Origin of the sequence: Marinobacter sp. DUT-3 (genome assembly GCF_050379435.1) — a bacterium.
Taxonomy (GTDB): domain Bacteria; phylum Pseudomonadota; class Gammaproteobacteria; order Pseudomonadales; family Oleiphilaceae; genus Marinobacter.
This window is the reverse complement of record NZ_JBNRMG010000017.1, coordinates 1-56,581: the sequence shown is the minus strand read 5'-3', so window position 1 is coordinate 56,581 and position 56,581 is coordinate 1. Positions and strand designations below refer to the sequence as shown.

The 56,581-nt window shown below is 56.0% G+C and carries 60 protein-coding genes and 1 tRNA gene (1 of these 61 cut by a window edge); 7 read left to right on the top strand and 54 right to left on the bottom strand.

The annotated features are described in order from the left end of the window. Positions 1 to 889, bottom strand: partial view of an O-antigen ligase family protein gene (locus ACQUWM_RS18260; RefSeq protein WP_428923043.1) — the 5' portion only. The gene continues 446 nt to the left of window position 1, outside the view; 889 of the gene's 1,335 nt are visible here — the first part of the coding sequence; the start codon lies at positions 887 to 889; its stop codon lies beyond the left edge, outside the window. Next, positions 871 to 1,596 (bottom strand): 3-deoxy-D-manno-octulosonic acid kinase, encoded by a 726-nt coding sequence (locus ACQUWM_RS18255; protein WP_428923042.1) that lies wholly within the window; start codon positions 1,594 to 1,596, stop codon positions 871 to 873. The genes ACQUWM_RS18260 and ACQUWM_RS18255 overlap by 19 nt, the downstream gene beginning before the upstream one ends. Before the next feature lie 164 nt (positions 1,597 to 1,760). Here ACQUWM_RS18255 and ACQUWM_RS18250 point away from each other — a divergent pair, with 164 nt between their 5' ends. After that, positions 1,761 to 2,825, top strand: a complete 1,065-nt coding sequence (locus ACQUWM_RS18250; RefSeq protein ID WP_428923055.1) for a glycosyltransferase family 9 protein — start codon at positions 1,761 to 1,763, stop codon at positions 2,823 to 2,825. A gap of 40 nt (positions 2,826 to 2,865) precedes the next feature. On the opposite strand, the gene ACQUWM_RS18245 is transcribed toward ACQUWM_RS18250, so the two are convergent. The 3 genes from ACQUWM_RS18245 to glnE form a co-directional block, all read right to left on the bottom strand. Then, positions 2,866 to 3,273, bottom strand: coding sequence for a DUF6165 family protein (locus tag ACQUWM_RS18245; protein ID WP_407001291.1), 408 nt, complete (start codon positions 3,271 to 3,273; stop codon positions 2,866 to 2,868). 86 nt (positions 3,274 to 3,359) lie between these two features. Then, on the bottom strand, positions 3,360 to 4,286 hold the full coding sequence (locus tag ACQUWM_RS18240; RefSeq protein ID WP_407001292.1) for a branched-chain amino acid transaminase: 927 nt from the start codon (positions 4,284 to 4,286) through the stop codon (positions 3,360 to 3,362). 79 nt (positions 4,287 to 4,365) lie between these two features. Further along, entirely contained in the window at positions 4,366 to 7,266 is a 2,901-nt protein-coding gene (glnE, locus tag ACQUWM_RS18235) for a bifunctional [glutamate--ammonia ligase]-adenylyl-L-tyrosine phosphorylase/[glutamate--ammonia-ligase] adenylyltransferase (protein WP_428923041.1), read from the bottom strand. Between the two features lie 79 nt (positions 7,267 to 7,345). On the opposite strand from glnE, the gene ACQUWM_RS18230 reads away from it, so the two are divergent. Beyond that, complete coding sequence (locus tag ACQUWM_RS18230; RefSeq protein ID WP_428923040.1) at positions 7,346 to 8,500, top strand: potassium channel family protein; 1,155 nt, start codon at positions 7,346 to 7,348, stop codon at positions 8,498 to 8,500. Here ACQUWM_RS18230 and ACQUWM_RS18225 read toward each other — a convergent pair. The 5 genes from ACQUWM_RS18225 to typA all read right to left on the bottom strand — a co-directional run bounded on the left by ACQUWM_RS18225 (position 8,497) and on the right by typA (position 14,350). After that, entirely contained in the window at positions 8,497 to 9,357 is an 861-nt protein-coding gene (locus tag ACQUWM_RS18225; protein WP_428923039.1) for a CYTH domain-containing protein, read from the bottom strand. The two genes, ACQUWM_RS18230 and ACQUWM_RS18225, sit on opposite strands and share 4 nt — an antisense overlap. A gap of 100 nt (positions 9,358 to 9,457) precedes the next feature. Further along, the gene (locus ACQUWM_RS18220) at positions 9,458 to 10,432 is read right to left on the bottom strand and encodes a porin (protein ID WP_428923038.1); all 975 of its coding nucleotides are present in this window, start codon (positions 10,430 to 10,432) and stop codon (positions 9,458 to 9,460) included. 505 nt (positions 10,433 to 10,937) lie between these two features. Beyond that, a complete protein-coding gene (gene dtd, locus ACQUWM_RS18215) occupies positions 10,938 to 11,393 on the bottom strand; it encodes a D-aminoacyl-tRNA deacylase (RefSeq protein ID WP_428923054.1) in 456 nt (151 codons plus the stop codon). 82 nt (positions 11,394 to 11,475) lie between these two features. After that, complete coding sequence (gene pip / locus ACQUWM_RS18210; protein WP_428923037.1) at positions 11,476 to 12,438, bottom strand: prolyl aminopeptidase; 963 nt, start codon at positions 12,436 to 12,438, stop codon at positions 11,476 to 11,478. A 100-nt stretch (positions 12,439 to 12,538) separates the two neighbouring features. After that, the gene (typA, locus tag ACQUWM_RS18205) at positions 12,539 to 14,350 is read right to left on the bottom strand and encodes a translational GTPase TypA (protein ID WP_428923036.1); all 1,812 of its coding nucleotides are present in this window, start codon (positions 14,348 to 14,350) and stop codon (positions 12,539 to 12,541) included. A gap of 558 nt (positions 14,351 to 14,908) precedes the next feature. Here typA and glnA point away from each other — a divergent pair. The 4 genes from glnA (at position 14,909) to ntrC (ending at position 19,792) form a co-directional block, all read left to right on the top strand. Beyond that, positions 14,909 to 16,312, top strand: a complete 1,404-nt coding sequence (gene glnA, locus ACQUWM_RS18200) for a glutamate--ammonia ligase (RefSeq protein WP_407001299.1) — start codon at positions 14,909 to 14,911, stop codon at positions 16,310 to 16,312. A gap of 185 nt (positions 16,313 to 16,497) precedes the next feature. Beyond that, positions 16,498 to 17,022, top strand: coding sequence for a DUF4124 domain-containing protein (locus ACQUWM_RS18195; protein ID WP_428923035.1), 525 nt, complete (start codon positions 16,498 to 16,500; stop codon positions 17,020 to 17,022). Between the two features lie 227 nt (positions 17,023 to 17,249). Beyond that, a complete protein-coding gene (glnL, locus tag ACQUWM_RS18190; protein WP_428923034.1) occupies positions 17,250 to 18,368 on the top strand; it encodes a nitrogen regulation protein NR(II) in 1,119 nt (372 codons plus the stop codon). Then, the gene (gene ntrC / locus ACQUWM_RS18185; RefSeq protein ID WP_407001302.1) at positions 18,365 to 19,792 is read left to right on the top strand and encodes a nitrogen regulation protein NR(I); all 1,428 of its coding nucleotides are present in this window, start codon (positions 18,365 to 18,367) and stop codon (positions 19,790 to 19,792) included. Before glnL ends, ntrC begins: the two co-directional genes overlap by 4 nt. A gap of 64 nt (positions 19,793 to 19,856) precedes the next feature. On the opposite strand, the gene ssb is transcribed toward ntrC, so the two are convergent. Both ssb and ACQUWM_RS18175 read right to left on the bottom strand, forming a co-directional pair. After that, complete coding sequence (gene ssb, locus ACQUWM_RS18180; RefSeq protein WP_428923033.1) at positions 19,857 to 20,384, bottom strand: single-stranded DNA-binding protein; 528 nt, start codon at positions 20,382 to 20,384, stop codon at positions 19,857 to 19,859. Positions 20,385 to 20,442: 58 nt separating this feature from the next. Next, the gene (locus ACQUWM_RS18175; protein ID WP_428923032.1) at positions 20,443 to 21,813 is read right to left on the bottom strand and encodes an MFS transporter; all 1,371 of its coding nucleotides are present in this window, start codon (positions 21,811 to 21,813) and stop codon (positions 20,443 to 20,445) included. 179 nt (positions 21,814 to 21,992) lie between these two features. Between ACQUWM_RS18175 and uvrA the strand changes: the two genes are divergently transcribed. Beyond that, positions 21,993 to 24,815, top strand: coding sequence for an excinuclease ABC subunit UvrA (gene uvrA, locus ACQUWM_RS18170; protein ID WP_428923031.1), 2,823 nt, complete (start codon positions 21,993 to 21,995; stop codon positions 24,813 to 24,815). A gap of 232 nt (positions 24,816 to 25,047) precedes the next feature. Here uvrA and rplQ read toward each other — a convergent pair whose 3' ends face one another. The 42 genes from rplQ to tuf (ACQUWM_RS17960) all read right to left on the bottom strand — a co-directional run. Next, entirely contained in the window at positions 25,048 to 25,446 is a 399-nt protein-coding gene (rplQ, locus tag ACQUWM_RS18165; protein WP_127330410.1) for a 50S ribosomal protein L17, read from the bottom strand. A gap of 33 nt (positions 25,447 to 25,479) precedes the next feature. Next, the gene (locus ACQUWM_RS18160; protein ID WP_406985912.1) at positions 25,480 to 26,484 is read right to left on the bottom strand and encodes a DNA-directed RNA polymerase subunit alpha; all 1,005 of its coding nucleotides are present in this window, start codon (positions 26,482 to 26,484) and stop codon (positions 25,480 to 25,482) included. Positions 26,485 to 26,519: 35 nt separating this feature from the next. Next, on the bottom strand, positions 26,520 to 27,140 hold the full coding sequence (gene rpsD / locus ACQUWM_RS18155) for a 30S ribosomal protein S4 (protein WP_407001306.1): 621 nt from the start codon (positions 27,138 to 27,140) through the stop codon (positions 26,520 to 26,522). 18 nt (positions 27,141 to 27,158) lie between these two features. Continuing rightward, on the bottom strand, positions 27,159 to 27,548 hold the full coding sequence (gene rpsK / locus ACQUWM_RS18150) for a 30S ribosomal protein S11 (protein ID WP_004580767.1): 390 nt from the start codon (positions 27,546 to 27,548) through the stop codon (positions 27,159 to 27,161). Positions 27,549 to 27,561: 13 nt separating this feature from the next. Then, positions 27,562 to 27,918, bottom strand: a complete 357-nt coding sequence (gene rpsM, locus ACQUWM_RS18145; RefSeq protein ID WP_407001307.1) for a 30S ribosomal protein S13 — start codon at positions 27,916 to 27,918, stop codon at positions 27,562 to 27,564. Between the two features lie 140 nt (positions 27,919 to 28,058). Continuing rightward, positions 28,059 to 28,172, bottom strand: a complete 114-nt coding sequence (gene rpmJ, locus ACQUWM_RS18140) for a 50S ribosomal protein L36 (RefSeq protein WP_008174902.1) — start codon at positions 28,170 to 28,172, stop codon at positions 28,059 to 28,061. Positions 28,173 to 28,202: 30 nt separating this feature from the next. Then, positions 28,203 to 29,525: a preprotein translocase subunit SecY gene (gene secY / locus ACQUWM_RS18135; RefSeq protein ID WP_406985917.1), complete on the bottom strand. Its 1,323-nt coding sequence runs from the start codon at positions 29,523 to 29,525 to the stop codon at positions 28,203 to 28,205. Positions 29,526 to 29,542: 17 nt separating this feature from the next. Beyond that, positions 29,543 to 29,977, bottom strand: coding sequence for a 50S ribosomal protein L15 (rplO, locus tag ACQUWM_RS18130; RefSeq protein WP_406985919.1), 435 nt, complete (start codon positions 29,975 to 29,977; stop codon positions 29,543 to 29,545). A gap of 1 nt (position 29,978) precedes the next feature. Beyond that, on the bottom strand, positions 29,979 to 30,167 hold the full coding sequence (rpmD, locus tag ACQUWM_RS18125; protein ID WP_012139786.1) for a 50S ribosomal protein L30: 189 nt from the start codon (positions 30,165 to 30,167) through the stop codon (positions 29,979 to 29,981). A 4-nt stretch (positions 30,168 to 30,171) separates the two neighbouring features. Beyond that, positions 30,172 to 30,672 carry a 30S ribosomal protein S5 gene (gene rpsE, locus ACQUWM_RS18120; RefSeq protein ID WP_012139784.1) on the bottom strand — a complete coding sequence of 167 codons (501 nt, stop codon included), beginning with the start codon at positions 30,670 to 30,672 and terminating at the stop codon, positions 30,172 to 30,174. Positions 30,673 to 30,684: 12 nt separating this feature from the next. After that, positions 30,685 to 31,032, bottom strand: coding sequence for a 50S ribosomal protein L18 (rplR, locus tag ACQUWM_RS18115; protein ID WP_012139782.1), 348 nt, complete (start codon positions 31,030 to 31,032; stop codon positions 30,685 to 30,687). Positions 31,033 to 31,041: 9 nt separating this feature from the next. Then, on the bottom strand, positions 31,042 to 31,575 hold the full coding sequence (gene rplF / locus ACQUWM_RS18110) for a 50S ribosomal protein L6 (RefSeq protein WP_407001309.1): 534 nt from the start codon (positions 31,573 to 31,575) through the stop codon (positions 31,042 to 31,044). A 9-nt stretch (positions 31,576 to 31,584) separates the two neighbouring features. After that, positions 31,585 to 31,977 (bottom strand): 30S ribosomal protein S8, encoded by a 393-nt coding sequence (gene rpsH / locus ACQUWM_RS18105; RefSeq protein ID WP_406985925.1) that lies wholly within the window; start codon positions 31,975 to 31,977, stop codon positions 31,585 to 31,587. 90 nt (positions 31,978 to 32,067) lie between these two features. Then, on the bottom strand, positions 32,068 to 32,373 hold the full coding sequence (gene rpsN, locus ACQUWM_RS18100) for a 30S ribosomal protein S14 (protein WP_008174884.1): 306 nt from the start codon (positions 32,371 to 32,373) through the stop codon (positions 32,068 to 32,070). 12 nt (positions 32,374 to 32,385) lie between these two features. After that, positions 32,386 to 32,925 (bottom strand): 50S ribosomal protein L5, encoded by a 540-nt coding sequence (gene rplE, locus ACQUWM_RS18095; protein WP_297792966.1) that lies wholly within the window; start codon positions 32,923 to 32,925, stop codon positions 32,386 to 32,388. A 15-nt stretch (positions 32,926 to 32,940) separates the two neighbouring features. Further along, positions 32,941 to 33,261: a 50S ribosomal protein L24 gene (rplX, locus tag ACQUWM_RS18090; protein WP_407001310.1), complete on the bottom strand. Its 321-nt coding sequence runs from the start codon at positions 33,259 to 33,261 to the stop codon at positions 32,941 to 32,943. A gap of 16 nt (positions 33,262 to 33,277) precedes the next feature. Further along, a complete protein-coding gene (rplN, locus tag ACQUWM_RS18085) occupies positions 33,278 to 33,646 on the bottom strand; it encodes a 50S ribosomal protein L14 (RefSeq protein WP_007154005.1) in 369 nt (122 codons plus the stop codon). Between the two features lie 18 nt (positions 33,647 to 33,664). Next, positions 33,665 to 33,931 carry a 30S ribosomal protein S17 gene (gene rpsQ / locus ACQUWM_RS18080; protein WP_012139774.1) on the bottom strand — a complete coding sequence of 89 codons (267 nt, stop codon included), beginning with the start codon at positions 33,929 to 33,931 and terminating at the stop codon, positions 33,665 to 33,667. 1 nt (position 33,932) lies between these two features. Beyond that, positions 33,933 to 34,124 (bottom strand): 50S ribosomal protein L29, encoded by a 192-nt coding sequence (rpmC, locus tag ACQUWM_RS18075; RefSeq protein ID WP_407001311.1) that lies wholly within the window; start codon positions 34,122 to 34,124, stop codon positions 33,933 to 33,935. Further along, positions 34,124 to 34,537: a 50S ribosomal protein L16 gene (rplP, locus tag ACQUWM_RS18070; protein ID WP_027830882.1), complete on the bottom strand. Its 414-nt coding sequence runs from the start codon at positions 34,535 to 34,537 to the stop codon at positions 34,124 to 34,126. The genes rpmC and rplP overlap by 1 nt, the downstream gene beginning before the upstream one ends. Before the next feature lie 12 nt (positions 34,538 to 34,549). Next, entirely contained in the window at positions 34,550 to 35,233 is a 684-nt protein-coding gene (gene rpsC / locus ACQUWM_RS18065; protein ID WP_406985932.1) for a 30S ribosomal protein S3, read from the bottom strand. Between the two features lie 11 nt (positions 35,234 to 35,244). Then, a complete protein-coding gene (rplV, locus tag ACQUWM_RS18060; protein WP_048497742.1) occupies positions 35,245 to 35,577 on the bottom strand; it encodes a 50S ribosomal protein L22 in 333 nt (110 codons plus the stop codon). 16 nt (positions 35,578 to 35,593) lie between these two features. Then, a complete protein-coding gene (gene rpsS, locus ACQUWM_RS18055; RefSeq protein ID WP_007154011.1) occupies positions 35,594 to 35,869 on the bottom strand; it encodes a 30S ribosomal protein S19 in 276 nt (91 codons plus the stop codon). 23 nt (positions 35,870 to 35,892) lie between these two features. Continuing rightward, positions 35,893 to 36,720, bottom strand: coding sequence for a 50S ribosomal protein L2 (gene rplB, locus ACQUWM_RS18050; protein ID WP_012139769.1), 828 nt, complete (start codon positions 36,718 to 36,720; stop codon positions 35,893 to 35,895). A 17-nt stretch (positions 36,721 to 36,737) separates the two neighbouring features. After that, complete coding sequence (gene rplW / locus ACQUWM_RS18045; protein WP_127330392.1) at positions 36,738 to 37,031, bottom strand: 50S ribosomal protein L23; 294 nt, start codon at positions 37,029 to 37,031, stop codon at positions 36,738 to 36,740. Then, positions 37,028 to 37,633, bottom strand: coding sequence for a 50S ribosomal protein L4 (gene rplD, locus ACQUWM_RS18040; RefSeq protein ID WP_127330390.1), 606 nt, complete (start codon positions 37,631 to 37,633; stop codon positions 37,028 to 37,030). The genes rplW and rplD overlap by 4 nt, the downstream gene beginning before the upstream one ends. Positions 37,634 to 37,644: 11 nt before the next feature. Beyond that, the gene (gene rplC / locus ACQUWM_RS18035) at positions 37,645 to 38,283 is read right to left on the bottom strand and encodes a 50S ribosomal protein L3 (RefSeq protein WP_406985937.1); all 639 of its coding nucleotides are present in this window, start codon (positions 38,281 to 38,283) and stop codon (positions 37,645 to 37,647) included. 74 nt (positions 38,284 to 38,357) lie between these two features. Continuing rightward, on the bottom strand, positions 38,358 to 38,669 hold the full coding sequence (gene rpsJ / locus ACQUWM_RS18030; RefSeq protein WP_077529290.1) for a 30S ribosomal protein S10: 312 nt from the start codon (positions 38,667 to 38,669) through the stop codon (positions 38,358 to 38,360). Positions 38,670 to 38,857: 188 nt separating this feature from the next. Continuing rightward, positions 38,858 to 40,054: an elongation factor Tu gene (tuf, locus tag ACQUWM_RS18025; protein ID WP_428923030.1), complete on the bottom strand. Its 1,197-nt coding sequence runs from the start codon at positions 40,052 to 40,054 to the stop codon at positions 38,858 to 38,860. Positions 40,055 to 40,088: 34 nt separating this feature from the next. Next, positions 40,089 to 42,194, bottom strand: a complete 2,106-nt coding sequence (gene fusA, locus ACQUWM_RS18020) for an elongation factor G (RefSeq protein WP_406999810.1) — start codon at positions 42,192 to 42,194, stop codon at positions 40,089 to 40,091. Between the two features lie 18 nt (positions 42,195 to 42,212). Beyond that, a complete protein-coding gene (gene rpsG, locus ACQUWM_RS18015) occupies positions 42,213 to 42,683 on the bottom strand; it encodes a 30S ribosomal protein S7 (protein ID WP_250832711.1) in 471 nt (156 codons plus the stop codon). A gap of 115 nt (positions 42,684 to 42,798) precedes the next feature. Further along, positions 42,799 to 43,173, bottom strand: a complete 375-nt coding sequence (gene rpsL, locus ACQUWM_RS18010; RefSeq protein ID WP_406999809.1) for a 30S ribosomal protein S12 — start codon at positions 43,171 to 43,173, stop codon at positions 42,799 to 42,801. A 166-nt stretch (positions 43,174 to 43,339) separates the two neighbouring features. Then, positions 43,340 to 47,554: a DNA-directed RNA polymerase subunit beta' gene (gene rpoC / locus ACQUWM_RS18005; RefSeq protein ID WP_406999807.1), complete on the bottom strand. Its 4,215-nt coding sequence runs from the start codon at positions 47,552 to 47,554 to the stop codon at positions 43,340 to 43,342. Between the two features lie 81 nt (positions 47,555 to 47,635). Beyond that, complete coding sequence (gene rpoB, locus ACQUWM_RS18000; protein ID WP_428923029.1) at positions 47,636 to 51,712, bottom strand: DNA-directed RNA polymerase subunit beta; 4,077 nt, start codon at positions 51,710 to 51,712, stop codon at positions 47,636 to 47,638. Between the two features lie 242 nt (positions 51,713 to 51,954). Continuing rightward, positions 51,955 to 52,329 (bottom strand): 50S ribosomal protein L7/L12, encoded by a 375-nt coding sequence (rplL, locus tag ACQUWM_RS17995; RefSeq protein WP_406985286.1) that lies wholly within the window; start codon positions 52,327 to 52,329, stop codon positions 51,955 to 51,957. Positions 52,330 to 52,369: 40 nt separating this feature from the next. Continuing rightward, on the bottom strand, positions 52,370 to 52,900 hold the full coding sequence (gene rplJ, locus ACQUWM_RS17990; protein ID WP_406999803.1) for a 50S ribosomal protein L10: 531 nt from the start codon (positions 52,898 to 52,900) through the stop codon (positions 52,370 to 52,372). 211 nt (positions 52,901 to 53,111) lie between these two features. Next, entirely contained in the window at positions 53,112 to 53,810 is a 699-nt protein-coding gene (gene rplA, locus ACQUWM_RS17985; RefSeq protein WP_406999801.1) for a 50S ribosomal protein L1, read from the bottom strand. A 1-nt stretch (position 53,811) separates the two neighbouring features. Further along, positions 53,812 to 54,243 carry a 50S ribosomal protein L11 gene (gene rplK, locus ACQUWM_RS17980; RefSeq protein WP_406999799.1) on the bottom strand — a complete coding sequence of 144 codons (432 nt, stop codon included), beginning with the start codon at positions 54,241 to 54,243 and terminating at the stop codon, positions 53,812 to 53,814. Positions 54,244 to 54,361: 118 nt separating this feature from the next. Then, positions 54,362 to 54,895, bottom strand: coding sequence for a transcription termination/antitermination protein NusG (gene nusG, locus ACQUWM_RS17975; protein WP_406985283.1), 534 nt, complete (start codon positions 54,893 to 54,895; stop codon positions 54,362 to 54,364). Between the two features lie 12 nt (positions 54,896 to 54,907). After that, entirely contained in the window at positions 54,908 to 55,276 is a 369-nt protein-coding gene (secE, locus tag ACQUWM_RS17970; protein WP_406999797.1) for a preprotein translocase subunit SecE, read from the bottom strand. A 33-nt stretch (positions 55,277 to 55,309) separates the two neighbouring features. Beyond that, positions 55,310 to 55,385, bottom strand: a tRNA-Trp gene (locus ACQUWM_RS17965). 44 nt (positions 55,386 to 55,429) lie between these two features. Further along, on the bottom strand, positions 55,430 to 56,581 hold a 1,152-nt coding region (gene tuf, locus ACQUWM_RS17960), incomplete at its 5' end, for an elongation factor Tu (RefSeq protein WP_428923028.1).

Below are 56,581 nucleotides of genomic sequence, written 5' to 3'. Positions count from 1 at the left end.
GACCAACTGAAGTGCCGTTTCGGCCATCTTCGTAGTAATCAATGAACTCATTGACTGCAATCGTCATTCTACGCTCAACCAAATCAAACTGAGACGCCGCAACGAGCCCTGCTGCAATCATAATCGTCAGAAGGACGAGAATAACCTTTCGCTTGATGAGCGGCTGCCGGAAAACATACAGGCCAATAAGAGCAATAACTGGAAAGGCAATCCAACCACTCCGCGTTCCAGAGACAAGAGAGGCATATATTCCCCCAACAGAGCCCAGAATAAGAATCGCCAGCCAGAAACGCCGATGCGTTTGTTTTGCAGCCCAGACAAAGCCCGAGAACGCTATTAGCGCAAGGGCCATCGCCCCATTGCCATAATGAATGGGATTATCGAATGCAGTCACGCGACCAATACCATGAATTTCGGCCTGGTATATCCCATAAGCACCGGCCATCAGCGCACCAAGCGCCCCGAACAGGAAAAACCAACGGGCACTGATGGCGTACTTCAATACAAACAGCATCACAAGGGAGGCCGCGACATAACGAGTGGAAAGATCAAATTCCGACACATCCTCGCCATGCAGCGTCAAAGTTAGCGCCTGCATCAGAAAAAATAGCCAGAGAACGCCGATCAACGCCAAACTTTCTCTATCTACGCCATCAAGGAGCTTTTTCCATCGAAAGACCAGAAGGGCCAATAAAAGCACCAGTGACGGACCGAATGCGTAGGCATCGGGCACCAACACGTAGAAAAGCAGGTATGAGGCCAGGGCAAGAAATGCCAGCCAGGATAGAACTCTATCCCAGGCGCTACTGGATCCGACCCAATCTGGATTTGTGATGGTGTTCTGGGTCAACGTGGTACCATTTAGGTTGTTCAAGGATTCATATCGCATTTACGTGATGTATTTCCATAAGCTCTTGCGCCTTGATAGCTGGCCAAAAGCACATGCCAGAGTACGTCCTTTCTACAGGACTCGAGCTGGCCGCAACGCTTCTCCACAGACCGACGCAACCGCTTCAAATTATGATCTTTCCAACTCGCTGAACCAACTTTCTCACGATGCAACCTGCATCGGTCAAAGTCGATTAGGAATACCCGGTCACCGGCGACGAGGATGTTGTCACAATTAAGATCTACATGATCCAGCCCCTCATGGTGAAACCTGGCAATGGTCTGCCCGACCCTGCGCCAGAGAGCCTCACTGTTAACCGCCGGATGCTCCGGCAAAGGCTTCGCCCCCTCGATTCTTTCGATGAGAATTGCCGCTTCATAAGAGAAAGCACCGTGCCGGGCCACCAGCGCCGCGACCGGTTTTGGTACGGGCAACCCTTTATCGCGCAGCTCGCTCAACAACCGGAATTCCGCGAACGAACGGGTTCGTTCATATCCCGTGAACAGATATCGGCGTTCCGAGAAGCGGGCGACCAGCCCGCCGCGCCGGTAATGCCTCAGAACGAGCGGCCCTTTGGGAGAATCAACAAACCATGCGCTGCCACGGCCACCGGCAGATACCGGCACCGCTCTCTCGCTCCAGAACGCTGGAGAAAACCACCGCTCATCGACGTCTTCGCAGCCGGGCGCGCAGAGCACTGACACCATAACCGTGGATACCGAGTATAGCCCTGCCAAGGCTCACAAGACGTTGGCCGGGGAGTACGTTAGAATGGCGCACAGTTTACCAACGACACCCTTCCGGCACTACAACAGCCGGTTAAAGAATCGCAACGGACCGTAACTTGGACAGTCAGACCCACCATCAGCCCATCAATTCCATCTGCATCCTGCGCCTCTCAGCTATCGGCGATGTTACCCACGTAGTCCCGGTTATTCTGAGCCTGCAGGAACAGTGCCCCGGCGTGCAAATCACCTGGGTGATCGGCAAGATCGAAGCCAAGCTGATTGGCGACCTCCCGGGCGTGGAGTTTGTAGTTTTTGACAAGAAAGCCGGCCGCAAAGGCTATGCTGAGCTTCGCCAGAAGCTTCGGGATCGACATTTCGACGCTCTTCTGCACATGCAGGTGGCATTTCGGGCCAACCTGGCGGCTGCCATGATTCCGGCGAAAGTGAAGGTTGGCTATGACAAGGCGCGCAGCAAAGACCTTCACAGCCTGTTTATTAACAAGCGCATTGCGCCAGCCCCGAAGCAACACGTGCGGGACTGCCTGGCCAGCTTTCTGGAACCGCTGGGACTGAAAGCCGCGCCGCCCCGGTGGACCATTCCCCTGACCGGGGAGGATCATGAGTTTGCCCGGGAGCAGCTGGCCAACGATCGCCTGAACCTGGTGATCAGCCCCTGCGCCAGTCACATCCTGAGAAACTGGCCGGCTGAGCGTTACGCGCAGCTTGCGGATCACGCCATCCGTGTACACGGTATGAAGGTGACCCTGGTGGGCAGCCCGGCACCGTTTGAGGCGGAATACTGCGCCGCCATTGAGGGCGCAATGAAGGAAAAAGCCCACAACATCTGTGGCAAGGACACTCTCAAGCAACTGACCGCCCTGCTCACTCACGCCGACCTTGCGGTTGCCCCGGACACTGGCCCGGCTCATATTGCGAGCGCAGTTGGCACCGATGTGTTGGGCATTTTTGCCGCCAGCAATCCTTATCGCTCGGGCCCGTACAATTCGCTGGAATGGTGTGTTAACCGCTATCCAGAGGCGCTGATGCAGTTTACGGGTAAAACCGTGGATGAAGCACGCTGGGGCGCGAAAGCCGAGTTCGAGGGTGCCATGGAGCTTGTGACGGTGGAGGATGCCACTGCCATGCTGGATAAGTGGGTTGAGACTCAACGGGTAGCGGAAACGAAAACGGCGTCGGATCTGGGGTGATCTGACGCCGTTTTTGTAGGTCGCCCGCCCAGTCAGGCAATTACTTACGGGCGGTGTAGTCCTGGTAGGACTTCTCTTCCACGAAGCGGGAGCCCAGCGCCAGGTTCACTTCTTTCTTGATGGCGGCGCGCTTGTCGTTGGTGACATAGACCGCGCGGGCCAGTTCAATGAACTTCGGGCCGAAGTCCTGGGCCGCTTCCTGGTCGCGGATATCATCTTCGATGACCCACAGCTCCTCGTTCACGGCCTTCAGCTGCTTGCGCAGGTCGGCAATCTCAGCCGCCTTGTCTTTCACCGCTTCGTCCCAGGTGGCGCTCAGCTCATTCAGTTCCAGACGGACGTTTTTGACTTTTGCCTCGTCCTTGATGCGCTCTGATTTGATTTCGAGAATGGTGATTTTGTCCAGCACCTCGCCAAACGATACCGGTACCTTGATTACGTCTGCCATTTGCTCGTCCTGCAGGTCAATATGATTGGAAAACAACAAAGCCGCCGGGCTGAAGCAGTCAACGGCGGCTTGCAAACGCTCCGGGATCAGCCTTTTACGTGGGTCAGCCAGCCACTGTGCCCGGGCGACTTACCCTTAACCGCATCGAAATACATCGCCTGCAGCTTCTCGGTAACCGGACCGCGCTTGCCAGCGCCGATCACGCGGCCATCCAGCTCGCGGATGGGCAGCACTTCGGCGGCGGTGCCGGTGAAGAAGGCTTCGTCGGCAATGTAAACCTCATCGCGGGTAATGCGGCGCTCTTTCACCGGAATATTCAGCTCGTTCGCGAATTCCAGAATCGTGGCGCGGGTGATACCTTCCAGGCAGGAAGTCAGCTCCGGGGTATGCAATACGCCGTCACGCATGATGAAGATGTTCTCACCAGACCCTTCTGCCACATAGCCTTCGTTGTCCAGCAACAGCGCTTCCTCGCAACCGCTTGCGATGGCTTCATTCAGCGCCAGCATGGAATTGATGTAGTTGCCGTTAGCTTTTGCCTTACACATGGTGATGTTCACGTGATGGCGGGTATAGGAGGAGGTACGCACCTTGATGCCCAGCTCCTTGGCTTCCGGAGACATGTAGGATGGCCAGCTCCAGGCCGCCACCATGACATGGACCTTGAGGTTATCGGCACGCAGCCCCATACCCTCGGACCCCAGGAACACCATCGGGCGCAGGTAGGCTTCATCCAGGTTATTCTCGCGAACGGCCGCGCACTGGGCCTCGTTCAACTGCTCCTTGGTGTACGGCATGGTCATATTCAGGATATGAGCAGAACGGAACAGTCGATCAGTGTGCTCCTTCAGACGGAAAATCGCCGGGCCGTTGGCGGTGTTATACGCACGCACCCCTTCAAAGCACCCCAGACCATAATGCAGGGTGTGGGTCAGCACGTGGGTTTTGGCCTCCCGCCAGGGAACCATTTCACCATCCAGCCAGATCAGGCCATCGCGATCAGCCATCGACATTGTTTCTGCTCCATAACAAGCGGTTTTCGGGAAACCGGCATTCTAGCAGGAAAATTCCGCGGAACCGAAGCGTAGTAGACTAATCTATCATCACTGCCTGCCACATGCCCCTTATATAGGCGCGCTCGTCGGGAAACGCATCGCCCTCGACCTGGCTGTTCAGGTTCTGTAACGCCCTGCGGTGAATGGTTGAACGCAGGGTAATGTAGGTTTCACGAAGCTTGGCGATGTCTTCCTCATCCATTACTCCAGCTCGACCGAGCTCCTCAAGCTGCCTGATATTATCAGACCACTGGGTCAGCTCGGGGTGATCGGAACTGTAGGCCAGCATCAGGTACTGGACCATGAACTCGATATCAATGATACCGCCGTGATCATGCTTGATGTGAAAAACGTCCTCCCGCTTACCCTCTGGCGTTCCAAGGCTGGTGCGCATTTTCTCACGCATATCCACCACGTCAGCGCGCAGTTTCGCGCGATCCCTTTGCTGGCACAGAATATCGTGGCGAAGGGTCTCGAAGTCTCCCAGCGTGTCCGGGCAACCCGCCACGCCACGGGCCCTGGCCAGAGCCTGATGCTCCCAGGTCCAGGCATCGTTGCGCTGATACTTTTCAAAGGCCGGCAACGTACTGACCAGAAGTCCGGAATTACCGGATGGGCGAAGCCGCATATCCACTTCGTACAACTGGCCGGAAGGAGTCTGGGTGCTGAGGATATGGACAATACGCTGCCCCAGCCTGGTATAGAAAATGGCGTTATCAATCGGTCGGTCACCATCACTGGCCTGCTCCGGATCAGCATTGTGAACAAATACCAGGTCCAGATCCGAGGTATAGCCAAGCTCAACACCACCAAGCTTGCCATAGCCAATGATGGCGAAATCCGTGTCACAGGCAGAACCATCGGCCCGGAGGGGATAGCCATGACGGCTGACAAGGTTGGCGAACGCCACATCAACAACATGATCCAGCACCACCTCGGCAATCCAGGTCAGGTAGTCGCTCACCTTCATCAGCGGCAGCGTACCCTTCAGTTCTGACGCTGCTACTCGCAAGCTATGCGCTTTCTTGAAATGCCGCAGGGACTCCATCTGCTCTTCCAGATCCTCGAAGGGAATCCGCAACATCTGCTGGCGCAGGTCGTCCTGCAGCTCTTCCTTGGCCGGCGGATGGTACAGGCTCTCGGCATTCAGCAACTCATCAAGCAGGAGCGGCGTCTCCGCCAGCTGCCGCGCAATCCACGGGCTCTCGCTGCAAAGCTTGACCAGTTGCGTTCTCGCCCCCGGGTTTTCCAGCAGCAGGACCATGTAAGCGGTACGCCGCAGAATCGCTTCAACCAGTTGCAGCACCCGGGCCAGAGTCTGCGATGGCGCATCCACCTGAGTCAGGGCTTCCAGCAATACCGGCATGAACTGATTCAGGCGTTTCCGCCCCTGGGTCTGCATGACCTCTATCGTACGACTGTCCCGAAGGTTACACAGCAGGCCGTAACTGTCCTCCGGATCCTCAAAACCGTGCTGTTCCAGCCATTGCCTGGCGGCGTCCTCATCCATTTCAGCCAACCAGAGCTCGTGCCAGCCTTCTTCCAGGGCTGCGGATTCATGCTCCTCTTCCTCGGTGGCAATAATGTCCGCAAAGTGTCTGGCCACTCGCTCCCGGTGCGCCTCAAGCTCCTGCAGGCAGGCGTCCCAGCCATCAAACCCCATGATCAGTGCAATTCGCGCCTGCGTCAGCTCATCATCCGGCAACAGCTGGGTTTGCTTGTCTTCAACCCCCTGCAACGCGTGCTCCAGGTTGCGCAGAAACACGTAGGCTTCGCGCAATTCCTTCACCACCTGAGACGGCAGTAGCTCAAGCGCCTCAAGCTCCTTGAGGATGATCAGTAATTCACGCTGCTGGAGCTCCCGGTCACGCCCGCCGCGAATGAGCTGAAATGCCTGCACCACAAACTCGATTTCACGTATGCCACCACTGCCCAGCTTGATGTTGTTCTCAAGACCTTTTCGGCGCACCTCGCGACCAATCATCGCTTTCATGCTCCGCAAGGACTCGAAGGCACTGAAATCCACATATTTTCGGTAAACAAAGGGTCTCAGGGCTTCCATCAGAACCTGACCGGCGCGCTCATCGCCTGCCACAACCCGGGCCTTGACCATCGCGTAGCGCTCCCAGTCACGCCCCTGATCCTGATAATAGGTCTCCAGGGCAGCGAAACTCAGCGCCAACGCACCACTCTGGCCATAGGGTCGCAGGCGCATGTCTACGCGAAAAACGAAGCCGTCCGCCGTGATCTGGTCCAGCGCCTGGATCAGGCGCTGCCCCAGGCGGATGAAAAACTGCTGGTTATCCATGGAACGTGGGCCGCCCCGGGTTTCCCCCTTCCCGGGAAAGGCAAAAATCAGATCGATATCGGACGAGACATTCAGCTCCCGGCCACCCAGCTTGCCCATGCCTAACACCACCATAGACTGAGGGACGTCTTCCCCAGTCACCGGATCAGCGCCCCAGGGTGTGCCCGACTGTTCGCAGGTATCTTCATACAGCCAGTCCAGCGCTCCCTGGATACCGGTTTCCGCAAACTCGCTGGTCGCAGCCATGGTTTCGTGGAGATCCGCCCAACGCATCAGGTCACGCCAGATAATGCGGAACTGGCACTCCCGGCGGAACCGGCGCAGCGCCACGTGCAGGGAATGCTCATCCGATACATCCCCGAGATACTCCTGCCAGCGCTGCTGCAAATAGTCCCGGGTGGTTGGCTCGCGAAGCGGGCGGGACCGGACCAGTGCCTCAATCTGCTCCGGGTGCCGCTCCAGGGTCTGTTTCAGAAACACGCTGCGCGCCATGGCGTTCGCAACATCATCTTCTGAAAGGCCTGCCGACGCTGTCATCCAGGAGCGATGCTCATCCCCGGTCACCGATGACCAACCCGCTGCGACATCGTCAGCAAGCACCTTCGGAAGTGCACTCCATGGCTCGGACATAACGCAAACCCCTGTATCTCTGTTATATTTCCCTTACTGTATAACGAACCGTCAGCCGACTGAACCATCCAGGCCCTTAATGCTCAGAAACCGCCGTCCGCTTAACCCGGAACATCAATTCGCGCACTTACCGATGTCCGGTATCATCCGCTCACGCATCAAACGTCTGTTTTCCATTCTGGGCGGCCTCCTGGTGTTTCAGGTCATGGTTATCTGGGCGGTGGAGGACCTCACCCTCTTCGAGTCCATCTGGCTGACGATGACCACCCTGGTCACCGTGGGTTACGGGGATTTATCCCCGGAAACTGCTGCTGGCCGGATCAGCACCATTATCGTCATGTTCATCAGCGCCATCACTATTATGACGCTGATTGTCAGTGATTTTATCGAGTACCGGTTTTATCGCCGGGAACGCATCGTAACCGGACGCTGGGTATACAAAATGAAAGACCACATTGTGATCATCAACACTCCCAGAAATGGCGGCGAGCAGTACTTTGCGCGGTTCGCTTCACAGATGCGCGCGGTTCCAGGATACGAAACCGTGCCCATCATCATTTTGACACGCCAGTTTCCAAGCGGCCTTCCGCCGGAACTGGCGGACGTTGGCCTGGTACACTTCCATGGTTCGGGCAGTGATCCGGAGGCGCTGAAGGCAACCCATGCTGGAAGCGCGCGACACATCGTGGTGTTGGCCGCTGACGAAGCGGACCCGGCATCCGACAGCCTGACCTTTGATATTGCGCATCGCCTGACCGAATCCAACCTCGGCAATCGAACAACCATCGAATGTGTCAGCGACCAGAACCGCCAGCGGTTCAAATCGGTGGGCGTCAGAACCATTATCCGACCGGTACGGACCTACCCGGAAATAATGGTGCGGGCGATAGTAGCCCCGGGTTCCGAGAAAGTCCTGGAGGACATGTTCAACTACCAGAACGATCACCCGCATCGCTATGACCTGAAACTTGATGACCTGAACTGGGCCGATATTGTCAGTGCATTGGTGCGCCACGGCATCGGAACCGCGCTGGCCTACATCGACAATGACGGCGAGGTAAGCTGCCATCCGCCAACAGACAAGGAAATAGAAGGGAAAGGACTGATTGTACTGGTAAAGTCACACGATACGCCGACCACCCAAGTGGTAGGGGAAGCTCTGGAGCGTTATCGTGCATTTCTTCAAAAATGGCATGACAGCGAAGCGGAAGAGAAAAAGACAGCCGCCGATTAACCGGCGGCGATACTGAGTTGTAGCTGCCCGAGCGCCACTCGCTCGGCCAGGTTTGCAACAGACTCCCCGGACAGCAGGCTGGCATGCACATCGCGGAACTGCTGCTGTGCGCCCCGGCTGCTCGCCGCGCGCTCCACCGCGACAAGGTCCCCCTCATCAACGGGTAAGGTCTCGCCTTTTAACCAGGCCACGCTGAGGCTGTGCAGAAACCCGGGCACAGACAGCTCAGACCCTTCGTCCGCCGGCAATATCGAGGGATTGTGCAGTCCAGCCAGGTAATAGCCCTGCTCCGCCTTACTCACCAGATTCAAGAACACAGGCACACTCTCCGCAAGCGACCGGGCCCAACGGACCAGATGGGATGAGTCACCGGATTTCAGTTCGAATTCCACTTCGTGCAAAGGGCGCTTATGCCCACCGGCCGCTATATAACCGGCGTCAATAGCTACCTCGATGACGGCCCCCCCTTCTTCGATCATCACCACCTGACGGTCAAAATTGGTTTCAAAAACCGGTTTCAGGTCTGCCAGGTTAACGTTTTGCCCCACCGGCGTATCCGCCACCAGACCAATGTTCAGCTCTGTCCCCATGAGCGGCCATTCCCACTCCTGACGCCGGTGGGCGCCGTCCACAAACTCGCCCTGGGTCTTGAGGGTCTGAATGAACTGATCACCCGCCTGCCGAATCCGCAAGGCAATGCGTTGCCGGTTCAGGTCGGCTTGCGGCGTGTCAAAATACCGGTTCACCAGTTTTTTTCGCTGACCCTCAGACGTGCCGCTCTGTGCAAGCAACCATTTCAGGGCCTTTTCCTGATTCCCGGCTGACAGGCTCAGTTTGATTTCCAACTCCTCGGCCATGGTACTTCTCCGTCAGATGTATTTTTGCAGCATACATAAAAAAACCGGCGACCCGAAGGTCACCGGTTTTTTGTAACTACTTGATTAGCTGGTTAGCTGATCAGAAGTAGTAAGTAGCACCAACAGCAGCGATGGAACGCTCGTCGGAAACAGCGGCGTTGCCGAGCTCATCTTCATACTCGTATACGTCGTCACCACCACCCAGGTAGCCTTCAACATAAACGTACATGTTGTCAGACACGTTGTGCAGGGCCTGAAGAGTCACGGTGTCGCGCTTGGTGTCATTTGCGTCGTCAGCTTCGCCATACTCATAAGCCAGTGCGAACTGGTTGGCGCCAATGGTGTAAACACCCATTACGCCGAACAAGTCACCAGCGTCATCACGGGTATGGAATTCACCAGTCAGACGCAGTGCGTCCAGGTTGTAGCTGGCGCGCAGGCCGTAAGTGTTCTCGCCGTTGCCGTCGCCGTTGTCGTTGGAATCTACTGCAACTGCCAGCTCCAGGGCATCAACGCCGTAAACAGCAGCCAGCTGGTACGGGTAGGACTTGCCATTATCGGAGGAATCACCGTTAACCTGAACGGCGGCGCCGAGGGTCAAGCCACCAAACGAGGGAGACTGGTACTGAACCAGGTCACCTTCACCAGTGGTGTAATCAACAACAATGTTAAGGGAAGCTACTTCGAAGAACTCGGAGATTTCAGTGACGGCGGTTTCGTAAGTGGAGTCGTCCTTACCAACCCAGACTTTACCGAAGTTGTCGCCGCTAACACCAACGTAGGCTTCGTCGATCTCGTAGATGCCCTGATCTTCGCCGTCGTTCTCGTCAGCATCAAAGTGCAGCTCGGCCTTGAAGAAGCCGGTCAGGCCCGGTGCAATTTCGTGGTCGTGCAGTACGCCCAGGGTAGAGCCGTTGTCGAACAGATCAACTTCGGAAGGACCGTTGTCAATGTTGTCGTGGGTGGCGGCCAGCTGGATGTTACCGTAAACGGTCGGCAGAGCCATGTCCTGTGCCAGCGCGGCGCCAGAGAAAGTTGCGGCTGCAACTGCAGATGCGATGAGCGTTTTTTTCATGTTGCGTCTTCCTTTATTGAGTTAACTCAGGTTTTAGCGACGGGTTTAAATCCCGTTCTTTAGACTTCCACCAGTCAGGCTGGTTAGAGCCTTATTTTGTGTTTTCACCATGTCAGTTTAATGACATGGCGATAACGTTTTTTGATTTCCCTACAGCCCGAAGCTCTTCAGGCCTTTGCAGCTCAATCACTTACAGCTATAAGTTAAAGCTCTGCATGATGAGCCTTTTTAATACAACAAACCCAGTTTTGCAAACTTTTAACGTTTAAATTTTCGCTACTCTTATCTTTGCCTGCCGGGGGATTACTCCAAAACGCTGTTGATCTTAGTCCCTTCATGTACTTCAAATCCGAGGCCAGAATTCAACAAATCCTTTAGATTCATGCAGCTAAATCGATAACGAGTGAATATCCGGCGCTTCCGACATACCCAAACACCTGTTGTTCGCACCATTTAGGGCCGCACATTACGATCGCGCGCAATTATAGTGCGACACGGTATTTTTTCAGGAACTGTTTCCCACCCGGAGCATAAAAGTCACAGGGCCATCATTAACCAGGGATACTTTCATATCCGCCCCAAACTGGCCCTTTTCAACATGACCACGTTTCAGGGCATCGCTTGCTGCGGCCACAAAATCAAGGAACAGGTTTTCCGCCAATTCCGGCGCAGCGGCCGATGAGAAACCCGGCCGGGTACCGGAAGCGGTATCCGCCGCCAACGTGAATTGGGGAACAACAAGAAGAGAACCACCTGTGTCCTGCAGGCTGCGATTCATCCGTCCCTGGTCGTCGGGGAAAACACGATAGCTCAGAACCTTTCTCACCAGGCTCTGAACCTCTCTGATTCCGTCACCACGCTCAACACCCAAGAGAAGCAACAGGCCTTCCTGGATTTCAGCAACTAACTGATTATCAACCGTAACACTTGCACTTGATACGCGCTGGATAAGCCCCTTCATCAAACTCCCTGTGGAAGGACCATTAAGAATTGGCAAGAGTGTATCCATGGCACCCGGTGGCCGCAACCCCTACCGGGCGGACTTAGTCTAAAGTCCCAGTCACTTTCGCAGCCACCTCGTCCACCCCACGCATCAGCGCGTCAACGATGGCCGGCTCTGATGCAGAGTGGCCAGCATCCCGGATAATTCTCAGGTCGGCTTGGGGCCAGGCTCTGGCCAGTGCCAGCGCGTTATCCAGCGGGCACACCATATCGTAGCGACCATGGACGATCACGCCGGGAATGTCCGCCAATCTGGGTGCATCGCGCACGATCTGGTCCGCTTCCAGAAAAGCGTCATGCATAAAATAGTGACACTCGATCCTGGACAGCGCGATGGCGACGTGGGGATGGCCGAAATGCTCAACAACCCTGGGATTGGGATGAAGAGTCGCACACCGACCTTCCCAGACCGACCAGGCCTTGGCTGCCTGAATTTGTTCCAATTCGTTACTGCTTGTAAGCCGCTGGTAATAAGCCCTTACCAGGTCACCTCGCTCTTCTTCCGGAATCGGGCTCAGAAAATCCTCCCAGTAATCCGGAAAGACACGACTCGCCCCCTCCTGATAGAACCAGTGAATATCCCGGGGACGACACAGGAAGATTCCCCGCAACACCAATCCCAATACACGCTCAGGGAAGTTCTGGGCATAAACAAGGCTGAGCGTGGATCCCCAGCTACCCCCGAACAGCAGCCACCGGTCAATCCCCAGGAACGTACGAACGGTTTCCATATCCTCCACCAGCTTGTCGGTGCTGTTCCCTTCAAGCTCCGCCAGCGGCGTTGAACGTCCCGCGCCACGCTGATCCATCAAAATGATGCGATAGCGTTCAGCATCGAAAAAACGACGATGATAATCCTCACACCCGCCACCCGGACCACCATGGACCACCAGCACCGGCATTCCATTCGGGTTCCCGCTTTCCTCCACATGCAATTCATGAGGCGGATCAACGGCGATACGATGCTGGGCATTCGGTTTGATTTCTGGGTAAAGGGTGAGCATGGGGCGCTCCGGTAAAAGGATGTAACCGGAGTTTAGCTGAAGTGAACGAAAAAGGGGCGGACCACAATGGACCCGCCCCTCCTGTTTCACGTACTGCAGATTACTTCTTGTGGGCGCGTTTACGCTCGTTTTCGGTAAGGAGCTTCTTACGCAACCGAATCGACTTGGGCGTAACTTCCACCAGCTCGTCATCATCGATGAATTCCAGCGCCTGCTCGAGCGTGAACTTGATCGGCGGCACCAGGCCAATGACCTCATCCTTCCCGGAAGCACGCATGTTATCGAGCTTCTTACCCTTGGTCGGGTTGACGACCAGATCGTTTTCGCGGCTGTGAATCCCGCACAACTGACCCTCATAGATTTCCTGGCCAGGATCAAGGAACAGCTTGCCACGACTCTGCAGCGTTTCCAGAGAGTAGGTCAACGCCGTACCGGTCGCCATTGACACGATCACACCGTTCTGGCGACTGGTCACATCACCGCCCTTGATCGGGCCGTAATGGCTGAAGGTTGACGTCAGAATGCCGGAGCCGGACGTCAGGGTCAGAAACGAGTTACGGAAGCCAATCAGGCCGCGCGCGGGAATGGTGTAATCAAGACGCATACGCCCCTTGCCATCCGGAACCATGTTGGTCAGATCGCCCTTACGCAGACCCATCTGATCCATCAGGGCGCCCTGGTGCTGCTCCTCGATGTCGATAATGACGTTTTCGTATGGCTCCTGCTTCTCGCCATCGATCTCACGAATGACAACCTCAGGACGACCAACCGCCAGCTCGAAGTTTTCGCGGCGCATATTTTCGATCAGCACCGAAAGGTGCAGCTCACCACGACCGGATACCTTGAACTTGTCCGCGGAATCGCCTTCTTCAACGCGCAGGGCAACGTTGTGGAGCAACTCCTTTTCCAGACGTTCCTTGATATTCCGGCTGGTGACAAACTTGCCCTCTTTACCACAGAACGGCGAGTCGTTGACCTGGAACGTCATGGATACGGTCGGCTCATCCACCGTCAACGGCGGCAACGCCTCGACATTGGAAGGATCACAGAGCGTATCGGAAATGAACAGCGAATCCAGACCACTCACACAAACAATGTCGCCAGCTTGCGCCTCATCGACTTCGACACGCTGCAGACCGGAGTGCCCCATGATCTTCAGGATACGGCCCTGGCGCTTTTTACCGTCGGCGCCGATGGCGGCCACGGGCGAATTGGTCTTGATCTTGCCGCGCATAATGCGACCGATGCCAATCACACCCAGGAAGCTGCTGTAGTCCAGCTGGGAAATCTGCATCTGGAACGGACCATCAAGATCGACGGACGGAGCAGGCACGTGATCAACAATCGCCTGGAATACGGCATCCATGTTGTCGTCGAGATTTTCGTGGTCCATCCCGGCGATGCCGTTGAGGGCGCTGGCGTATACGATGGGGAAATCCAGCTGTTCATCGGTGGCGCCAAGGTTGTCGAACAGATCGAAAACCTGATCAACCACCCAGTCTGGACGGGCGCCAGGACGGTCGATCTTGTTGACCACCACGATCGGATGCAGACCGGCATCGAAGGCCTTCTGGGTCACGAAGCGGGTTTGCGGCATCGGGCCGTCGATGGAATCAACCACCAACAGCACACAATCGACCATACTCATCACCCGCTCCACTTCGCCGCCAAAGTCGGCGTGGCCCGGGGTATCAACGATATTGATGTCGTAGTCGTGCCATTTCAGCGCGGTGTTCTTGGCCAGAATGGTAATGCCACGCTCTTTTTCCTGATCGTTGGAGTCCATAACGCGCTCGCTTTCGAGCTCTTTACGCTCCAGCGTACCGGACTGACGCAGCAACTGATCTACCAGGGTGGTTTTACCGTGGTCAACGTGGGCGATGATGGCGATATTACGAAGTTTTTCAATCACAAAAATAATCCTGCGGCATGCACTCAATGACCTGAGAGGGTCTTTCGCAGGGTCACCCCTGCACATGCCGTCTCAAATCCGTAAAATGAATTCATTCACCAGAACCGGCTGGCCCGGCGCCCTGCATACCGTTTGGAGTTTTTTCATCCCAAAAGCGGCAGGGTAAAAATGAGGTGGCGCGCAGTATATCGAAAAGTCCGTGTCGTTTATATGAAGAATAACGCCTATTCAGCACACAACATAGGTGCACCACTTTTGTGCAATTAAGTATTGCGCGCACCATTTTGATGCACCAAAGAAGTGCGAAACATTGGGTAACCTCTCCACAGACGCGCCAAAAAAGTCCGCACCCCTTGTGGTTGCGCTGTTCTGGCGCACGCCTGATAAATTGGCAAGACAATTGCTTTGTTCCTGTCAGCCGATTTTGCAGGTAAGACGCCGCAGCTTTTGATAAGCTGCCCCAACCTCAAAACAGATCGGAAGTCAGCGTCGCTGAGCGATCCGGCACAACGAACATGAAATCACCCGCCCAGCGGGAAACACGATGGAGCATGCACAATGTCCAAGACAGTTGATTTGATCAAAGAGCACGAAGTCAAATGGGTTGACCTGCGATTCACGGACAGCCGTGGTAAAGAGCAGCACGTGACTCTGCCTGCCACCGAAGTGGACGACGACTTTTTTACCGACGGCAAGATGTTTGACGGCTCCTCAATTGCCGGCTGGAAAGGCATCAACGAATCCGACATGATCCTGATGCCGGACGACGAAACCTCCGTTCTGGATCCGTTCACCGAAGAAACTACGGTTAACATTACCTGCAACATTGTAGAGCCTTCTACCATGCAGGGTTACGAGCGTGACCCCCGTTCTGTTGCCCGTCGTGCGGAAGAATACCTGAAGTCCACCGGCATCGCCGATGGCGCCCTGTTCGGTCCGGAGCCGGAATTCTTCGTGTTCGATTCCGTGAAGTGGGAAGTGGACATGAAAGGCGCCAACTACTCTATCCACTCCGAAGAAGCCGCCTGGGTATCCGGTGAAGACTTCGATCGCAACAATATCGGTCACCGCCCGGGCGTGAAAGGCGGTTACTTCCCGGTTCCGCCGGTAGACAGCCTGCACGACCTGCGTGGCGCAATGTGTGCCGCGATGGAGTCCATGGGCCTGGAAATTGAAGTTCACCACCACGAAGTGGGCACCGCCGGTCAGTGCGAAATCGGTGTTGGCGCCAACACCCTGGTCAACAAGGCTAACGAAGTACAGATCCTCAAGTACTGCGTTCACAACGTAGCTCACGCTTACGGCAAGACCGCCACCTTCATGCCCAAGCCGGTCGTGGGTGATAACGGTTCCGGTATGCACGTCCATATGTCCCTGAGCAAGGACGGCAAGAACGTCTTCGCCGGTGACAGCTATGCGGGCCTGAGCGAATCCGCCCTGTACTACATCGGCGGCATCATCAAGCACGCCAAGGCGATCAACGCCTTCACCAACGCTTCCACCAACAGCTACAAGCGCCTGGTGCCTGGATTCGAAGCTCCGGTTATGCTGGCCTACTCCGCCCGTAACCGCTCCGCCTCCATCCGCATCCCGTACGTAAACAGCCCGAAGGCACGTCGTATCGAGGTGCGCTTCCCTGACGCGTCCGCCAACCCATACCTGGCGTTCGCAGCACTGATGATGGCCGGCCTCGACGGCATCCAGAACAAGATCCACCCTGGCGATGCCATGGACAAGGATCTGTACGACCTGCCGAAGGAAGAAGCCCTGAACATTCCGAAGGTTGCTGAAACCCTCGCGGAAGCTCTGGACTGCCTGGAAGCCGACCACGAGTTCCTGACTCGCGGCGGTGTGTTCACCGAGGACATGATTGCAGGCTACATCGACCTGAAGCGCGGTGAAGTTGAGCGTCTGAACATGACCACTCACCCGGTTGAGTTCGAGCTTTACTACTCCTGCTAATCGCAGACGCCGTTGATCTTCGGATCACAGCGTGAAAAAGCCCCGCCTCGGCGGGGCTTTTTTGTGACCTCTGCCACAGTCCCTGTGGCCCTTAACGATATGTAACCCTTTGAACCGTCAACACCGTTGAAAACGCCTACCCCGCCATTGATAATCAAATCAAACAATCACCACAGGTTACCGGAATGAACTTACGGCTTGGATTATTCGCTGGCGTGCTCGTTCTCACATCCGCCCCTGCATTGGCAGAGGTCTACAGGAACGTTGATGCCCAGGGCAACGTTACCTTCTCTGACGAACCCTCGGACGGCGCTGAAGAAGTCAGGGTCAAACCGGTTACCACGGTTACTCTGCCCAAGCCGGCGGACGTACAAGAGCCGGAAAAGCTACGCCAGGTAGCCGAGGAAGAAGGCTCAGCTTACAGCAGCGTCCGGATAGTCGCCCCCAATGACGACGAAGCCTTTCACAGCGGCAGTGGCGATGTGGCATTCCGGGTCGCCAGCAACCCTGGCCTGAAAGAAGGTCATCGCTATGAAGTCACCCTGGATGGCCAACCCGTGGGCCAGACTACCTCGGATACGGTCACTGTACGCAACGTATTCCGTGGCACCCATAATGCTGGCGTCAACATCATTGACGAAAATGGCGTGCAGGTAAAAACCGGCGAATCCATCAGCTTTACCATCCATCGCCCCTCCGTTAACAACTGACCCATCCACTACGGGCGCACTATATTGGTGCGCTCGCACCAGAAAAACGCCATACTCTGACCAGCAACGGGGCGTTTTTCCAGCATCATCTGGCTCTCCCGACCTCCAACGCACTAAGCCACAGCGTCCGCGCTGGCGGTGACAGCCGTGTGCCCGTTAACCGGGCACCTAACACGAGCCACCCTCTCAAACTGGTTCGCTTTTTGCAGAACGGAGGGTATCCCGTTATGCCCATCAACCGAGACAGCAGCATGGCACTCTCACAACTCAAAGCCACTGGCTACAAGAACATCCTGGACAGCCTGACAACGGCCATCCTGGTGCTGGGAGATGGTCTGCGCATCCAGTATCTGAATCCGGCGGCAGAAAGCCTGTTCGAGACCAGCATCACCCGCAGCGAGGGTTTACCCATCGGTGACATTCTGGTGGATTCGGAAGACGCACTTACCACACTGCATGCCGCGGCAGACAACGGCCATTCCTACACCCGTCGGGAAGCGGAGTTCGTGCTGACCAGCGGCGCGCGCCTTACGGTGGATTACTCTGTGTCCCCGGTCAGCCTGACCCCGATTGAACTGCTGATTGAGATCCAGCCCCGGGACCGGTTGCTCCGCATCAGTCGGGAAGAAGACATCATCTCCCAGCAGGAAACCACTCGCATACTGGTGCGCGGCATGGCCCATGAGATCAAGAATCCGCTTGGCGGCATTCGCGGCGCTGCGCAGTTACTGGACCGGGAACTGGACGACGAAGGTCAGCGGGAATATACCCAGGTTATCATCGACGAGGCTGATCGCCTGCGCTCCCTCGTTGACCGAATGCTGGGGCCCAACAAGGCCCTGAAGCTGGCACCCACCAACGTCCACGAAGTGCTGGAGCGTGTCAAAACCCTGCTGGAAGCCGAGAGCCGCGGCCGTCTGGCATTCCGCCGCGACTACGACCCCAGCCTGCCGGAATTCGAAGGTGACAAGGAGCAACTGATCCAGGCCTTCCTTAACATTGCCCGCAATGCGATGGAGGCCGCGTTCGAAAACCAGAGCGAACATGCCGAAGGCGAACCGCCGACCATCACTTTCCGCACCCGCGCCCTTCGCCAGTTCACCATCGGCCACAAACGCCACCGCCTGGTGTGCCGCGTGGACGTGATTGATAACGGCCCAGGCATTCCACAGGATCTGTTACAGAATATTTTCTACCCGATGATCAGCGGCCGTGCCAGCGGTACCGGCCTGGGCCTGTCCATCACCCAGAGCATCATCGGACAACATCACGGACTCGTGGAGTGTGAAAGCGAGCCCGGGAAAACCGACTTCATCATCTTCCTGCCCCTGGAGGACAACCAATGAGCCAACCGGCAAACGTCTGGATCATAGACGACGATAAAAGTATTCGCTGGGTGCTGGAGCGCGCCCTGAACCAGGCCGGTATGCAGCCCCGGGTATTTGAGAGCGGTGAAAGCATCATGTTGCGGCTCGAGCACGAACAGCCCGACGCCATCATCAGCGATATCCGCATGCCGGGCGTGGACGGCATCACCCTGCTTTCCCAGATCGTGGATGTGCATCCGGATGTTCCAGTCATCATCATGACAGCGCATTCTGACCTCGAGAGTGCGGTTACCAGTTATCAGACTGGCGCCTTTGAATACCTGCCCAAGCCCTTCGACGTGGATGACGCTGTCGCCCTGGCAAAGCGTGCGGTGGCCCACAGCCATGAGCGCCGGGCCACCTCGGAACCCCAGGCAGAAAGTTCACAGCGCAATACCGAAATTATCGGTGAGGCGCCAGCGATGCAGGAAGTGTTCAGGGCTGTTGGCCGCCTCTCCCACTCCAACATCACCGTGTTGATCAACGGCGAAAGCGGGACTGGCAAGGAGCTGGTCGCACAAGCACTTCACAACCACAGCCCGAGAGCCAGCCACCCGTTTATCGCCCTCAACATGGCTGCCATCCCCAAGGATCTGATCGAGTCAGAGCTGTTCGGGCACGAAAAAGGCGCGTTTACGGGCGCAGCAGCAGCAAGGCACGGGCGTTTTGAGCAAGCCAACGGCGGCACCCTGTTTCTGGATGAAATTGGTGATATGCCGGCAGACACCCAGACCCGACTGTTGCGGGTACTGGCGGATGGCGAATTCTACCGGGTGGGCGGCACCACCCCCATCAAAGTCGACGTGCGCATCATCGCAGCGACACACCAGGACCTGGAGAAGCTGGTCCAGGGTGGCTCTTTCCGGGAAGATCTGTTTCACCGCCTGAACGTGATCCGCGTACACCTGCCCAAACTGGCCGAACGCCGGGAAGACATTCCGAGGTTAATGCAGCACTTCCTGAAACGGGCCGCCACAGAGCTGACAGTGGAACCCAAGATTCTCCGGCCCGAGGCAGAAGAGTACCTGACCACCATGCCCTGGCCGGGCAACGTCCGCCAACTGGAGAATACCTGTCGATGGCTGACGGTGATGGCCAGTGGCCGCGAAATTCACATTGACGACCTGCCGCCCGAACTACTCCACCAGGCGGAAACTCCGACCACCGGCCAGACCTGGCAGGAAGGCCTGCAAAATTGGGCGGAACAGGAGCTCAAACGCGGGCGTAAAGGCATACTGGATACCGCCGTCCCGGAGTTCGAAAAAATCATGATCGAAACGGCGCTCAAACACACGGGCGGCCGGCGTCGGGATGCATCGATTCTGCTGGGATGGGGAAGGAACACGCTGACCCGGAAGATCAACGAACTGGGGATGGATCACCCAGAGGGCGATGAAGATTAGACATTAAGTGAGACGGGGCCGGAAACTCTATTCCGGCCCCGCCCCGACGACCTGAAGGTGTCAATCAGAACGGGATATCGTCGTCAAAGTCGTCCACCGGCTCAGGCATGCTGCCCTGGGAGGGCTGGCTGTAACCGCCGGACTGCTGCTGCGGCTGGCTAGCCTGCTGATTGGCCGGCGGCGCATTATAATTGGACTGTTGGGGCCGGCCTGCGGGCGCGCCCTGGCTTGCACCACCTTCACCACCGCGGCTGTCGAGCATCTGCATCTGGCCATTGATGTCCACCACCACTTCCGTGGTGTAACGGTCCTGACCGTCCTGCCCCTGCCATTTGCGGGTTTGCAGCTTACCTTCGATATAGACCTTGGAGCCCTTACGCAGGTACTGGCCGGCCACTTCGGCAATCTTGCCGAACATTACAATGCGGTGCCATTCGGTTTTCGGCACCATCTGACCGGTTTGCCTGTCCTTGTAGCTTTCATCCGTGGCAAGGTTCAGGTTTACCACCGCATTGCCATTAGGGGTGTAACGGGTATCCGGGTCCTGCCCCAGATTTCCGATAAGAATGACCTTGTTTACGCCTCGTGCCATGATCTGCTCCTGACTCAGTTTTCAGGGATGACCCAACCTCCTTGCGGGCCTCCGGATTTCAAGAACTGCTACCCTGCCGGACAAATGGAAAGTCCGCAAGTAACCCCTCATCAAATTGCTGACGATCCACCTTCAGGTAAGCGGTGTCCGCTTCTTCCAGAATGACCACATCCTGTACCCCGGGAAGCCGCCGGAAGGCATCGTCAATACTATCAAACTGGCTGTGCGCCACTTGTTTTAACTGTACCACGAAACTGGTGGTATAACCCGGGGAAGGCATCGTCAACGCGACCACAAGCCACAACACCAGCACAGCTGCCATCAGCCACAACACTCCAGTGACCCCGACCTGCTCCAGCAGCACACCACCAACAGCACCACCAATAAAAGCACCGAGGAACTGGGACGTGGAATACACGCCCATGGCCGTCCCCTTGCTCGCCGCTGGTGATTCCTTGCTGATCAGGGAAGGCAGGGAGGCTTCAAGCAGGTTGAACGCCATAAAGAAGAAAAACAGCACCGCCCAGGCCGCCACCAGGCTGACGCTGACCTGCGCCAGACCAGCCGTTGCCAGCGTTAACAAGGCGATAGCACCGCACAGCACTGGCTTCATCTTGCGTTTTTTCTCGCCAATGATGATAAACGGCACCATAGCAAAGAACGAAGTCACCACAACCGTCAGATAGAACCACCAGTGGGAGGAAGATGCGAGGCCCAGCTGATCCTGCAACAGAGTCGGAAACACCAGGAAAATGGCGGTCAGCGCCAGGTGGAGGGCAAAAATCCCGAAGTCCAGGCGCAGCAGGCGGCCGTCGGACAACACCCTGGACAGCATGGCCCGGGCCGGTCGGGTATCCGCACTGATTTTATGCTGGTGCGGGGTCGGCACTATACGCCAGACGATCACCATGGCCACCAGCGCCAGCAGGGCCGTCAGGTAAAACAGACCTGACAGGCCAAACGCGGATCCAATCAAGGGGCCAAGCACCAGGGAGACGGAAAACGACAGGCCGATGGAAATGCCCACCGTTGCCATCGCCTTGGTTCGCTCCTCTTCCCGCGTCAGGTCACTGAGCAGGGCCATCAGCACACTGGCGATGGCCCCGGCGCCCTGAAGAATCCGTCCTGCGATAACAACGTATATGGAATCGGTCGATGCAGCGACAAGACTGCCCCCGGCAAACAGGATCAGGCCGATGTAGATCATGCGCTTGCGCCCCACCCGGTCCGACAGCAGACCAAATGGAATCTGCAACAGGGCCTGACTAAGGCCGTAGGCGCCAATGGCCAGACCGATAAGGGCCGGAGTCGAGCCCCGTAGGTCGTTGCCTAACAGGACAAACACCGGCATCACCATGAACAGGCCCAGCATCCGCATGGCATAAACCGATGCCAACGCCGCTACTGATCGCCTTTCAAGTGCATTCATGGGGGAGCCTTTCATCAATTCGGTTTCTGGCGGATAACCGCCTTTCCGGAAACCGCGCATTGTACCAGAACACGATTCGACACGGCACAGTGAACAATCGCGTAGTCACTTACCCTCACGGCTTTCGCCGGGCGGGGTATAACACGGTATAATCCCGTTTTTTCTTCGAGCGAGGTGTTATGGATCATATCCAGATCAAAGGGGCGCGGACCCACAACCTGAAGAACATCGACCTGGATATGCCGAGGGACAAGCTGATCGTAATCACCGGCCTGTCCGGCTCCGGCAAATCGTCCCTTGCCTTTGACACCCTTTACGCCGAGGGTCAGCGTCGCTACGTGGAATCTCTGTCCACCTACGCGCGCCAGTTTCTCTCAATGATGGAAAAACCGGATGTGGACCACATCGAAGGTCTGTCGCCGGCGATTTCCATTGAGCAGAAGTCCACGTCCCACAACCCGCGCTCCACCGTGGGCACCATCACCGAAATCTACGATTATCTGCGGTTGCTGTTCGCCCGCGCAGGCGAACCCCGCTGCCCCGACCACGGCCAGCCACTGGAAGCCCAGACCGTCAGCCAGATGGTGGATCAGGTCATGGCGATGCCCGAGGACAGTAAGCTGATGATCCTTGCGCCGGTTATCCGCGACCGCAAGGGCGAACACCTCCAGGTGGTGGAGACCATGCGCAGCCAGGGCTTTATCCGGCTGCGTATCGACGGCACGGTGTATGACATCGATGACCTGCCGACGCTGGATAAAAAACGCAAACACCAGATCGATGTGGTCGTCGACCGTTTCAAGGTCAAGCCCGGTCTGGAACAACGGCTGGCGGAAAGCTTCGAGACCGCGCTGGCCCTGGCCGATGGTATTGCACTGGTCGCCCCCATGAGCGGCGAAGGCGAAGAACATACGTTTTCTGCCCGCTATGCCTGCACTCAGTGCGGCTACTCCCTCAGCGAGCTGGAGCCCCGACTTTTCTCCTTCAACAACCCCGCCGGCGCCTGCCCGACTTGCGACGGCCTGGGGGTTAAACAGTTCTTCGACCCCGAGAAAATCGTCCAGCATCCGGAAGCAAAGCTGGCGGCAGGCGCCATCAAGGGCTGGGATCGCCGGGCAGTCTATTATTTCCAGATGCTGACCAGCGTCGCCGAACACTATGGCGTCGACATGGAAACGCCTTGGGAGGATTTACCCGAGGATTTCCGCCAGACGCTGCTGTACGGATCAGGTACCGAGGATATCCCCTTCCGCTACGTCAATTCCCGCGGCCACATCATGGAAAAGGCTCATCCGTTTGAAGGCATCTTGCCCAACCTTGAGCGCCGTTACCGGGAAACCGAATCCCAGAGCATGCGGGAAGAGCTCGCACGCAACCTGAGCACACAACCCTGCAAGGACTGTCACGGCTCACGCCTGCGGCGCGGTGCGCGCCATGTGTTTATCGAAGAGCACAACATTTCCGACGTTACCCACCTGCCGGTGGGGGACGCTCACGATTATTTCGAAACCCTGGCCCTGCCGGGTCGCAAGGGCGAGATTGCCGAGAAAATCCTCAAGGAAGTTCGTCAGCGCCTGCAGTTCCTGGTTAACGTCGGCCTGGAATACCTCACACTGGAGCGCAGTGCCGACACCCTCTCTGGCGGTGAGGCCCAGCGCATCCGCCTGGCCAGCCAGATTGGCGCCGGCCTGGTCGGCGTGATGTATATCCTTGATGAACCCTCTATCGGCCTGCACCAGCGCGACAACGATCGTCTTCTGGCCACACTGACCCACCTCCGGGATCTGGGCAATACCGTGATCGTGGTAGAGCATGACGAAGATGCCATTCGCGCAGCCGACCACGTAATCGACATAGGGCCCGGCGCCGGCGTGCACGGCGGCAAGATCATTGCCCAGGGAACCCCCGAGGACATCATTGGCAATAACGACTCCCTCACCGGGCAATACCTGAATGGCACCCGCGAAATCGCCATTCCGGCCACCCGAAACACCGGAAGCGGCAAACAACTGACCCTCACCGGCGCCAGTGGCAACAACCTGCAGAAGGTCACTCTCAATATCCCGCTGGGGATTATGACCTGCGTGACTGGCGTGTCCGGTTCCGGTAAGTCGACCCTGATTAACGGGACGCTTTACCCGGTCGCCGCCGCCAAGCTGAACAAGGCGACAAGCCTGACCCACGCACCCTATGAAAAGCTCAAAGGCCTGGATCATCTGGATAAGGTCATAGACATTGACCAAAGCCCCATCGGTCGGACACCACGTTCAAACCCGGCCACGTATACCGGACTGTTTACTCCGATCCGGGAACTCTTTGCCGGCACCCAGGAAGCGCGGAGCCGGGGCTACAAGCCCGGCCGCTTCAGCTTCAACGTCAAGGGTGGACGCTGCGAAGCCTGCCAGGGCGACGGCGTGATCAAGGTTGAGATGCACTTTCTCCCGGACGTGTACGTCCCCTGTGATGTCTGCAAGGGCAAACGCTACAACCGGGAAACCCTGGAAGTCCGCTACAAAGGCAAGAATATCCACGAAGTACTGGAGATGACGGTCGAGGAAGGCCGGGAATTCTTTGATCCCGTTCCCTTTATTGCCCGCAAGCTACAGACCCTGATCGACGTCGGCCTGTCCTACATCCGCCTGGGCCAGAGCGCTGTCACCCTGTCAGGGGGCGAAGCCCAGCGGGTCAAACTGGCAAAAGAATTGTCCAAGCGGGACACTGGCAAGACGCTCTACATTCTGGACGAACCCACCACGGGCCTGCATTTCTATGACATCCAGCAGCTACTGACTGTACTCCAGCGCCTACGCGACCACGGCAATACCATTATCGTGATCGAGCACAACCTGGACGTTATCAAGACCGCCGACTGGATCGTCGATCTTGGTCCGGAAGGCGGCTCCGGTGGCGGACAGATAATCGCTGAAGGCACTCCAGAACAGGTCGCCGAGAACGCAAGGTCCCACACGGGACACTACCTGAAACCTATGCTGGCGAAATAAGAAAGGCTGTATCTGTGCAGCCCCGACGGGGCTGGGGCGGGATGTCTTTTCTGACGGAACAAAGGTGTCTGAGCGCAGCGAGTTCTTTTTCCATAAGAAAAGATATCCCGCCCCGGCCCCTGCAGCCCAACTAGCAGGCTAGCCTTCTCAGCAGTCGCCGGAAACATTCCGTTCAGCCAAAAAAAAAGCCGGAGGTCTCCCCCCGGCTTTTTACTGGACAATTCCGAAGACTTTACTCTTCGTCGTCGTCCATCTCTTCCGCTTCGATATCCAGCGGACGGCCAACCAGCTCAACGAATGCCATAGGGGCATTGTCGCCGGCACGGAAGCCGCACTTCAGGATACGAAGGTAACCACCCGGACGCTCGCTATAGCGGGGACCCAGCTCATCAAAGAGCTTGGCAACCGCAGCATCGTTGCGCAGGCGAGAAAACGCCAGACGACGATTCGCGACCGAATCATTCTTTGAGAGCGTGATCAAAGGCTCAGCTACACGACGAAGCTCTTTGGCTTTCGGCAGCGTTGTCTTGATCAGCTCGTGTTCAACCAGTGACGCAGTCATGTTACGGAACATGGCCTTGCGATGCGCACTGGTCCTGCTGAACTTACGACCACTCTTACGATGACGCATTGCTCTTATTCCTTACCTTAAACTAATCGGCGATTAACCGCCCAGAACCCGGTCGTCGCCACGGAGGCTTGCCGGCGGCCAGTTATCAAGACGCATACCCAGTGACAGACCACGGGACGCAAGCACGTCCTTGATCTCGGTCAGCGACTTTTTACCAAGGTTAGGCGTCTTCAGCAGCTCAACTTCAGTGCGCTGGATCAGATCGCCGATGTAGTAGATGTTCTCAGCCTTCAAGCAGTTAGCTGAACGCACTGTCAATTCCAGATCATCCACCGGACGCAGCAGAATCGGATCAATTTCTTCCTCTTCCTCCACGCGCTCGGGTTCTTTCTCGTGATCGAAATCAACAAACACCGCCAGTTGCTGCTGGAGAATGGTGGCCGCCCGGCGAATCGCTTCTTCCGGATCGATCGTACCATTGGTTTCCAGATCAATAACCAGCTTGTCCAGGTCGGTGCGCTGCTCTACCCGTGCACTTTCTACGGCGTAGGCAACACGACGAACCGGGCTAAAGGTTGCATCCAGCTGCAGGCGTCCGATAGCGCGAGTTTCGTCCTCGTCCAGACCCCGCTGATCGGCTGGCTCATAGCCACGACCACGAGCAACCTTGAGACGCATGTTCACTTCACCCTTTTCACTGAGGTGACAGATCACATGATCCGGGTTGGTGATCTCGACATCATGATCCAGCTTGATATCTCCGGCTGTGACGGCACCCGGGCCTTTCTTGCTGAGAGTAACCTCAGCTTCATCCCGGCCGCCCATCTTGACAGCTACGCCCTTGAGATTCAGAAGAATCTCAATGACGTCTTCCTGGACACCCTCGATTGCGCTGTACTCATGCAGAACGCCGTCAATCTGTGCTTCGGTAATCGCACAGCCCGGCATTGAGGACAAGAGTATACGACGCAGTGCGCTGCCCAGGGTATGACCGAAACCTCTTTCCAGAGGCTCCAGCGTCACCTTGGCACGCATGGCGCTTGATTCCTTCACGTCAATGGTACGAGGTGTCAATAACTCATGTACTGAACGCTGCATAGACGCCCCTATCTGCTCTCGTTGCTAACTGGGCTTTACTTCGAGTAAAGCTCGACGATGAGGTTCTCGTTGATGTCGGCCGGCAGTTCAGTACGCTCAGGCACTGACTTGTAAACGCCGGACATCTTGCTGGCGTCGACCTCTACCCAGCTCACCGGTGCGCGGCTTGCAGACAGATCCAGCGCGCCTTTAACGCGAAGCTGGTTTTTTGCCTTCTCACGCACGCTCACAACATCACCCGGCTTAACCTGGTAGGAAGGAATGTTCACTACCTTGTCGTTGACCAGGATCGCCTTGTGAGAAACGAGCTGACGGGACTCAGCACGGGTAGAACCAAAACCCATGCGGTATACAACGTTGTCGAGACGGCCTTCCAAAAGCTGCAGCAGGTTTTCACCGGTTGCGCCTTTGATGCGGGCAGCCTCTTTGTAGTAATTACGGAACTGCTTTTCGAGCACACCGTAAATACGACGAACTTTCTGTTTTTCACGAAGCTGAACGCCGTATTCGGACAAACGACTGCGACGCGCGCCGTGCATACCCGGCGGAGTCTCAATGTTGCATTTCGAATCGAGCGCGCGAACACCGCTCTTCAGAAAAAGATCTGTCCCTTCACGACGAGACAGCTTGCACTTCGGGCCTATATAACGAGCCATAATTCACTGTCTCCTGTGTTAGACGCGGCGCTTTTTGGGCGGACGACAGCCGTTATGGGGAATCGGCGTCACATCAGTGATGTTGGTGATCTTGTACCCGCAGCCATTCAGCGCGCGTACAGCGGATTCACGTCCGGGCCCAGGACCCTTAACCTCTACGTCCAGGTTTTTAAGGCCGTATTCAGCAGCCGCATTACCGGCTCTTTCAGCTGCTACCTGCGCAGCAAAAGGTGTACTCTTGCGTGACCCACGGAAACCGGAACCACCAGAAGTAGCCCAGGACAGGACGTTGCCCTGACGGTCAGAAATGGTCACGATAGTGTTGTTGAAGGACGCGTGAATGTGCGCGACGCCATCAACAACCGTCTTTTTCACCTTTTTACGGGTACGTGTACCTGGCTTTGCCATGTTTGCCTACCTGTTACTTACGAATAGGTTTGCGAGGACCTTTACGGGTGCGGGCGTTGGTCTTGGTGCGCTGGCCACGGACCGGAAGGCCATGACGATGACGCAGACCACGGTGACATCCGAGATCCTTCAAACGCTTGATGTTCATCTGTACTTCACGACGCAGATCGCCTTCGACAGACACCTTGCCCACTTCACTACGAAGGGATTCAAGCTGCTCGTCGGACAGGTCTTTGACCTTGACGTCCGGCTTGACGCCGGTTGCATCGCAAAGCTTTTGGGCTGTTGTCTTGCCAACACCAAAGATGTAGGTCAGCGAGATAACAGCATGTTTGTTATCGGGTATATTGACACCGGCTATACGTGCCATCCAAATTACTCCGCGTTCAAAGCTTTGCTGTGTGAATTTTCCGCCACAAAAAGGGCGCGAAATAATAGCGCCTGACCCCATTCAGAGTCAAGCGCTATCATTCCGGAACCCTGCAATGTCAGGAAGGCTTCCCGAAGGAATCAGCCCTGGCGCTGCTTGTGACGAGGCTCCGAGCAAATGACTCGTACCGAGCCATTGCGACGAATTACTTTGCAGTTACGGCAAATTTTCTTTACCGAAGCGCGTACTTTCATTGTCGACTCCAGTTTTCAAGGGGAACGGCTTTAACCGTTCCGACCATAGCCCTTGAGATTGGATTTCTTCATCAACGAATCATATTGATGAGACATCAGGTGCGACTGAACCTGCGCCATGAAATCCATCACCACGACTACAACAATCAGCAGTGAGGTACCACCCAGATAGAACGGTACATTCCCGGCCACCATCAGAAACTGAGGGAACAGGGAAACTGCTGCAATGTACATTGCACCGAACAGAGTCAGCCGGGTCAGAACGCCGTCGATATACTTGGCTGTCTGATCACCGGGACGAATGCCCGGAATAAACGCTCCAGAGCGCTTGAGGTTATCCGCAACTTCTTTCGGATTGTACATCAGTGCTGTGTAGAAGAAGCAGAAGAATACCACTGCTGCCGCAAACAGAATAATGTACAGGGGCTGGCTTGGCGCCAGTGCCTGGGAGATATCACTCAGCCACTCCATACCTTCGCCCTGACCAAACCACTGCCCCAGCGATGCCGGGAACAACAGGATGGAAGACGCGAAGATCGGCGGAATAACACCAGCCATATTGACCTTCAGCGGCAGATGGCTGGACTGCTGGGCGAACACCCGACGGCCCTGCTGACGCTTGGCGTAGTTGATAGTCAGGCGCCGCTGACCTCGCTCCATGAACACCACAAAGCCAACCACGGCAATCGCCAGCACACCAATACCCAGAACAACGAGCAGACTCATTTCGCCATTCCGCGCCTGCTCAAGGGTCTGACCGATAGCACCGGGCAAACCGGCAACGATCCCGGCGAAAATCAGCAGGGAAATACCGTTACCGACGCCACGCTCGGTGATCTGCTCACCAAGCCACATCATGAAGACAGCACCACAAACGAAGGACACAACCGCCACAAAGTGGAAGCTGAAGCTGTCGTTAAAGGTGACGCCCTGAGATGCCAGACCGACAGAAATACCGAAGCCCTGAACCAGGGCCAGGATAACCGTACCATACCGCGTGTACTGGCTGATCTTGCGACGGCCAGCCTCGCCCTCTTTCTTCAGCTGCTCAAGCTGCGGGCTTACCGCTGTCATGAGCTGCATGATAATAGAGGCGGAGATATACGGCATGATACCGAGTGCGAAGATACTCATGCGCTCAAGCGCACCACCGGAAAACATGTTGAACAGACTCAGGATCGTGCCCTGGTTCTGATCGAACAATGCCGCCAGGCGGTCAGGGTTAATACCCGGCACCGGTATATGGGCACCGATACGGTACACCAACAATGCCAGGAAGACGAACCAGAGCCGCGAACGCAGCTCTGCCAGTCCTTTTCCCGCGCCCGCAGGCAATGATGCTGTCTTGGCCATTTAGTCCTCGACTCGCCTTAGTCTTCGACTTTTCCACCCGCGGCAGCAATAGCCTCGCGTGCGCCCTTGGTCACTCGCAGACCTTTTACGGTTACCGCCCGGCTCAGTTCGCCGGAAAGGATAACTTTGGCTTCGCGAATTTCTTCACGAACGATGTCTGCTTTTTTGAGTGCTTCGAGGTCAACTACGTCACCCTCTACCTTCGCCAGTTCATTCAGGCGAATTTCAGCAACATAACGCTGCTGACGAGAAGTGAAACCAAACTTCGGCAGACGGCGGGCCAACGGCTGCTGACCACCCTCGAAACCGGGAGCAACACTGCCACCGGAACGGGCTTTCAGACCCTTGTGACCACGGCCACCGGTTTTACCGAGACCGCTACCGATACCGCGACCTACGCGCTTGGCAGCAGGACGTGAACCGGGATCCGGACTAAGTTCGTTCAGACGCATCTTAGTTCTCCTCAACCCGAACCAGGTAATCAACCCGGTTGATCATGCCGCGGATGGAAGGCGTATCTTCCACTTCCACGGTGTGACCGATTTTACGAAGACCCAGGCCCTTCACACACAGTTTGTGCTTGGGCTGGCAGCCGATGGGGCTGCGGGTCAGAGTTACTTTGATCGTTTTTGCGTTCGCCATGACTTCAACCCAGAATCTCTTCCACGGTTTTACCGCGCTTGGCTGCAATATCCTCAGGCGCTTGTGTCGCCTGGAGACCCTTGATGGTGGAACGTACCACGTTCACCGGGTTGGTAGACCCGTAACACTTGGACAGTACGTTCTGAACACCGGCAACTTCCAGTACTGCACGCATCGCACCGCCGGCGATGATACCAGTACCTTCAGATGCAGGCTGCATGTAGACTTTGGAGCCGCCATGCTGAGCCTTCACCGCGTATTGCAGAGTGGTACCGTCAAGCGGAACCTCTACCATGTTCTTGCGCGCAGCTTCCATTGCCTTCTGGATAGCGACCGGCACTTCACGTGCCTTGCCACGACCAAAACCAACGCGACCTTTACCATCACCCACTACAGTCAGTGCGGTGAAGGCGAAAATACGGCCACCTTTTACAACCTTGGCGACACGATTGACCTGAACCAGCTTCTCCTGGAGCTCAGGCGCCTTCTGTTCGTTAACGCTCATCTTCTCCACCTCTTAGAATTGCAAGCCAGCTTCACGGGCTGCGTCGGCCAGAGCCTGGACCCGACCGTGATAACGGTAACCGGAGCGGTCAAAAGCAACGCTCTCTACACCTGCCGCCTTGGCACGCTCAGCAATCAGCTGACCGACCTTTTTGGCAGCTTCCACGTTACCGGTTGCACCCTGGCGCAGTTCCTTATCCAACGTGGAGGCAGTGGCAATAACCTTGCTGCCATCTGCAGTTGTAACCTGGGCATACATGTGACGCGGCGTGCGGTGAACGCACAGGCGGTCGGTACCCAGCTTACGGATCTTCATGCGCACTTTGCGTGCGCGACGCAATCTTTCGTTATTCGCGCTCATAGTCCCGCCTTATTTCTTCTTGGCTTCTTTGCGTCTGACCTGCTCATCCGCATAACGCACACCCTTGCCTTTATAAGGCTCTGGCGGACGGAATGCGCGGACTTCCGCAGCGACCTGGCCAACCTGTTGCTTGTCGATTCCGCGAATCACAACTTCCGTATTAGACGGAGTTTCAGCGGTAATCCCCTCGGGCAGCTCATACTCGACCGGGTGTGAGAAACCCAGTGTCAGGTTGAGCTTCTTACCTTGCGCCTGGGCACGGTAACCTACGCCCGTCAGCGCGAGCTTACGCTCCCAGCCTGTAGAGACACCGGTCACCATGTTGTTGACCAGTGCACGGGTAGTACCAGCAAGAGCGCGGGACTGTTTGGCACCATCGCGGGCCGCAAAGCGAAGAACGTTTTCTTCCTGCTTTACTTCTACCGCCTGGTGAATGGTGATTTGAAGCGCTCCTTTGGAGCCCTTCACATTAATTTCCTGTCCGTTCAGCTTAACCTCAACACCGGAAGGCAGCACGACAGGATTATTGGCAACCCTGGACATGTGATTCTCCTAGAATACGGTGCAGATGACTTCGCCACCCACGCCAGCAGCTCGTGCGGCGCGGTCTGTCATAACGCCCTTGGACGTTGAGACAATCGCGACTCCCAGACCGCCGGATACTTTCGGCAGTTCCCCAGCGCCTTTGTACTGGCGCAGACTCGGACGGCTGACCCGCTTGATCTCTTCAATAACCGGCTTGCCGCCGAAGTATTTCAGAGTAATCGTCAGCTCGGGCTTCGCGTCAGCTGAAACGGAAAAATCTTCAACGTAACCTTCGTCCTTCAGGACCTGGGCCACGGAGATCTTCATCTTTGAAGACGGCATGGCCACGTCGGCCTTCTGTGCCATCTGTGCGTTACGAATACGCGTAAACATATCCGCAAGCGTATCTTGCATACTCATTGGTATGAGGCTCCTGATCTTTTTAGTTGTGCAGCGGCGTGCCGCACCGCTTACCAACGGGCACCTGACCTGGTGGTCAGGATGCCAGTCTTACCAGCTTGCCTTGGTCAGACCCGGTACGTCACCGCGCATGCCGTATTCACGGAGCTTGATCCGTGAAAGCTCGAACTTGCGCAGAACGCCGTGGGGGCGACCAGTCACCTGGCAACGATTACGAAGACGCGAGGGAGAAGCATCACGAGGAAGCTGTTGCAGCTTCATCTGTGCGTCCCAGCGGTCATCATCGCTGGTATTCGGGTTCTTGATAATCGCCTTGAGCTCGGCGCGCTTCGCTGCAAACTTCGCAACGGTTTTCTCGCGCTTGAGCTCACGGTTCTTCATGGAAACCTTAGCCATTACACTCGTTCCTTATTTCTTGAACGGAAAGCCAAAGGCTTTCAACAGTTCGCGACCTTCGTCGTCGGTACCGGCAGTGGTGGTAATGGTGATATCCAGACCACGGATCTTGTCGACTTTGTCGTACTCGATCTCGGGGAAAATGATCTGCTCACGCACACCCATGCTGTAGTTACCGCGACCGTCGAACGATTTGGGGTTCAGACCGCGGAAGTCACGAACGCGGGGAACCGCGATGTGAACCAGGCGATCAAAGAAATCCCACATACGCTCGCCACGCAGGGTAACCTTACAACCGATAGGCCAACCTTCACGGATTTTGAAACCCGCGACGGATTTACGTGCCTTGGTAACAACCACTTTTTGACCTGCCAGGCGCTCAAGATCCGCCACGGCATTCTCAATCAGCTTCTTGTCACCAACCGCTTCGCCGACACCCATGTTCAGGGTGATCTTTTCGATACGCGGCACCTGCATCACGTTCTTGTAGCCGAACTCTTTCTGCAGGGCGGGTACCACTTCCTTACTGTACTGCTCTTTCATGTTAAGCATCGTAACCACCACCGCTTACTGGTTATCGACAGCTTCGTTCGTGGACTTGAAGATCCGCACTTTGGCGCCGTCTTCCTTGATCTGGAAGCCTACGCGATCGGCTTTGCCGGTCTGCGGATTAAAAATAGCCACGTTGGAAGCCTGGATAGGTGCTTCTTTTTCGACGATGCCACCTGGGGAGCCCAGCATCGGGTTCGGCTTGGTGTGCTTCTTCATCATGTTGATGCCAGAAACAATCACTCGGCCATCGTCCTGAACCTTCAGGACTTTACCACGTTTGCCTTTATCTTTCCCCGTAGTGACGATTACTTCGTCATCTCGTTTAATCTTTTTCATAACCGGCCTCTGGTCCTTAAAGTACTTCGGGTGCCAGTGAGATAATTTTCATGAACTTCTCATTACGCAGTTCACGGGTAACCGGTCCGAAGATACGGGTACCAATCGGTGCGTCCTGATTGTTCAGAAGTACTGCCGCGTTTCCGTCAAAACGGATAAGCGACCCGTCGGGACGACGTACACCCTTGCGAGTACGTACAACGACAGCTTTCAGGACCTGGCCTTTCTTCACTTTACCGCGGGGGATGGCTTCCTTGACGGTCACCTTGATGATATCCCCTACGCTGGCATAACGCCTGTGTGAACCGCCCAGGACCTTGATGCACATCACCTGACGCGCACCGCTGTTATCCGCGACTTCAAGCATTGTTTGAGTCTGAATCATGGTTGTTCTCCGGGCGAGTTACACCTTGGATGCACGTTCGGTGACTTCCACCAGGGCCCAACTCTTGGTCTTGGAGACCGGACGGGTTTCCTGAATGGTCACAGTGTCACCGACATTGCACTGATTGCTCTCATCATGAGCATGAATCTTGGTTGAGCGCTTCATGTACTTACCGTACAGCGGATGCTTCACCTGACGCTCAACCAGGACCACGATGGATTTCTCCATCTTGTTGCTCACGACCTTGCCGCTCAGAGTTCTGGCAGTTTGGGTAGCTTCGGTCATGTCACTGTCCTGCCTTTTCATTCAATACTGTTTTCACGCGAGCAATATCGCGCTTCACATTGCCGAGAAGGTGAGACTGATTCAGCTGACCTGTCGCCTTGCGCATGCGCAGGTTGAACTGCTCCTTCAGGAGGTCGATCAGCTCGCCGTTCAGCTCCTCGACTGACTTATCACGCAGCTCTGTTGCTTTCATCACATCACCGTCCTCGTTACAAAGGTGGTCTGTACCGGCAATTTGGCCGCAGCAAGAGTGAACGCGTCACGAGCGATTTCCTCGGAAACACCTTCCATCTCATAAAGCATCCGGCCTGGCTGGATTTCAGCCACCCAATACTCGACAGAACCCTTACCTTTACCCATTCGTACTTCAAGCGGTTTGCTGGAGATCGGCTTGTCCGGGAAAATCCGGATCCAGATCTTACCGCCCCGCTTGATGCGACGAGTCATGGTACGACGCGCTGCCTCAATCTGGCGCGCAGTTATACGCCCACGAGTAGTCGCCTTCAATCCGTATTCACCGAAGCTCACCTTGTTAGCGCGGTGAGCGAGACCGGTGTTACGGCCTTTCATTACCTTGCGAAATTTGGTGCGTTTTGGTTGCAGCATAAGAGTGCCCCTTTACTTAGAACCTTTCTTCCCAGAGGCTTTCTTGTCAGCACGGACCTGCTCCATACCACCAAGAATCTCACCTTTGAAGATCCATACCTTGACGCCGATAACGCCGTAAGTGGTATGCGCTTCGTAGGTTGCGTAATCAATATCTGCACGCAGAGTGTGCAGAGGTACACGACCTTCGCGATACCACTCGGAACGCGCGATTTCAGCACCCCCGAGACGTCCGCCTACCTGGATCTTGATACCCTTCGCGCCCTGGCGCATGGCGTTCTGCACCGCACGCTTCATAGCGCGACGGAACATCACACGACGCTCCAGCTGGCCGGCAACGTTTTGCGCTACCAGGCGGGCATCCAGGTCCGGCTTGCGGACTTCTTCGATGTTGATGTGCACGGGCACACCCATCATGTCGCTGACTTCGCGACGCAGACGATCAACATCTTCACCCTTCTTACCGATAACAATACCGGGGCGGGCAGTATGGATCGTGATACGGGCGTTCTGAGCAGGGCGCTCGATCACAATCTTGCTGACAGACGCCTTGACCAGACGCTTGTCAAGGAATGCACGAACCTGAATGTCGTTCAACAGGTTGTTCGCATATTCCTGCTTTTCGGCATACCACACTGAGTTGTGCTCTTTGATCACACCCAGGCGAATGCCGGTTGGATTTACTTTATGACCCATCTGAGCATCTCCTACTTGTCGGCGACCTTGACGGTGATATGGCAGGTGCGCTTGAAAATCCGGTCAGCGCGCCCCTTGGCTCGAGCTTTGATTCGCTTGAGCGTCGGACCCTCATCCACCATCACGGTGGAAACCCGCAGTTCGTCAACGTCCAGACCTTCGTTGTGCTCAGCGTTGGCGATGGCAGACTCAAGAGCTTTCTTGATGACTGTTGCCGCCTTTTTTGGGCTGAAAGTCAGAATGTTTAGGGCGTCCTCAACAGCCTTGCCGCGTACTTGGTCAGCGACAAGACGTGCTTTCTGAGCTGAGAGGCGAGCGCCCTTATACTTGGCTGCTACTTCCATTTCTATTACCTCAGAATCAGCGTTTAGCTTTCTTGTCGGCCGCATGACCACGATAAGTACGCGTTGCCGCGAACTCACCCAGCTTATGTCCAACCATATCTTCGGTGACATAAACCGGCACGTGCTGCTTGCCGTTGTGGACTGCAATGGTCAGGCCTACCATCTCCGGAAAAACTGTTGACCGGCGCGACCAGGTCTTGATCGGCCGCTTGTCGTTAGCTTCCAGAGCTGCCTCGACCTTCTTCAACAGATGCAGGTCTATAAAAGGACCTTTCTTTAAAGAACGTGGCACAGCAATTACCTCTATGTAGTCGTTTACTTGGCCGAACGACGACGTACTATCATCTTGTCAGTACGCTTGTTCTTACGAGTCTTATGCCCTTTGGTCGGAACACCCCAAGGAGTAACAGGGTGACGCCCGCCAGAGGTACGCCCTTCACCACCACCATGCGGGTGGTCAACTGGGTTCATAGCAACACCACGTACTGTTGGACGTTTACCGCGCCAACGTGATGCACCCGCTTTACCAAGCTGCTTGAGGCTGTGTTCGCTGTTGGAGACTTCACCCAACGTTGCGCGACAGTCAACAAGCACCTTACGCATTTCACCTGAGCGCAGGCGGATGGTGGCATATGCACCTTCACGCGCTACCAGCTGTACGGATGCGCCCGCGGAGCGAGCCAGCTGGGCACCTTTGCCAGGCTTGAGTTCGACGCAGTGGATCACGGAACCGACCGGAATATTCCGGAGCGGTAGCGTGCTGCCCACTTTAATCGGCGCGTCGATACCGGAACGCACAGGATCTCCGATCTGCATACCTTTGGGAGCGATGATGTAACGACGCTCGCCATCGGCGTACTTCAGGAGCGCGATGTGCGCGGAGCGGTTAGGATCATATTCCAGGCGCTCAATAGTCGCCGGAATACCATCTTTGGTCCGCTTGAAATCAATTACGCGGTAGTGCTGCTTGTGGCCACCACCAACGTGACGGGTAGTGATGCGACCAAAATGGTTACGACCACCCGACTTACTCTTAGTTTCTACCAACGGCTCGTAAGGGCGCCCCTTGTGAAGATCAGGGTTGTAGAGCTTTACAACGTGACGGCGGCCGGCAGATGTTGGCTTGGTTTTGACGATCGGCATATTACGACCCCTTTACCTTATTCCACATCCAGAAAATCGATGTCCTGACCTTCCGCAAGCTTTACATAAGCCTTACGCAGATCATTACGCTTGCCGAAACCGCGGATGGTACGCTTGAGCTTACCCTTACGGTTCAGAACCTGAACACCTTCGACGGTGACGTTGAACAGCTGCTCAACGGCTTTCTTGATCTCGGGCTTAGTGGCATCAGGTGCTACACGAAACACCACCTGATTGCTTTCCGCCACCAGAGACGCTTTCTCTGATACGTGCGGTCCCAGAAGAACCTTGTAAATACGTTCCTGATTCATCCCAGCATCTCCTCGATCTTCTTCAGAGCGGGAACAGTCACAACGACTTTCTCGAAGGCAACCAGGCTAACCGGGTCCAGACCTGCAACGTCACGCACGTCAACGTGCGGAATGTTGCGGGAGGCCAGGTGCAGATTCTGCTCAACGTTGTCGGACAGAATCAGAGCGTTATTCACACCGATGTCCTTCAGCTTGGCGTTGAAAGCCTTGGTTTTGGGGGTGTCGACATTCATGTCGTCAACCACAACCAAACGCTCCTGGCGAACCAGCTCGGAAAAAATAGAGCGCATCGCTGCGCGGTACATCTTACGGTTGACCTTCTGCTCGAAGTCACGAGGCTTGGCAGCAAAGGTCACACCACCGGAGCGCCAGATCGGGCTACGGATTGTACCTGCACGAGCACGACCTGTGCCCTTCTGACGCCAGGGCTTCTTACCGCCGCCACTGACTTCTGAACGTGTTTTCTGAGCCTTGGTACCCTGACGGCTGGCTGCCATATATGCAGTAACCACCTGGTGAACCAGCGACTCGTTAAAATCTTTGGCGAATGCGGCATCGGAAACAGAAATTCCCTTGCCGCTACCTGTAATAGTCAATTCCATCGCACCGCTCCTCAGGCTTTAACTGCAGGCTTGATGACAACGTTACCGCCAGTCGCGCCGGGAACGGCACCACTTACCAGCAGCAGGTTGCGCTCGGCGTCGACGCGGACGACCTTCAGGTTCTGCACAGTCACCTGCGCGTTCCCCATCTGGCCCGCCATCTTCTTGCCCTTGAATACCTTGCCCGGAGTCTGGTTCTGACCAATGGAACCCGGAGCACGATGCGACAGTGAGTTACCGTGGGTCGCGTCCTGCATGGAGAAGTTCCAGCGCTTAACACCGCCCTGGAAACCTTTACCCTTGGACTGACCAGTGGCATCAACAACCTGACCGTCTTCGAAGACAGAAGCCGTGATCTCGCCGCCGGCTACCAGGTCTTCACCTTCGCCATCGGCCAGACGGAACTCCCACATACCGCGACCAGCTTCAACGCCGGCTTTGGCATAGTGGCCTGCTTCGCTCTTAGTCACACGAGAGGAACGACGAGCACCGACGGTTACCTGAACCGCGCGATAACCATCGCTTTCAAGAGTTTTGAGCTGGGTAATGCGGTTGGGCTCAACCTCAATTACCGTAACGGGCAGCGCCTGCCCATCTTCCGTAAAAATACGGGTCATACCGGCCTTACGACCGACAACACCAATTGCCATGTTTCACCTCTTAAGTGTACGGGGCTCTCACCCTCTATGGCCTTATGACAGTTACACAGACTTAGCCGAAGGGCTTAGCCGAGGCTGATCTGAACGTCTACACCTGCTGCCAGGTCCAGCTTCATCAAAGCATCTACTGTCTTTTCCGTCGGCTCAACAATGTCGAGCAAACGCTTATGAGTACGAATTTCATACTGATCGCGCGCGTCTTTGTTGACGTGCGGAGAAATCAGGATGGTGTACTTTTCCTTCCGCGTCGGCAGAGGGATTGGCCCACGCACCTGAGCGCCGGTCCGCTTAGCGGTATCGACAATCTCCTGCGTGGACTGGTCGATCAGGCGATAATCAAACGCCTTCAACCGGATTCGAATTTTTTGGCTTTGCATGATGCACCAAACTCCACTCGTAGCAGCTACTTGTTTAGCCGACCTTCAAAAAAAGGAGCCGCATTGTATGCATAATACCCAACCGTGTCAACTGCAATGCAGATTGACCCGGTCGGGCATCAATTCGCGGCTGAAACAGAAAAAGGGGCTGATGTTTCAGCCCCTTTTTCCTGGATCAATCGAGTGGATTACTCGATGATCTTGGCGACTACGCCGGCACCAACGGTACGGCCACCTTCGCGAATCGCGAAGCGCAGACCATCTTCCATGGCGATCGGAGCAATCAGGGTAACACTCATCTTCACGTTGTCACCCGGCATTACCATTTCCACACCTTCCGGCAGTTCGCAAGAACCGGTTACGTCGGTGGTGCGGAAGTAGAACTGCGGACGGTAGCCCTTGAAGAACGGCGTATGACGACCACCTTCTTCTTTGGACAGAACGTACACTTCGCACTCAAACTTGGTGTGCGGAGTGATGGAGCCCGGAACCGCCAGAACCTGACCACGCTCAACGTCGTCACGCTTGGTACCACGCAGCAGAACACCAACGTTCTCACCAGCACGGCCTTCGTCCAGCAGCTTGCGGAACATCTCAACACCGGTACAAGTGGTCTTCACGGTATCTTTGATACCAACGATTTCCACTTCGTCACCCACCTTGATGATGCCACGCTCAACACGACCGGTTACCACAGTACCACGACCGGAGATGGAGAATACGTCCTCAATCGGCATCAGGAACGGCTGATCGATTGCACGCTCCGGCTCAGGGATGTAGTCGTCCAGGGCTTCTACCAGCTTCTTAACAGCGGTAGTACCCATTTCGTTGTCGTCCTTACCTTCCAGCGCCATCAGCGCGGAACCGGTAATGATCGGGGTGTCGTCGCCCGGGAAGTCGTACTGCTCCAGCAGTTCGCGAACTTCCATCTCAACCAGCTCGAGCAGCTCTTCGTCGTCTACCATGTCGGCCTTGTTCAGGAACACGACAATGTACGGCACACCAACCTGACGAGACAGCAGGATGTGCTCACGAGTCTGCGGCATGGGGCCGTCAGCTGCGGAACATACCAGGATCGCGCCGTCCATCTGCGCCGCACCGGTGATCATGTTCTTCACATAATCCGCGTGGCCCGGGCAGTCTACGTGGGCGTAGTGACGAGTCGGAGAATCGTACTCTACGTGGGAAGTCGCGATGGTGATACCACGCGCCTTCTCTTCCGGTGCGTTGTCGATCTGGTCGAATGCACTGGCAGTACCTGTACCCCAGACTTCGTGACATACACGAGTCAGTGCTGCTGTCAGAGTGGTCTTACCATGGTCAACGTGACCAATGGTGCCTACGTTCAAGTGCGGTTTACTACGGTCAAATTTTTCTTTAGACACGGTTACACCTCTTCCTGTTTCTTAAGTCCTGGGATCAACCCTTTTTAATGATCGCTTCGGCAATGTTCGAAGGCGCCTCTGAATAACCAGCAAACTCCATCGCGTATGACGCCCGGCCTTGCGTTGCAGAACGCAGGTCAGTGGCATAACCGAACATTTCCGACAACGGAACCTCTGCGCGGATGACCTTACCGGCAGGACCTTCGTCCATACCCTGGATGACACCACGACGACGGTTCAGGTCGCCAACAACATCACCCATATAGTCTTCCGGGGTCACAACTTCGACTCGCATGATAGGCTCAAGCAGTGCAGGGTTCGCCTCAAGCGCACCCTTCTTCATCGCCATGGAGCCGGCGACCTTGAAGGCCATTTCGTTGGAGTCAACGTCGTGATAGGAACCGTCGTACAGGGTCGCCTTGATACGCAGAAGCGGATAACCGGCCAGACAGCCGTTCTGCATCTGCTCTTCGATACCCTGCTGAACTGCCGGGATGTATTCCTTGGGAACCACACCACCAACAATTTCATTCACGAAGATAAAGTTTTCGCCATCTTCTTCATCCAGCGGCAACGGCTCCAGCTTCAGCTTGACGTGACCGTACTGACCACGACCACCAGACTGACGCACAAACTTGCCTTCGACATCGACCGGCTTGCGAATGCACTCACGGTAGGCCACCTGCGGCTTACCAATGTTTGCCTCCACCTTGAACTCACGCTTCATACGGTCAACGATGATGTCCAGGTGAAGCTCACCCATACCGGAGATGATGGTCTGACCGGACTCTTCATCGGTGCGCACACGGAAAGACGGATCTTCCTGAGCCAGCTTGCCCAGCGCAACGCCCATCTTTTCCTGATCGGCTTTGGACTTGGGCTCAACGGCCACAGAGATAACCGGCTCCGGGAACTCCATGCGCTCGAGAATAATCTTGTTATTCTCATCACACAGGGTGTCACCGGTGGTGACGCTCTTCAGGCCGATCGCCGCTGCGATGTCACCAGCAAGCACCTCTTTGATTTCCTGGCGATCCTTGGAGTGCATCTGAACCATTCGGCCGACACGCTCTTTCTTACCCTTCACAGAGTTGTAAACGGCATTGCCGGACTCAAGCTTACCGGAGTAAACACGGAAGAAGGTCAGCGTACCCACAAACGGATCCGTCGCGATCTTGAACGCAAGCGCGGCAAACGGAGCGTCGTCATCCGCCTGACGGGTTTCCTCTGTTCCGTCTTCGTCAACCTCACCACGGATGGCTTTAACCTCATCCGGCGCGGGCAGAAACTCGATAACGGAATCCAGAACTGCCTGAACACCCTTGTTCTTAAACGCAGAACCACAGGTAGCTACAACGATTTCGTTGGCCAGGGTGCGAATACGCAGCCCCTTCTTGATATCCTCGACAGACAACTCACCCTCATCCAGGTACTTGTCCATCAACTCTTCATTGGCCTCGGCCGCCGCTTCCATCATCTGCTCGCGGTACATGGCGACTTCATCCGCCATTTCTTCGGGAACATCACGCTGGTCATAGGTTGCACCCGCGTCGTCTTCGTTCCAGTAGATTGCCTTGTTACGAATCAGATCCACGATACCCGCGAAGTTATCCTCCGCACCGATCGGCAACTGAACCGGAACAGGCGTTGCACCCAGACGAGTCTTGATCTGGTCAACCACGCGCAGGAAGTTAGCGCCGGCACGGTCCATCTTGTTGACGAACACCATGCGGGGAACTTCGTACTTATTGGCCTGGCGCCATACGGTTTCGGACTGCGGCTCTACACCGGAAGAACCACAGAACACCACGACCGCACCATCCAGCACACGCAGCGAACGCTCTACCTCGATGGTAAAGTCAACGTGCCCCGGGGTGTCGATGATGTTGATCCGGTGCTCCGGATACTGCTTGTCCATGCCCTGCCAGAAACAGGTCGTCGCAGCAGAGGTAATGGTAATACCACGCTCCTGCTCCTGCTCCATCCAGTCCATGGTAGCCGCACCATCATGAACCTCACCGATTTTGTGGGAAATACCTGTATAGAACAGGACCCGCTCGGTGGTTGTGGTTTTGCCCGCATCAACGTGCGCACAAATACCAATGTTTCTGTAACGCTTGATAGGAGTCTTGCGTGCCACTGTATAAACCTCGGCTGATTAGAAACGGAAGTGAGAGAACGCCTTGTTGGCTTCTGCCATGCGGTGTACATCTTCACGCTTCTTAACAGCGGAGCCCTTGCTGTCAGCGGCGTCAAGAATCTCACCTGCCAGACGCTGCGCCATGGACTTCTCACCGCGCTTCCGTGAAAATTCTACGAGCCAGCGCATGGCCAGCGCGTTCTGACGGGAAGGCCGTACTTCTACGGGCACCTGGTAGGTGGCACCACCCACGCGACGGGACTTAACCTCAACCATCGGCTGGATGTTCTCCAGGGCCTTCTCGAACATGTCGATCGGCTCTTCCTTGGACTTGTCGGCAACGATGTCCAGGGCGCCGTAAACAATGCGCTCTGCGACTGACTTCTTACCGCTTTCCATCACGTGGTTGATGAACTTGGCAAGACGTGCACTGCCGAACTTCGGATCCGGGATAATTTCCCGCTTTGCTGCAACTCTTCTTCTAGGCATCGATAAGCCCTTATATATCTAAAAGGTCTTCAGGAACCCCTGAGATAGCAAACTGCTACTCAGCCTTACTCTTACCGTTCTGACAAGCAACGATAAAAGACACCCGTGTGGGACATCAGGACTTGGGTCGTTTAGCACCGTACTTGGAGCGGCCCTGTCTACGGTTCTGTACACCCTGGGTGTCCAGCGTTCCGCGAACAGTGTGATAGCGCACACCCGGAAGGTCCTTTACACGACCGCCACGGATCAGCACAACACTGTGCTCCTGAAGGTTGTGACCTTCACCACCAATGTATGAGGAAACCTCGTAGCCGTTGGTCAGACGAACACGGCACACTTTACGCAGTGCTGAGTTCGGCTTCTTCGGCGTTGTGGTGTACACACGAGTGCACACACCACGGCGCTGAGGGCATGCCTGGAGCGCGGGAACGTCGCTCTTGGCTGCCTTGCGCTTACGAGGCTTACGCACCAACTGATTAATCGTTGCCATGTAAGCAAACTCCAAAAAACCATATCAATGAACTTGCCCCCATAAGCTGGGGGCAAAATTTAAGGGACGCAAGTTTAAGCCTGCGCCCCTGCACAGTCAAGGTGACTGATCTCTTTTTAACCACCCACCGCATAAGTAACTACCGGCGGGTGGCGCGCTTCCCAACTCAGCTTTCGCGGTTGAGCTCAGCACTCAGAGCTTCTTCCACGTCGGCCGCAGTCACGCCCTGCTCTTCCAGGTCGCGCTTACGACGACGCTCATTGTGGTACGCCAGGCCGGTACCGGCCGGGATCAGGCGACCAACCACAACGTTTTCCTTCAGGCCGCGCAGGTAATCACGCTTACCGGTAACCGCACCTTCGGTGAGTACCCGGGTGGTCTCCTGGAACGAGGCCGCGGAAATAAAGGACTCGGTTGCCAGTGACGCCTTGGTGATACCCAGCAGCAAACGCTCGAACCGCGCAGGTTCCTTGTCCGCCACATTGGCCTTTTCGTTTTCTTCCAGAACCTGGGTGATTTCCACCTGGTCACCGGACAGCAGCGTGGTATCACCCGGATCGGAGATTTCCACTTTACGCAGCATCTGACGAACGATAACTTCAATGTGCTTATCGTTGATGACAACGCCCTGCAGACGATAAACGTCCTGGATTTCGTTGGTGATGTACTTGGCCAGCTCGACCACACCCAGCAGACGCAATATGTCGTGCGGGTTGGACGGGCCGTCAGAAATCACCTCACCCTTCTCAACGGTTTCACCTTCAAACACGTTCATCTGACGGTGCTTGGGAATCAGAACCTCGTAGGCATCGCCGTCCTTCGGAGTGATCACCAGGCGCTTCTTGCCCTTGGTTTCCTTGCCAAAGGATACGGTACCGCTGATTTCCGCCAGAATGGACGATTCTTTCGGGCGACGGGCTTCGAACAGATCGGCAACCCTTGGCAGACCACCAGTGATGTCCCGGGTCTTCGAGCTTTCCTGCGGAATGCGCGCCACTACGTCGCCGAGCTCGATGTTCGCGCCATTGGCCATGGTGACCAGGGCATTTGCCGGCAGGAAGAAGATAGCAGTACCGCCGCCAGGCAGCTCCACGTCTTCGCCTTTCGCATCCACCAGCTGAATGGCCGGGCGGATGTCCTTGCCAGCAGCAGGACGCTCCTTCGAGTCAATCACTTCCATGGTGGACAGGCCGGTCAGTTCGTCTGTCTGGGTACGGACTGTAATGCCCTGATCCATGTTGACGAACTTGGCAGTACCATTGGCTTCCGCGATGATCGGGTGCGTGTGTGGATCCCACTTGGCAACCACGACACCGGCTTCAACGCTGTCGCCGTGCTTGACGGACAGAACGGCACCGTAGGGAAGCTTGTACCACTCCCGCTCACGACCCTGTTCGTCTGCAACGGCCAGCGCGGAAGAACGCGAAACAACCACCAGGGAGCCGTCACTCTTCTCAATGGACTTCAGGTTGTGCAGGCGAACAGTACCACCATGCTTGACCTGAATGTTGTCCACTGCTGACGCCCGGCTCGCAGCACCACCGATGTGGAAGGTACGCATCGTCAGCTGGGTACCCGGCTCACCGATAGACTGGGCTGCGATAACACCAACAGCCTCACCCACATTCACCCGGTGACCACGGGCCAGATCACGGCCGTAGCACTTGGAACAGATGCCATGACGGGTCTCACAGGTAATCGCGGAGCGAACCCAGACCTCGTCAACACCGGCACGCTCGAGCGCTTCCACGGTTTTTTCGTCCAGCAGGGTGCCAGCAGGTACAACCGCGTTGTCCTTGTCAGTCGGCGTGAAGGCATCACGCGCCGTGACACGACCCAGTACACGGTCGCCCAGGGGCACAACCACGTCGCCGCCTTCGATGTGCGGCGTCATCAGCAGGCCTTCAGAGGTGCCACAGTCTTCCTCGGTCACCACCAGATCCTGAGAAACGTCTACCAGACGACGGGTCAGGTAACCGGAGTTGGCGGTCTTAAGGGCGGTATCCGCCAGACCCTTACGGGCACCGTGAGTTGAGATGAAGTACTGCAGTACGTTCAGACCCTCACGGAAGTTCGCGGTGATCGGCGTTTCGATGATGGAGCCATCCGGCTTCGCCATCAGGCCACGCATACCGGCGAGCTGACGAATCTGCGCGGGGGAACCCCGAGCGCCAGAATCGGCCATCATGTACACGGAGTTGAACGACTCCTGCATGAGGTCCTCGCCGTCTTCACCCTGCACTGCCTTGCCATCAGGGCCGATTACCTGCTCCTGTGACAGCCGGTCCATCATTGCCTTCGACACTTTATCGTTGGCACGGGACCAGATATCAATCACCTTGTTGTACTTCTCGCCCTGGGTCAGCAGACCGGACGCATACTGGGTCTCGATGTCCTTTACTTCCTCGGAAGCGGCATCCACCAGTTCGTACTTCTCCGGCGGGATCTCGAAGTCGTTGAAACCGATAGAGATACCGGAAACCGTGGCGTAGTGATAACCCATGTACATCAGCTGGTCGGCAAAGATAACGGTATCTTTAAGACCGGCATCCCGGTAACAGGTATTGATCAGGTTGGAGATCGCCTTCTTGACCATCGGCTTGTTGACGATGTCGTAGGACAGACCATCCGGCACGATATCAAACAACAGGGCGCGACCGACTGTGGTATCCACAATCTTGTATTCTTCGACCTTGTCGCCCGCTTCGTTATAGATCACTTCCTTCACGCGCACCTTGACGATGGCCTGAAGGTCAACCTTGCCGGCACCGTAGGCGCGATGCGCCTCTTTCACATCGGCGAAGACCATGCCCTCACCCAGGGCGCTCTTGCGCTCACGGGTCATGTAGTACAGACCCAGAACCACGTCCTGGGATGGCACGATGATCGGCTCGCCGTTGGCGGGCGACAGCACGTTGTTGGTAGACATCATCAACGCACGGGCTTCCAGCTGGGCTTCCAGTGTCAGCGGTACGTGTACCGCCATCTGGTCACCGTCAAAGTCGGCGTTGTAGGCCGCACACACCAGCGGGTGCAGCTGGATTGCCTTGCCTTCGATCAGTACCGGCTCGAACGCCTGAATACCCAGACGGTGCAGGGTTGGCGCACGGTTCAGCATGATCGGGTGTTCGCGGATGACTTCGTCCAGGATATCCCAGACCACGCCTTCCTCACGCTCGACCATCTTCTTGGCGGCCTTGATGGTGGTCGCCAGGCCGCGGTGCTCAAGCTTGGAGAAAATAAACGGCTTGAACAGCTCCAGGGCCATCTTCTTCGGAAGACCACACTGGTGCAGACGCAAGTAGGGGCCGACCACGATCACGGAACGACCGGAGTAGTCCACACGCTTACCAAGCAGGTTCTGACGGAAACGGCCTTGCTTACCCTTGATCATGTCGGCCAGGGACTTCAGCGGGCGCTTGTTGGTGCCGGTGATGGCACGGCCACGGCGACCGTTGTCCAGCAGCGCGTCCACGGCTTCCTGCAGCATACGCTTTTCGTTACGCACAATGATGTCCGGCGCGTTCAGCTCCAGCAGGCGCTTGAGGCGATTGTTCCGGTTGATCACCCGGCGATACAGGTCGTTCAGGTCCGAGGTAGCGAAACGACCGCCGTCCAGCGGCACCAGCGGACGCAGGTCCGGCGGCAGAACCGGCAGCACCGTCATGACCATGTCGCCTGGCTTGTTGCCGGAGTACAGGAAGGCCTCGAGAATCTTCAGGCGCTTGCTGAACTTTTTGATCTTGGTTTCAGAGTTGGTCTGCGGGATCTCTTCACGCAGGGTGTCCACCTCTTCCTGAAGATCTATACCTTCCAGCAATTCCTTAACGGCTTCGGCACCCATGCGGGCGTCGAACTCGTCACCAAATTCTTCCAGCGCTTCGTAATACTGCTCATCGTTCAGCAGCTGGCCCTTCTCCAGGGTAGTCATCCCTGGATCAATGACGATGAAGGACTCGAAGTACAGAACCCGTTCAATATCACGCAGGGTCATATCCAGCATCAGGCCGATGCGGGACGGCAATGACTTCAGGAACCAGATGTGAGCAACCGGGCTGGCCAGCTCGATGTGGCCCATGCGCTCACGACGAACACTGGCGAGAGCCACTTCCACGCCGCACTTTTCACAGATCACACCGCGATGCTTCAGGCGCTTGTACTTGCCGCACAGGCACTCGTAATCCTTGATCGGGCCGAAGATCTTGGCACAGAAAAGGCCGTCACGCTCCGGCTTGAAGGTACGGTAGTTGATAGTCTCAGGCTTTTTGACTTCGCCAAAAGACCATGACCGAATCATGTCGGGAGATGCCAGCCCGATACGGATGGCATCAAATTCCTTGCTTTGATTCTGGCTCTTGAGAAGATTCAGCAAATCTTTCATCAGTAAAAGCTCCGGATGGCGTTAATCTCGGGCGGGCGCCCAATGGGCTGCCCGCTCACGCTGCCAAAAAAACAATTCGGCTCACTCGGATTCCAGCTCGATGTCGATACCCAGCGAGCGGATTTCCTTGACAAGAACGTTGAAGGATTCGGGCATGCCCGGCTCCATACGATGGTCACCATCGACAATGTTCTTGTACATCTTGGTCCGACCGTTTACATCATCAGACTTGACGGTAAGCATTTCCTGCAGCGTATACGCCGCACCGTAGGCTTCCAGGGCCCACACTTCCATCTCACCGAAGCGCTGACCACCGAACTGCGCCTTACCACCCAGCGGCTGCTGGGTAACCAGGCTGTAAGAACCGGTGGAACGAGCATGCATTTTGTCGTCGATCAGGTGGTTCAGCTTGAGAATGTACATGTAGCCAACCGTGATCGGACGATCAAACGCATCGCCGGTACGGCCGTCGTACAGCTTAGTCTGACCTGTGGTATTCAGGCCAGCCAGCTCAAGCATGCGCTTGACCTCAGCTTCCTTGGCGCCGTCAAACACTGGCGTCGCCATTGGAACACCTGTCCGCAGGTTGCCGGACATCTCGAGGATCTCCTGATCACTGAACGAGTCCAGATCCACCTTGGTCACTTCATCAGAGTGGTTGTAGATCTCATCCAGCAACTGACGCAGCTCGGCCACTTTGCGCTGCTCGTCCAGCATCTGGCTGATACGCTCGCCCAGCCCTTTGGCGGCGGCCCCCAGGTGAGTCTCGAGCACCTGACCCACGTTCATCCGCGACGGAACACCCAGCGGGTTCAGAACGATATCGACGGTCGTACCATCGTCGTCGTAAGGCATGTCTTCAATCGGCATAACCGCTGAGATAACACCCTTGTTACCGTGACGACCGGCCATCTTGTCACCCGGCTGGATACGCCGTTTGATGGCAAGATAGACCTTGACGATCTTGAGCACGCCCGGAGCCAGGTCATCACCTTGCTGCAGCTTACCTTTCTTGTCGTCAAAGCGAGCTTCATGCTCCTTCTTGCGATCTTCCAGCCCCTGCTCGGATTTCTCCAGCAACTCGTTCAGGGCCTCGTCCTTCATCCGCAGCTTGAACCAGTCATCCCGTGGCAGTTCGGCCAGATAACCCTCGTCGAGTTTGGCGCCCTTCTTCAGCCCCGGACCACTGATCACTTCCTGCCCTTTCAGGGCACTGGTCAGACGCTCGAAGGTCGCACCTTCAACTATGCGGTACTCGTCTTTCAGATCCTTGCGGTACTGATCCAGCTGCTCTTTCTCGATGGACTGGGCGCGCGAATCCTTCTCGATACCGTCACGGGTGAACACCTGAACGTCAATGACCGTACCACGGGTGCCAGTGGGCACACGGGATGAGGTATCTTTAACGTCAGATGCCTTTTCACCGAAGATAGCCCTCAGCAGCTTCTCCTCCGGAGTAAGCTGGGTTTCGCCCTTCGGCGTTACCTTGCCTACCAGGATGTCACCGGGGCCGACTTCCGCACCGATGTAGACAATGCCGGACTCGTCCAGCTTGGACAGCGCACTTTCACCAACGTTCGGAATATCCGCAGTGATCTCTTCGCTACCCAGCTTGGTATCACGAGCCACACAGGTCAGTTCCTGAATGTGGATAGTGGTCAGGCGATCTTCCTGCACCACTTTCTCCGAGATAAGGATGGAATCCTCGAAGTTGTAGCCATTCCAGGGCATGAACGCGATACGCATGTTCTGGCCCAGCGCCAGCTCACCCAGATCAACGGACGGGCCGTCAGCCAGGACATCACCACGGGCAACCACATCGCCCTGACGCACGATCGAGCGCTGGTTAATGCAGGTGTTCTGGTTCGAACGGGTGTACTTGGTGAGGTTGTAGATATCCACACCAGCATCACCAGCTTCGGTTTCCGTGTCATTAACACGAACAACCACACGGGCCGCATCAACACTCTCGATCACGCCACCGCGACGGGCTGTCACACAAACGCCGGAGTCCTGAGCCACCGTACGCTCCACGCCGGTACCAACCAGCGGCACCTGAGAGCGCAGGGTCGGCACGGCCTGACGCTGCATGTTAGAGCCCATCAGGGCACGGTTGGCGTCGTCGTGTTCCAGGAACGGGATCAGGGATGCCGCAACCGAGACAACCTGGCGCGGAGACACGTCCATGAAGTTGACGTTTTCCGGCGGCGTCACGGTAAATTCGTTCTGGTGACGCACGGTAACCAGCTCATCGCTGAGACGCTTGTTCTCGTCCATCGCAGCACTGGCCTGTGCGATGATGTAGTTGCTCTCTTCAATCGCAGAGAGATACACCACCTCATCAGTTACTTCGCCATCCACAACCTTACGGTACGGGCTTTCCAGGAAGCCGTAGGAGTTGGAACGCGCATAGGTAGCCAGCGAGTTGATCAGACCGATGTTCGGGCCTTCCGGCGTCTCGATGGGACACACACGACCGTAGTGGGTCGGGTGTACGTCCCGAACCTCAAAGCCGGCACGCTCACGAGTCAGACCGCCAGGACCAAGAGCCGAGATACGACGTTTGTGAGTCACCTCGGACAGCGGGTTGTTCTGATCCATGAACTGGGACAGCTGACTGGAGCCGAAGAACTCCTTCACAGCCGCAGCCACCGGCTTGGCGTTGATCAGGTCCTGAGGCATCAGGCCTTCACTTTCCGCCAGACTCAGGCGCTCACGGACTGCACGTTCAACACGCACCAGGCCAACCCGGAACTGGTTTTCAGCCATCTCGCCCACACAACGGACGCGACGGTTACCCAGGTTATCGATGTCATCTACCTGACCCTGACCGTTACGGATATCAATCAGCGTCTTGAGGACGTCGATGATGTCTTCGTGGGTCAGTGTACCTTCACCGGTGCTTTCTTCGCGGCGCAGACGACGGTTGAGCTTCATACGGCCAACCGCAGACAGATCGTAGCGCTCTTCGGAGAAGAACAGGTTATTGAACAGGTTTTCCGCCGACTCTTTTGTGGGCGGCTCACCCGGACGCATCATGCGATAAATCTCAACCAGCGCCTCCAGCGGAGAGCGGGTCGGATCGATGCGCAGGGTATCGGACATGAACGGACCGCAGTCCAGATCGTTGGTGTACAGAGTTTCAATCTCTGTCACACCGGCGTCCAGAATCTTGGTAACGACCTCGTCAGTCAGTTCGCTGTTCGCCTCAACCAGCACCTCGCCGGACTTGGTGTCCACCATGTCCTTGGCCAGAACACGGCCATACAGGTACTCGGTCGGTACTTCGAGTTCACTGATGCCGGTCTTTTCCAGCTGCTTGATGTGGCGTGCGGTGATCCGGCGACCTTCCTCAACAATGAGGTTGCCCTCGTTGTCTTTGATATCAAAGGTCGCAATGTCGCCACGCAGACGGCTCGGAACCAGTTCCAGCTTGCACACTTCGGCGCCAACCGCGAACTTACTGGTTTCGAAGAACATCTCCAGCATCTGCTCGGAGTTGTACCCCAGCGCCCGCAGCAGGATGGAGGCCGGCAGCTTGCGGCGACGGTCAATACGAACGAAGACGCAATCTTTCGGATCGAATTCGAAATCGAGCCAGGAGCCACGGTAAGGAATCACCCGCGCTGAATAAAGCAGCTTGCCGGATGAGTGGGTCTTACCCTTGTCGTGATCGAAGAACACACCAGGTGAACGGTGGAGCTGGGAGACGATTACTCGCTCGGTACCATTAATAACAAAGGTACCGTTCTCCGTCATCAGGGGCATTTCGCCCATGTAGACTTCCTGCTCTTTAATGTCCTTGATCGCCTTGTTGGACGATTCCTTATCGTAAATGATAAGGCGGACTTTGACGCGCAGCGGCGCTGCATAGGTTACGCCCCTAAGCTGGCATTCCTTGACATCAAATACCGGCTCGCCGATGCGGTAACTCACGTATTCGAGCGCGGCGTTGCCAGAATAACTGACAATCGGGAATACGGATTTGAATGCTGCGTGAAGACCGGTTTCCCGGCGATCTTCAGGTGCGGCTTCCATTTGGAGGAAGTCCCGGAACGAATCCAGCTGAATAGACAGCAAATAGGGGACGTCCATCACGGAAGGCAATTTACTAAAATCTTTGCGAATCCGCTTTTTCTCAGTGTAGGAGTAAGTCATCTGCATTCCCCAGCTTTAGACCTGATACCTGGTATCAAGAAGCAACCATTGTTCTGCTTCGGGGCCGAATTGCTCGGCATACTGCGCCGTCTTGAACAAGACTCTGGCTGTAGGTTATAGAAACTGACATCAACCTGTAATTGCACACCAGACTCTATAGCATATACAACAGAAAAAGGCCGGTGGCACAAAGCCACCAGCCTATCCATGCTTAATGCACGGTTTCGATCAACAGCCGACTCTTACTTGAGCTCAACAGAAGCGCCTGCTTCCTCAAGCTTCTTCTTGGCTTCTTCAGCGTCGTCTTTGCTCGCAGCTTCCTTAACAGTAGACGGAGCACCGTCAACCATTTCCTTAGCTTCTTTCAGACCCAGGCCGGTCAGTTCACGAACGGCCTTGATAACGTTTACTTTCTTCTCACCAGGACCGGTAAGAACAACGTCAAATTCGGTCTGCTCTTCAACAGCAGCAGCTTCACCAGCGGCAGCCGGAGCAGCAGCTACAGCAGCAGCGGCAGATACACCGAATTTCTCTTCCATTGCTTCAACCAGCGCAACAACGTCCATTACGCTCATTTCAGCAATTGCATTCAAAATGTCTTCGTTAGACAGAGCCATGACTTTCTCCCAAAAATATAAAAAATGGTGTTCAACAGAATCAAGCAGCTTCTTGCTTCTGGTCGCGAACTGCCGCTACAGCACGAGTCACTTTCGAAGGAACTTCGTTCAGTGTACGTGCCAGCTTGGTGATCGGTGCCTGTGTTACAGCAGCCAGCATTGTCAACGCTTCGTGATGCGTTGGCAGCTTGGCCAGGCGATCAATCTGGTCTGCACCCATCAGCTCACCGCCGACGGACAGGCCTTTGATCTCAAATGCCTCTTTCTCTTTGGCAAAATCCTTCAGCAGGCGCGCTGCCGCGCCCGGATCTTCCATAGAGAATGCCAGAATGGTCGGGCCGACCAGGGCCTCATCGATGCACTCGAACTCGGTACCACGAATCGCGATCTTCGCCAGGTTGTTACGAACAACCTTCAGACGAACGCTTTCGGCACGAGCCTTGGCACGAAGAGCCGTCATATCACCAGAGGTGACACCACGGTAGTCAGCCAGAACAACAGACAGAGCACCACCGGCAGTCTCGTTGACTTCAGCGACGATCGCTTTCTTGTCTTCGAGTCTAATTGCCACTGGATTTCTCCTCGATTTCGCCGGGTGTATCCCGGCAAACCCACAAATACCCCTTACGGGGCTCCTAACGGTGTTTGGGTTCAGAGAGAACGTCTTCACACCGTCTGCGCAGGCGTTGCTTTAACCCTTTCAGCCAAATGACTTCGGGGGCCTGCGGTCTTTGACAGCCTTGGCTTCCGCCCAGACTACAAAGTAACTACCGCTCAGAGGATCAGATGCTCAGACCGCTCTGATCGATAGTCAGGCCAGGACCCATAGTCGAGGAAACGGTGATCTTCTTGAGATACACGCCTTTCGCCGACGACGGCTTGGCCTTTTTCAGATCTGCCACCAGAGCCTCAAGGTTTTCCTTGATGTTCTGGGCAGAGAATTCAACATTACCCAGCGGAGCATGGATAATACCGTTCTTGTCAGTACGGTAACGAACCTGACCGGCCTTGGCGTTCTTGACCGCAGTCTCGACGTCCGGCGTCACGGTACCAACTTTCGGGTTCGGCATCAGGCCACGGGGACCCAGGATCTGACCCAGCTGCCCCACAACACGCATGGCATCGGGAGTGGCAATAACCACGTCGAAGTCCATGTTGCCCTTCTTAACTTCGTCGGCCAGGTCATCCATGCCAACGATGTCAGCACCGGCGGCCGTAGCCTTCTCGGCGTTCGCACCCTGGGTGAACACAGCAACACGAACGGTCTTGCCAGTGCCGTGAGGCAGAACCGTGCTGCTACGTACTACCTGGTCGGATTTACGTGCATCCACACCCAGGTTAACCGCAACGTCCACGGACTCTTTAAACTTGACGTTCTGACCCAGCTCGACCAACAGCGCAACCGCTTCGTCTACAGAGTAGGCGCGGGTCGCGTCAATTTTCTCGCGGATCAGCTTCTGACGCTTGCTCAGCTTTGCCATGTTACAGGCCCTCCACATTCAGGCCCATACTACGGGCTGTTCCTGCAATGGTACGAACCGCTGCATCCATATCGGCTGCAGTGAGATCCGGCTCTTTGGTTTTGGCAATTTCTTCCAGCTGCTCACGGGTCACGGTACCGACCTTGTCGGTATTCGGACGACCGGAACCGCTCTTGATGCCAGCTGCCTTTTTCAGCAGGACCGGTGCAGGCGGGGTCTTGGTGATGAAGGTAAAGCTGCGGTCACTGTATACAGTAATAACCGTCGGAATCGGCAGGCCCGGCTCCAGATCCTGGGTCTGGGCGTTGAACGCCTTACAGAACTCCATGATATTCACACCGCGCTGGCCCAGAGCAGGACCAACGGGGGGGCTCGGGTTGGCCTTACCGGCAGCAACCTGAAGCTTGATATATGCTTCGATCTTCTTTGCCATGATAATTCTCCTGTGGGTTCTGACGCCTTTCGGCTCCCCTGTGTTTACAACTGCAAAAAGCAGACACAAAAAGCCCGCGTCGCATTTGCGCGCGAGCTTTTATCTTTCAGGCTGCGACTCAGTCTTTCTCAACCTGCCCAAATTCCAGCTCTACCGGAGTTGAACGGCCGAAGATAAGCACGGCAACCTTGACCCGACTCTTATCGTAGTCAACTTCCTCAACAACGCCATTGAAGTCCGCGAACGGGCCTTCAACAACGCGCACAACCTCGCCTGGCTCAAACAACGTTTTGGGCTTCGGCTGATCGGCACCACTTTCAACGCGACGCAAAATTGCCTCTGCCTCACGCTCAGTGATCGGCGCCGGCTTGTCCTTGGTACCACCAATAAACCCGAGCACACGCGGCGTGTTTTTCACCAGGTGCCAGGTGGCATCGTCCATTTCCATCTGGACCAACACATAACCGGGATAGAACTTGCGCTCACTCTTGCGCTTCTTCCCGTCACGCATCTCCACGACTTCTTCGGTCGGCACCAGAATGTCACCGAACTGCTCTTCCATGCCGTTAAGAGCCACACGCTCTTTCAGAGTGCGCATTACGTGCTTTTCAAAGCCAGAATACGCATGAACGACGTACCAGCGCTTAGCCATTGCCCACTCCTGTTAACCGATAAATCCGGCGACCAGCCAACTGATCAACGAATCCATTCCCCACAACAACAACGCCACCACCAATACAAAAACCACCACAATAACGGTAGTCTGAATCAGCTCGGGCCGGGTGGGCCACACGACTTTCCGGATCTCAACTCTGGCTTCCTTGAGGAGCGTCGCAAAACGACGACCGCGGTCGGTCTGCAGCGCAACAAAAGCCGCCACCAACGCAAGAGCCACAAGAGCCAGAACACGATACAGCAATGACTCGGCATTAAAATACTGATTTCCCACCACACCGATGGCAATCAGAACAAAAACAACCAGCCACTTCACGGTATCGAAACGGCTGGTTGACTGAACGGCTTTTGACTCCATAGGAATCAGCTTATGTATCCGGATGTTAAAAAATGGCAGGCCAGGAGGGAATCGAACCCCCAACCTGCGGTTTTGGAGACCGCTGCTCTGCCAATTGAGCTACTGGCCTGCACCGAAACAACTCAGTGCAACTACTAACGAGTAACCCGAAGGTTACTCGATAATCTTGGCGACTACGCCGGCACCAACGGTACGGCCACCTTCGCGAATCGCGAAGCGCAGACCATCTTCCATGGCGATCGGAGCAATCAGGGTAACACTCATCTTCACGTTGTCACCCGGCATTACCATTTCCACACCTTCCGGCAGTTCGCAAGAACCGGTTACGTCGGTGGTGCGGAAGTAGAACTGCGGACGGTAGCCCTTGAAGAACGGCGTATGACGACCACCTTCTTCTTTGGACAGAACGTACACTTCGCACTCAAACTTGGTGTGCGGAGTGATGGAGCCCGGAACCGCCAGAACCTGACCACGCTCAACGTCGTCACGCTTGGTACCACGCAGCAGAACACCAACGTTCTCACCAGCACGGCCTTCGTCCAGCAGCTTGCGGAACATCTCAACACCGGTACAAGTGGTCTTCACGGTATCTTTGATACCAACGATTTCCACTTCGTCACCCACCTTGATGATGCCACGCTCAACACGACCGGTTACCACAGTACCACGACCGGAGATGGAGAATACGTCCTCAATCGGCATCAGGAACGGCTGATCGATTGCACGCTCCGGCTCAGGGATGTAGTCGTCCAGGGCTTCTACCAGCTTCTTAACAGCGGTAGTACCCATTTCGTTGTCGTCCTTACCTTCCAGCGCCATCAGCGCGGAACCGGTAATGATCGGGGTGTCGTCGCCCGGGAAGTCGTACTGCTCCAGCAGTTCGCGAACTTCCATCTCAACCAGCTCGAGCAGCTCTTCGTCGTCTACCATGTCGGCCTTGTTCAGGAACACGACAATGTACGGCACACCAACCTGACGAGACAGCAGGATGTGCTCACGAGTCTGCGGCATGGGGCCGTCAGCTGCGGAACATACCAGGATCGCGCCGTCCATCTGCGCCGCACCGGTGATCATGTTCTTCACATAATCCGCGTGGCCCGGGCAGTCTACGTGGGCGTAGTGACGAGTCGGAGAATCGTACTCTACGTGGGAAGTCGCGATGGTGATACCACGCGCCTTCTCTTCCGGTGCGTTGTCGATCTGGTCGAATGCACTGGCAGTACCTGTACCCCAGACTTCGTGACATACACGAGTCAGTGCTGCTGTCAGAGTGGTCTTACCATGGTCAACGTGACCAATGGTGCC

Excerpts from the sequence above, each read along its gene's own strand:
- ACQUWM_RS18255 (WP_428923042.1), bottom strand. The coding sequence starts at position 1,596 with ATGGTGTCAGTGCTCTGCGCGCCCGGCTGCGAAGACGTCGATGAGCGG.
- ACQUWM_RS18245 (WP_407001291.1), bottom strand. The coding sequence starts at position 3,273 with ATGGCAGACGTAATCAAGGTACCGGTATCGTTTGGCGAGGTGCTGGAC.
- ACQUWM_RS18240 (WP_407001292.1), bottom strand. The coding sequence starts at position 4,286 with ATGTCGATGGCTGATCGCGATGGCCTGATCTGGCTGGATGGTGAAATG.
- glnE (WP_428923041.1), bottom strand. The coding sequence starts at position 7,266 with ATGTCCGAGCCATGGAGTGCACTTCCGAAGGTGCTTGCTGACGATGTC.
- ACQUWM_RS18230 (WP_428923040.1), top strand. The coding sequence starts at position 7,346 with ATGCTCAGAAACCGCCGTCCGCTTAACCCGGAACATCAATTCGCGCAC.
- ACQUWM_RS18225 (WP_428923039.1), bottom strand. The coding sequence starts at position 9,357 with ATGGCCGAGGAGTTGGAAATCAAACTGAGCCTGTCAGCCGGGAATCAG.
- ACQUWM_RS18220 (WP_428923038.1), bottom strand. The coding sequence starts at position 10,432 with ATGAAAAAAACGCTCATCGCATCTGCAGTTGCAGCCGCAACTTTCTCT.
- dtd (WP_428923054.1), bottom strand. The coding sequence starts at position 11,393 with ATGAAGGGGCTTATCCAGCGCGTATCAAGTGCAAGTGTTACGGTTGAT.
- pip (WP_428923037.1), bottom strand. The coding sequence starts at position 12,438 with ATGCTCACCCTTTACCCAGAAATCAAACCGAATGCCCAGCATCGTATC.
- glnA (WP_407001299.1), top strand. The coding sequence starts at position 14,909 with ATGTCCAAGACAGTTGATTTGATCAAAGAGCACGAAGTCAAATGGGTT.
- ACQUWM_RS18195 (WP_428923035.1), top strand. The coding sequence starts at position 16,498 with ATGAACTTACGGCTTGGATTATTCGCTGGCGTGCTCGTTCTCACATCC.
- glnL (WP_428923034.1), top strand. The coding sequence starts at position 17,250 with ATGCCCATCAACCGAGACAGCAGCATGGCACTCTCACAACTCAAAGCC.
- ntrC (WP_407001302.1), top strand. The coding sequence starts at position 18,365 with ATGAGCCAACCGGCAAACGTCTGGATCATAGACGACGATAAAAGTATT.
- ssb (WP_428923033.1), bottom strand. The coding sequence starts at position 20,384 with ATGGCACGAGGCGTAAACAAGGTCATTCTTATCGGAAATCTGGGGCAG.
- ACQUWM_RS18175 (WP_428923032.1), bottom strand. The coding sequence starts at position 21,813 with ATGAATGCACTTGAAAGGCGATCAGTAGCGGCGTTGGCATCGGTTTAT.
- uvrA (WP_428923031.1), top strand. The coding sequence starts at position 21,993 with ATGGATCATATCCAGATCAAAGGGGCGCGGACCCACAACCTGAAGAAC.
- rplQ (WP_127330410.1), bottom strand. The coding sequence starts at position 25,446 with ATGCGTCATCGTAAGAGTGGTCGTAAGTTCAGCAGGACCAGTGCGCAT.
- ACQUWM_RS18160 (WP_406985912.1), bottom strand. The coding sequence starts at position 26,484 with ATGCAGCGTTCAGTACATGAGTTATTGACACCTCGTACCATTGACGTG.
- rpsD (WP_407001306.1), bottom strand. The coding sequence starts at position 27,140 with ATGGCTCGTTATATAGGCCCGAAGTGCAAGCTGTCTCGTCGTGAAGGG.
- rpsK (WP_004580767.1), bottom strand. The coding sequence starts at position 27,548 with ATGGCAAAGCCAGGTACACGTACCCGTAAAAAGGTGAAAAAGACGGTT.
- rpsM (WP_407001307.1), bottom strand. The coding sequence starts at position 27,918 with ATGGCACGTATAGCCGGTGTCAATATACCCGATAACAAACATGCTGTT.
- rpmJ (WP_008174902.1), bottom strand. The coding sequence starts at position 28,172 with ATGAAAGTACGCGCTTCGGTAAAGAAAATTTGCCGTAACTGCAAAGTA.
- secY (WP_406985917.1), bottom strand. The coding sequence starts at position 29,525 with ATGGCCAAGACAGCATCATTGCCTGCGGGCGCGGGAAAAGGACTGGCA.
- rplO (WP_406985919.1), bottom strand. The coding sequence starts at position 29,977 with ATGCGTCTGAACGAACTTAGTCCGGATCCCGGTTCACGTCCTGCTGCC.
- rpmD (WP_012139786.1), bottom strand. The coding sequence starts at position 30,167 with ATGGCGAACGCAAAAACGATCAAAGTAACTCTGACCCGCAGCCCCATC.
- rpsE (WP_012139784.1), bottom strand. The coding sequence starts at position 30,672 with ATGAGCGTTAACGAACAGAAGGCGCCTGAGCTCCAGGAGAAGCTGGTT.
- rplR (WP_012139782.1), bottom strand. The coding sequence starts at position 31,032 with ATGAGCGCGAATAACGAAAGATTGCGTCGCGCACGCAAAGTGCGCATG.
- rplF (WP_407001309.1), bottom strand. The coding sequence starts at position 31,575 with ATGTCCAGGGTTGCCAATAATCCTGTCGTGCTGCCTTCCGGTGTTGAG.
- rpsH (WP_406985925.1), bottom strand. The coding sequence starts at position 31,977 with ATGAGTATGCAAGATACGCTTGCGGATATGTTTACGCGTATTCGTAAC.
- rpsN (WP_008174884.1), bottom strand. The coding sequence starts at position 32,373 with ATGGCTAAGGTTTCCATGAAGAACCGTGAGCTCAAGCGCGAGAAAACC.
- rplE (WP_297792966.1), bottom strand. The coding sequence starts at position 32,925 with ATGCTTAACATGAAAGAGCAGTACAGTAAGGAAGTGGTACCCGCCCTG.
- rplX (WP_407001310.1), bottom strand. The coding sequence starts at position 33,261 with ATGAAAAAGATTAAACGAGATGACGAAGTAATCGTCACTACGGGGAAA.
- rplN (WP_007154005.1), bottom strand. The coding sequence starts at position 33,646 with ATGATTCAGACTCAAACAATGCTTGAAGTCGCGGATAACAGCGGTGCG.
- rpsQ (WP_012139774.1), bottom strand. The coding sequence starts at position 33,931 with ATGACCGAAGCTACCCAAACTGCCAGAACTCTGAGCGGCAAGGTCGTG.
- rpmC (WP_407001311.1), bottom strand. The coding sequence starts at position 34,124 with ATGAAAGCAACAGAGCTGCGTGATAAGTCAGTCGAGGAGCTGAACGGC.
- rplP (WP_027830882.1), bottom strand. The coding sequence starts at position 34,537 with ATGCTGCAACCAAAACGCACCAAATTTCGCAAGGTAATGAAAGGCCGT.
- rpsC (WP_406985932.1), bottom strand. The coding sequence starts at position 35,233 with ATGGGTCATAAAGTAAATCCAACCGGCATTCGCCTGGGTGTGATCAAA.
- rplV (WP_048497742.1), bottom strand. The coding sequence starts at position 35,577 with ATGGAAGTAGCAGCCAAGTATAAGGGCGCTCGCCTCTCAGCTCAGAAA.
- rplB (WP_012139769.1), bottom strand. The coding sequence starts at position 36,720 with ATGCCGATCGTCAAAACCAAGCCAACATCTGCCGGCCGCCGTCACGTT.
- rplW (WP_127330392.1), bottom strand. The coding sequence starts at position 37,031 with ATGAATCAGGAACGTATTTACAAGGTTCTTCTGGGACCGCACGTATCA.
- rplD (WP_127330390.1), bottom strand. The coding sequence starts at position 37,633 with ATGGAATTGACTATTACAGGTAGCGGCAAGGGAATTTCTGTTTCCGAT.
- rplC (WP_406985937.1), bottom strand. The coding sequence starts at position 38,283 with ATGGCAATTGGTGTTGTCGGTCGTAAGGCCGGTATGACCCGTATTTTT.
- rpsJ (WP_077529290.1), bottom strand. The coding sequence starts at position 38,669 with ATGCAAAGCCAAAAAATTCGAATCCGGTTGAAGGCGTTTGATTATCGC.
- rpsG (WP_250832711.1), bottom strand. The coding sequence starts at position 42,683 with ATGCCTAGAAGAAGAGTTGCAGCAAAGCGGGAAATTATCCCGGATCCG.
- rpsL (WP_406999809.1), bottom strand. The coding sequence starts at position 43,173 with ATGGCAACGATTAATCAGTTGGTGCGTAAGCCTCGTAAGCGCAAGGCA.
- rpoC (WP_406999807.1), bottom strand. The coding sequence starts at position 47,554 with ATGAAAGATTTGCTGAATCTTCTCAAGAGCCAGAATCAAAGCAAGGAA.
- rpoB (WP_428923029.1), bottom strand. The coding sequence starts at position 51,712 with ATGACTTACTCCTACACTGAGAAAAAGCGGATTCGCAAAGATTTTAGT.
- rplL (WP_406985286.1), bottom strand. The coding sequence starts at position 52,329 with ATGGCTCTGTCTAACGAAGACATTTTGAATGCAATTGCTGAAATGAGC.
- rplA (WP_406999801.1), bottom strand. The coding sequence starts at position 53,810 with ATGGCAAAGCTGAGCAAGCGTCAGAAGCTGATCCGCGAGAAAATTGAC.
- rplK (WP_406999799.1), bottom strand. The coding sequence starts at position 54,243 with ATGGCAAAGAAGATCGAAGCATATATCAAGCTTCAGGTTGCTGCCGGT.
- nusG (WP_406985283.1), bottom strand. The coding sequence starts at position 54,895 with ATGGCTAAGCGCTGGTACGTCGTTCATGCGTATTCTGGCTTTGAAAAG.
- secE (WP_406999797.1), bottom strand. The coding sequence starts at position 55,276 with ATGGAGTCAAAAGCCGTTCAGTCAACCAGCCGTTTCGATACCGTGAAG.